The 53,675-nt window shown below is 66.2% G+C and carries 54 protein-coding genes; 33 read left to right on the plus strand and 21 right to left on the minus strand.

What is annotated here, in order from left to right; all coding sequences use genetic code 11:
* On the minus strand, positions 1-1,455 hold a 1,455-nt coding region (locus tag P1U75_RS01205), incomplete at its 3' end, for an NAD-dependent succinate-semialdehyde dehydrogenase (protein WP_300238754.1).
* 83 nt (positions 1,456-1,538) lie between these two features.
* Here P1U75_RS01205 and P1U75_RS01210 point away from each other — a divergent pair.
* From P1U75_RS01210 to P1U75_RS01225, 4 genes are all read left to right on the plus strand, one after another.
* Positions 1,539-2,327, plus strand: a complete 789-nt coding sequence (locus P1U75_RS01210; protein WP_300238757.1) for an alpha/beta hydrolase — start codon at positions 1,539-1,541, stop codon at positions 2,325-2,327.
* 133 nt (positions 2,328-2,460) lie between these two features.
* On the plus strand, positions 2,461-3,669 hold the full coding sequence (locus P1U75_RS01215; RefSeq protein WP_300238759.1) for an aminopeptidase P family protein: 1,209 nt from the start codon (positions 2,461-2,463) through the stop codon (positions 3,667-3,669).
* Between the two features lie 499 nt (positions 3,670-4,168).
* Positions 4,169-4,555: a hypothetical protein gene (locus P1U75_RS01220; RefSeq protein ID WP_300238761.1), complete on the plus strand. Its 387-nt coding sequence runs from the start codon at positions 4,169-4,171 to the stop codon at positions 4,553-4,555.
* The gene (locus tag P1U75_RS01225; RefSeq protein WP_300238764.1) at positions 4,555-5,394 is read left to right on the plus strand and encodes a class I SAM-dependent methyltransferase; all 840 of its coding nucleotides are present in this window, start codon (positions 4,555-4,557) and stop codon (positions 5,392-5,394) included. The genes P1U75_RS01220 and P1U75_RS01225 overlap by 1 nt, the downstream gene beginning before the upstream one ends.
* Positions 5,395-5,501: 107 nt before the next feature.
* On the opposite strand, the gene P1U75_RS01230 is transcribed toward P1U75_RS01225, so the two are convergent.
* Positions 5,502-5,930 carry a MarR family transcriptional regulator gene (locus P1U75_RS01230; protein ID WP_300238767.1) on the minus strand — a complete coding sequence of 143 codons (429 nt, stop codon included), beginning with the start codon at positions 5,928-5,930 and terminating at the stop codon, positions 5,502-5,504.
* Positions 5,931-6,034: 104 nt separating this feature from the next.
* Here P1U75_RS01230 and P1U75_RS01235 point away from each other — a divergent pair, with 104 nt between their 5' ends.
* From P1U75_RS01235 to P1U75_RS01255, 5 genes are read left to right on the plus strand one after another with little or no spacing between them, the layout of a single operon-like run.
* On the plus strand, positions 6,035-6,877 hold the full coding sequence (locus tag P1U75_RS01235; RefSeq protein WP_300238769.1) for an FAD binding domain-containing protein: 843 nt from the start codon (positions 6,035-6,037) through the stop codon (positions 6,875-6,877).
* A complete protein-coding gene (locus P1U75_RS01240; RefSeq protein WP_300238771.1) occupies positions 6,874-9,615 on the plus strand; it encodes a molybdopterin cofactor-binding domain-containing protein in 2,742 nt (913 codons plus the stop codon). Before P1U75_RS01235 ends, P1U75_RS01240 begins: the two co-directional genes overlap by 4 nt.
* Positions 9,612-11,063, plus strand: coding sequence for a 6-hydroxynicotinate reductase (locus tag P1U75_RS01245; RefSeq protein ID WP_300238773.1), 1,452 nt, complete (start codon positions 9,612-9,614; stop codon positions 11,061-11,063). Before P1U75_RS01240 ends, P1U75_RS01245 begins: the two co-directional genes overlap by 4 nt.
* Positions 11,063-11,908 carry a UPF0280 family protein gene (locus P1U75_RS01250; protein WP_366914926.1) on the plus strand — a complete coding sequence of 282 codons (846 nt, stop codon included), beginning with the start codon at positions 11,063-11,065 and terminating at the stop codon, positions 11,906-11,908. The genes P1U75_RS01245 and P1U75_RS01250 overlap by 1 nt, the downstream gene beginning before the upstream one ends.
* Positions 11,901-12,482 (plus strand): amino acid synthesis family protein, encoded by a 582-nt coding sequence (locus P1U75_RS01255; RefSeq protein WP_300238775.1) that lies wholly within the window; start codon positions 11,901-11,903, stop codon positions 12,480-12,482. The genes P1U75_RS01250 and P1U75_RS01255 overlap by 8 nt, the downstream gene beginning before the upstream one ends.
* 101 nt (positions 12,483-12,583) lie before the next feature.
* Here P1U75_RS01255 and P1U75_RS01260 read toward each other — a convergent pair whose 3' ends face one another.
* The 5 genes from P1U75_RS01260 to P1U75_RS01280 form a co-directional block, all read right to left on the minus strand.
* A complete protein-coding gene (locus P1U75_RS01260; RefSeq protein WP_300238777.1) occupies positions 12,584-13,321 on the minus strand; it encodes an SDR family NAD(P)-dependent oxidoreductase in 738 nt (245 codons plus the stop codon).
* Positions 13,321-14,586 (minus strand): MFS transporter, encoded by a 1,266-nt coding sequence (locus P1U75_RS01265; protein ID WP_300238779.1) that lies wholly within the window; start codon positions 14,584-14,586, stop codon positions 13,321-13,323. Before P1U75_RS01265 ends, P1U75_RS01260 begins: the two co-directional genes overlap by 1 nt.
* A 61-nt stretch (positions 14,587-14,647) precedes the next feature.
* Positions 14,648-15,607, minus strand: a complete 960-nt coding sequence (gene hemC / locus P1U75_RS01270) for a hydroxymethylbilane synthase (RefSeq protein ID WP_300238782.1) — start codon at positions 15,605-15,607, stop codon at positions 14,648-14,650.
* Positions 15,608-16,014: 407 nt separating this feature from the next.
* Entirely contained in the window at positions 16,015-17,337 is a 1,323-nt protein-coding gene (locus P1U75_RS01275; RefSeq protein ID WP_300238784.1) for an ammonium transporter, read from the minus strand.
* Positions 17,338-17,363: 26 nt separating this feature from the next.
* Positions 17,364-17,702, minus strand: coding sequence for a P-II family nitrogen regulator (locus P1U75_RS01280; RefSeq protein WP_300238786.1), 339 nt, complete (start codon positions 17,700-17,702; stop codon positions 17,364-17,366).
* A gap of 253 nt (positions 17,703-17,955) precedes the next feature.
* On the opposite strand from P1U75_RS01280, the gene P1U75_RS01285 reads away from it, so the two are divergent.
* Positions 17,956-20,154 carry a transglycosylase domain-containing protein gene (locus P1U75_RS01285; RefSeq protein WP_300238788.1) on the plus strand — a complete coding sequence of 733 codons (2,199 nt, stop codon included), beginning with the start codon at positions 17,956-17,958 and terminating at the stop codon, positions 20,152-20,154.
* A gap of 67 nt (positions 20,155-20,221) precedes the next feature.
* Here P1U75_RS01285 and P1U75_RS01290 read toward each other — a convergent pair whose 3' ends face one another.
* A complete protein-coding gene (locus tag P1U75_RS01290) occupies positions 20,222-20,827 on the minus strand; it encodes an ABC transporter substrate-binding protein (RefSeq protein WP_366914928.1) in 606 nt (201 codons plus the stop codon).
* Positions 20,828-21,589: a VacJ family lipoprotein gene (locus tag P1U75_RS01295; protein ID WP_300238790.1), complete on the minus strand. Its 762-nt coding sequence runs from the start codon at positions 21,587-21,589 to the stop codon at positions 20,828-20,830.
* A gap of 193 nt (positions 21,590-21,782) precedes the next feature.
* Here P1U75_RS01295 and P1U75_RS01300 point away from each other — a divergent pair, with 193 nt between their 5' ends.
* The 6 genes from P1U75_RS01300 to P1U75_RS01325 all read left to right on the plus strand — a co-directional run bounded on the left by P1U75_RS01300 (position 21,783) and on the right by P1U75_RS01325 (position 27,760).
* The gene (locus P1U75_RS01300) at positions 21,783-23,531 is read left to right on the plus strand and encodes a type I secretion system permease/ATPase (protein WP_300238791.1); all 1,749 of its coding nucleotides are present in this window, start codon (positions 21,783-21,785) and stop codon (positions 23,529-23,531) included.
* 146 nt (positions 23,532-23,677) lie between these two features.
* Positions 23,678-24,934: an HlyD family type I secretion periplasmic adaptor subunit gene (locus tag P1U75_RS01305; protein WP_300238908.1), complete on the plus strand. Its 1,257-nt coding sequence runs from the start codon at positions 23,678-23,680 to the stop codon at positions 24,932-24,934.
* Between the two features lie 68 nt (positions 24,935-25,002).
* Complete coding sequence (locus P1U75_RS01310) at positions 25,003-25,464, plus strand: RidA family protein (RefSeq protein ID WP_300238794.1); 462 nt, start codon at positions 25,003-25,005, stop codon at positions 25,462-25,464.
* Positions 25,461-26,237, plus strand: a complete 777-nt coding sequence (locus tag P1U75_RS01315; protein WP_300238796.1) for a glycerophosphodiester phosphodiesterase family protein — start codon at positions 25,461-25,463, stop codon at positions 26,235-26,237. Before P1U75_RS01310 ends, P1U75_RS01315 begins: the two co-directional genes overlap by 4 nt.
* 45 nt (positions 26,238-26,282) lie before the next feature.
* A complete protein-coding gene (locus P1U75_RS01320) occupies positions 26,283-27,470 on the plus strand; it encodes a GNAT family N-acetyltransferase (RefSeq protein ID WP_300238799.1) in 1,188 nt (395 codons plus the stop codon).
* A complete protein-coding gene (locus P1U75_RS01325; RefSeq protein WP_300238801.1) occupies positions 27,467-27,760 on the plus strand; it encodes a 4a-hydroxytetrahydrobiopterin dehydratase in 294 nt (97 codons plus the stop codon). The genes P1U75_RS01320 and P1U75_RS01325 overlap by 4 nt, the downstream gene beginning before the upstream one ends.
* Before the next feature lie 40 nt (positions 27,761-27,800).
* Here P1U75_RS01325 and P1U75_RS01330 read toward each other — a convergent pair whose 3' ends face one another.
* On the minus strand, positions 27,801-28,289 hold the full coding sequence (locus P1U75_RS01330) for a peroxiredoxin (RefSeq protein WP_300238803.1): 489 nt from the start codon (positions 28,287-28,289) through the stop codon (positions 27,801-27,803).
* Positions 28,290-28,381: 92 nt separating this feature from the next.
* Between P1U75_RS01330 and P1U75_RS01335 the strand changes: the two genes are divergently transcribed.
* From P1U75_RS01335 to P1U75_RS01345, 3 genes are all read left to right on the plus strand, one after another.
* Entirely contained in the window at positions 28,382-29,593 is a 1,212-nt protein-coding gene (locus P1U75_RS01335; RefSeq protein WP_300238806.1) for an FAD-dependent oxidoreductase, read from the plus strand.
* Positions 29,590-30,144, plus strand: coding sequence for a 16S rRNA (guanine(966)-N(2))-methyltransferase RsmD (rsmD, locus tag P1U75_RS01340; RefSeq protein ID WP_300238808.1), 555 nt, complete (start codon positions 29,590-29,592; stop codon positions 30,142-30,144). Before P1U75_RS01335 ends, rsmD begins: the two co-directional genes overlap by 4 nt.
* A gap of 206 nt (positions 30,145-30,350) precedes the next feature.
* Complete coding sequence (locus P1U75_RS01345; RefSeq protein ID WP_300238809.1) at positions 30,351-30,512, plus strand: hypothetical protein; 162 nt, start codon at positions 30,351-30,353, stop codon at positions 30,510-30,512.
* A gap of 132 nt (positions 30,513-30,644) precedes the next feature.
* Here P1U75_RS01345 and P1U75_RS01350 read toward each other — a convergent pair whose 3' ends face one another.
* Entirely contained in the window at positions 30,645-32,945 is a 2,301-nt protein-coding gene (locus P1U75_RS01350; protein WP_300238811.1) for a calcium-binding protein, read from the minus strand.
* Between the two features lie 87 nt (positions 32,946-33,032).
* On the opposite strand from P1U75_RS01350, the gene P1U75_RS01355 reads away from it, so the two are divergent.
* A complete protein-coding gene (locus P1U75_RS01355; RefSeq protein ID WP_300238813.1) occupies positions 33,033-33,758 on the plus strand; it encodes a hypothetical protein in 726 nt (241 codons plus the stop codon).
* Positions 33,759-33,779: 21 nt separating this feature from the next.
* On the opposite strand, the gene map is transcribed toward P1U75_RS01355, so the two are convergent.
* Positions 33,780-34,592, minus strand: a complete 813-nt coding sequence (gene map / locus P1U75_RS01360; RefSeq protein WP_300238817.1) for a type I methionyl aminopeptidase — start codon at positions 34,590-34,592, stop codon at positions 33,780-33,782.
* Between the two features lie 32 nt (positions 34,593-34,624).
* Positions 34,625-35,359 carry a DNA/RNA nuclease SfsA gene (sfsA, locus tag P1U75_RS01365; RefSeq protein ID WP_300238820.1) on the minus strand — a complete coding sequence of 245 codons (735 nt, stop codon included), beginning with the start codon at positions 35,357-35,359 and terminating at the stop codon, positions 34,625-34,627.
* Between the two features lie 62 nt (positions 35,360-35,421).
* Between sfsA and P1U75_RS01370 the strand changes: the two genes are divergently transcribed.
* Genes P1U75_RS01370 through P1U75_RS01385 form a run of 4 tightly spaced genes read left to right on the plus strand, consistent with a single transcriptional unit; the run spans position 35,422 to position 38,412 of the window.
* Positions 35,422-36,144, plus strand: a complete 723-nt coding sequence (locus P1U75_RS01370; protein ID WP_300238822.1) for a molybdopterin-binding protein — start codon at positions 35,422-35,424, stop codon at positions 36,142-36,144.
* Complete coding sequence (locus tag P1U75_RS01375) at positions 36,141-36,878, plus strand: GNAT family N-acetyltransferase (protein WP_300238825.1); 738 nt, start codon at positions 36,141-36,143, stop codon at positions 36,876-36,878. Before P1U75_RS01370 ends, P1U75_RS01375 begins: the two co-directional genes overlap by 4 nt.
* Positions 36,875-37,447, plus strand: a complete 573-nt coding sequence (locus tag P1U75_RS01380; protein ID WP_300238827.1) for a peroxidase-related enzyme — start codon at positions 36,875-36,877, stop codon at positions 37,445-37,447. Before P1U75_RS01375 ends, P1U75_RS01380 begins: the two co-directional genes overlap by 4 nt.
* Positions 37,444-38,412, plus strand: a complete 969-nt coding sequence (locus P1U75_RS01385; RefSeq protein ID WP_300238830.1) for an OmpA family protein — start codon at positions 37,444-37,446, stop codon at positions 38,410-38,412. Before P1U75_RS01380 ends, P1U75_RS01385 begins: the two co-directional genes overlap by 4 nt.
* A gap of 62 nt (positions 38,413-38,474) precedes the next feature.
* On the opposite strand, the gene P1U75_RS01390 is transcribed toward P1U75_RS01385, so the two are convergent.
* Positions 38,475-39,380, minus strand: a complete 906-nt coding sequence (locus P1U75_RS01390) for a LysR family transcriptional regulator (protein WP_300238832.1) — start codon at positions 39,378-39,380, stop codon at positions 38,475-38,477.
* Positions 39,381-39,579: 199 nt separating this feature from the next.
* Between P1U75_RS01390 and P1U75_RS01395 the strand changes: the two genes are divergently transcribed.
* Positions 39,580-39,927, plus strand: coding sequence for an antibiotic biosynthesis monooxygenase (locus P1U75_RS01395; RefSeq protein ID WP_300238835.1), 348 nt, complete (start codon positions 39,580-39,582; stop codon positions 39,925-39,927).
* Positions 39,928-39,958: 31 nt separating this feature from the next.
* Here P1U75_RS01395 and P1U75_RS01400 read toward each other — a convergent pair whose 3' ends face one another.
* The gene (locus P1U75_RS01400) at positions 39,959-41,983 is read right to left on the minus strand and encodes an NADPH-dependent 2,4-dienoyl-CoA reductase (protein ID WP_300238838.1); all 2,025 of its coding nucleotides are present in this window, start codon (positions 41,981-41,983) and stop codon (positions 39,959-39,961) included.
* Between the two features lie 126 nt (positions 41,984-42,109).
* On the opposite strand from P1U75_RS01400, the gene P1U75_RS01405 reads away from it, so the two are divergent.
* Together P1U75_RS01405 and P1U75_RS01410 are read left to right on the plus strand one after the other, a co-directional pair.
* Entirely contained in the window at positions 42,110-42,595 is a 486-nt protein-coding gene (locus P1U75_RS01405) for an RNA pyrophosphohydrolase (RefSeq protein WP_300238840.1), read from the plus strand.
* Between the two features lie 72 nt (positions 42,596-42,667).
* A complete protein-coding gene (locus P1U75_RS01410; protein ID WP_300238842.1) occupies positions 42,668-42,862 on the plus strand; it encodes a hypothetical protein in 195 nt (64 codons plus the stop codon).
* A 29-nt stretch (positions 42,863-42,891) separates the two neighbouring features.
* Here the strand turns inward: P1U75_RS01410 and P1U75_RS01415 are convergent, their stop codons facing one another.
* Genes P1U75_RS01415 through nth form a run of 3 tightly spaced genes read right to left on the minus strand, consistent with a single transcriptional unit; the run spans position 42,892 to position 45,124 of the window.
* Complete coding sequence (locus P1U75_RS01415) at positions 42,892-43,494, minus strand: GNAT family N-acetyltransferase (protein ID WP_300238844.1); 603 nt, start codon at positions 43,492-43,494, stop codon at positions 42,892-42,894.
* Positions 43,494-44,483, minus strand: coding sequence for an adenosine kinase (locus P1U75_RS01420; RefSeq protein ID WP_300238846.1), 990 nt, complete (start codon positions 44,481-44,483; stop codon positions 43,494-43,496). The genes P1U75_RS01415 and P1U75_RS01420 overlap by 1 nt, the downstream gene beginning before the upstream one ends.
* Positions 44,480-45,124, minus strand: a complete 645-nt coding sequence (nth, locus tag P1U75_RS01425; protein WP_300238848.1) for an endonuclease III — start codon at positions 45,122-45,124, stop codon at positions 44,480-44,482. The genes P1U75_RS01420 and nth overlap by 4 nt, the downstream gene beginning before the upstream one ends.
* A gap of 146 nt (positions 45,125-45,270) precedes the next feature.
* Here nth and P1U75_RS01430 point away from each other — a divergent pair, with 146 nt between their 5' ends.
* The 3 genes from P1U75_RS01430 (at position 45,271) to P1U75_RS01440 (ending at position 47,535) form a co-directional block, all read left to right on the plus strand.
* Positions 45,271-46,152, plus strand: coding sequence for a bifunctional helix-turn-helix domain-containing protein/methylated-DNA--[protein]-cysteine S-methyltransferase (locus P1U75_RS01430; protein WP_300238849.1), 882 nt, complete (start codon positions 45,271-45,273; stop codon positions 46,150-46,152).
* Positions 46,153-46,260: 108 nt separating this feature from the next.
* Entirely contained in the window at positions 46,261-46,923 is a 663-nt protein-coding gene (locus P1U75_RS01435) for an OmpA family protein (protein ID WP_300238852.1), read from the plus strand.
* A 69-nt stretch (positions 46,924-46,992) separates the two neighbouring features.
* Positions 46,993-47,535 carry an NAD(P)H-dependent oxidoreductase gene (locus tag P1U75_RS01440; protein WP_300238854.1) on the plus strand — a complete coding sequence of 181 codons (543 nt, stop codon included), beginning with the start codon at positions 46,993-46,995 and terminating at the stop codon, positions 47,533-47,535.
* Positions 47,536-47,545: 10 nt separating this feature from the next.
* Here the strand turns inward: P1U75_RS01440 and P1U75_RS01445 are convergent, their stop codons facing one another.
* Positions 47,546-47,965, minus strand: coding sequence for a VOC family protein (locus P1U75_RS01445; protein WP_300238857.1), 420 nt, complete (start codon positions 47,963-47,965; stop codon positions 47,546-47,548).
* Between the two features lies 1 nt (position 47,966).
* Positions 47,967-49,010 (minus strand): FAD-binding oxidoreductase, encoded by a 1,044-nt coding sequence (locus tag P1U75_RS01450; protein WP_300238860.1) that lies wholly within the window; start codon positions 49,008-49,010, stop codon positions 47,967-47,969.
* Positions 49,011-49,065: 55 nt separating this feature from the next.
* Here P1U75_RS01450 and mnmD point away from each other — a divergent pair, with 55 nt between their 5' ends.
* Together mnmD and P1U75_RS01460 are read left to right on the plus strand one after the other, a co-directional pair.
* A complete protein-coding gene (gene mnmD / locus P1U75_RS01455) occupies positions 49,066-49,746 on the plus strand; it encodes a tRNA (5-methylaminomethyl-2-thiouridine)(34)-methyltransferase MnmD (RefSeq protein WP_300238863.1) in 681 nt (226 codons plus the stop codon).
* Positions 49,743-50,618: a DMT family transporter gene (locus tag P1U75_RS01460; protein ID WP_300238866.1), complete on the plus strand. Its 876-nt coding sequence runs from the start codon at positions 49,743-49,745 to the stop codon at positions 50,616-50,618. The genes mnmD and P1U75_RS01460 overlap by 4 nt, the downstream gene beginning before the upstream one ends.
* Here the strand turns inward: P1U75_RS01460 and P1U75_RS01465 are convergent.
* Entirely contained in the window at positions 50,592-52,559 is a 1,968-nt protein-coding gene (locus tag P1U75_RS01465; RefSeq protein ID WP_300238869.1) for a lytic transglycosylase domain-containing protein, read from the minus strand. The two genes, P1U75_RS01460 and P1U75_RS01465, sit on opposite strands and share 27 nt — an antisense overlap.
* A 138-nt stretch (positions 52,560-52,697) precedes the next feature.
* Here P1U75_RS01465 and dapA point away from each other — a divergent pair, with 138 nt between their 5' ends.
* Positions 52,698-53,570: a 4-hydroxy-tetrahydrodipicolinate synthase gene (gene dapA / locus P1U75_RS01470; RefSeq protein ID WP_300238900.1), complete on the plus strand. Its 873-nt coding sequence runs from the start codon at positions 52,698-52,700 to the stop codon at positions 53,568-53,570.
* Positions 53,571-53,675 lie beyond the last annotated feature (105 nt).

The raw sequence follows: 53,675 nt of genomic DNA on the forward strand, positions 1-53,675 counted from the left end.
TTTCATCTCGAGGAATTCCTCGATCCCGTGGTGACTGCCTTCACGGCCCAGACCGGACTGTTTGACGCCGCCGAAGGGGGCCACCTCGGTCGAGATGATGCCGGTGTTCACGCCGACGATTCCGTATTCCAGCGCCTCGGCCACCTTGTAGACGCGGCTGAGATCCTTGGCGTAGAAATAGCTGGCCAGACCGAAGATCGTGTCATTCGCCAGTTCGATCACATCATCCTCGGTCTCGAACTTGAAGAGCGGGGCCAGAGGGCCAAAGGTTTCCTCGGTCGAGAACGCCATCTCGCGGGTTGCCCCGGTGACGATGGTTGGTGCGATGAAATTGCCGTCGTTGCTACCCGACTCGTCGCCCAGAATAACCTCGGCCCCTTTGGATTTCGCATCAGCGATATGCTCGCGCACCTTGTCGATCGCCTCGGAATTGATCAGCGGACCAAGGTCAGTACCTGCTTCAAGGCCGTCGCCCACCTTCATCTTGGACACGCGATCCTTCAGTTTTTGCGCAAAGGTGTCATAGACTCCGGCCTGCACATAGATGCGGTTGGCGCAGACGCAGGTCTGGCCGTTGTTGCGGAACTTGCACATCATCGCGCCCTCGACGGCGGCGTCCAGATCGGCGTCGTCGAACACGATGAAGGGGGCGTTGCCGCCCAGCTCCATCGCGCATTTCATCACCTGGTCGGCGGCCTGGCGCAACAGGATGCGCCCCACCTCGGTCGAGCCGGTAAAGGTCAGCTTGCGCACCTTTTCGTTCTCGCAGAACTCCTTGCCGATCTCGCTGGAGCGCGACGAGGGCAGCACGTTGAAGACCCCAGCCGGGATTCCCGCCCGCTCGGCCAGAACCCCAAGCACCAGCGCTGAAAGCGGTGTCTCGGCGGCGGGACGGGCGACAAAGGCGCAGCCGGCCGCCAGCGCCGGCGCCGCCTTGCGGGTGATCATCGCGTTGGGAAAGTTCCACGGCGTGATCGAGGCGGCCACGCCGATCGGCTGCTTCATCACCGTGATCCGCTTGTCGCGCTGGTGGCCGGGGATCGTCTCGCCATAGATCCGCTTGGCCTCTTCGCCGAAGAACTCGACGAAGGAGGCGCCGTAAACGATCTCGCCCTTGGCCTCGGCATGCGGTTTGCCCTGCTCGGCGGTCAGAATGGTGGCCAGATCATCGGCGTTCTCGATCATCAGGTCGAACCACTTGCGCAGCACTGCCGCGCGCTCCTTGCCGGTCCAGCTTGCCCAGTCCTTCTGCGCCGCATAGGCCTGCTCGATGGCGCCCGCCACCTGCGCCCGGCTCAGGTCAGCAACCTCGGCGATCACATCGCCGCGCGCCGGGTTGGTCACGTCGAATGTGCCTATGTCGCCGTCCACCCATTGGCCGCCGACATAGGCCTGCGTCGCCAGCAGGCTCGGATCCTTCAGCAAGGATTTGAGATTGGTGGGTGCGTCGAGCATTTGGGCCTCTCCCTCAAAAAAAACGTCTCGCAGAGGCAAAGCAGTTGGGGCAGGCTATGTCCAGATCAAACAAGGGGGACAGGATGGGCAAACTGGATGACGCATATGCGATTCAGCCCCATGTGGAGGGGGCCGCCGACATCCTTGCGCGGATGCCGACCCGCAGCGATGCGCTGCGGGCCACGCTTGGCGACAGGGTCGCGCGCAACCTGTCCTATGGCGACAGTCCCCGGCAGGTGATCGACCTCTATCGCCCAGAAGGCCGGTCGAAAGGCACCCTGGTCTTTGTCCATGGCGGGTACTGGCGGATCCTCACCGGCGAGGTGCACGGATTCCTGGCCGCCGGCGCGCTGGCCCGCGGCTGGTCCGTCGCCATGCCCACATACGACCTTTGCCCGCAGGTCCGCATTACCGATATCTCGCGCCAGATCGCGGCGGCGGTCTGTCATGTGGCGCGGATGGCAGAGGGGCCGATTTCGATCACCGGGCACAGCGCCGGCGGGCATCTGACCGCGCGGATGCTGGACCCGGCCCTGGTCCCGGATGATGTGGCCTCCCGCTATCGCATGGTGGTGCCGATCGCACCGCTCGGCGACCTGCGCCCCTTGCTGCAGACCGCGATGAACGATGATTTCCGCATGGATATGGCCGCGGCCGAGGCCGAAAGCCCGGTCTTGATGACAGCCCGCCACAGGGCGAACACCGCCGTCTGGGTCGGGTCCATCGAACGCCCGGCCCTGCTCGATCAGGCGCGCTGGCTCAGCGCGGCCTGGGGTGCCGACATGGTGATCGCGCCGGGCAAGCATCATTTCGACGTGATCGAGGCGCTGACCGATCCTGACAGCAATCTCGTGCGGCTCCTGACCGGCTGACAAACCTGTTGCGTCGCGGAAGCAATCCGGTCACAGATCGGACGGGCACCGGCGATGGCGTCGCCGCATGCCGCGCGCATGCGCCCAGCTTCCCCGTCCTGAACGCCGGGACCTTTCTGAAAAGGAGGGTCAAATGACCGAACGTCCGGAATCCTACCGCTTTCACAACGGGCAAAAGGCCCCGCTGCCCTTTGCCGAGACCGAGTACCAGGCGCGCCTGAACGGTCTGCGCGCCGCGATGGAGCAGGCCGGGGCAACCGCCGCCGTGCTCACCTCGATGCACAATGTCGCCTATTACTCGGGCTTTCTCTACTGTTCCTTCGGCCGCCCCTATGCCGTGGTGGTGACCGAAACGCAGGCGGTGACCATCTCCGCCGGGATTGATGCCGGTCAGCCCTGGCGGCGCAGCTTCTGCGACAACATCACCTATACCGACTGGACCCGCGACAATTTCTGGCGCGCAGTGCGCTCGGTCACCGGCCCGGGCGGCGTGGTCGGCTACGAGGGCGACCACCTCACCCTGATGCAGCGCGACAAGCTCGAGGATTTCCTCGCCCCCCTCACCATGGTCGACCTGGCCCCGGCCACCATGCGCCAGCGGATGCACAAATCCCCGGCCGAGATCGCGCTGATCCGCGCCGGGGCGCAGGTCGCCGACGTCGGCGGCTACGCCATCCGCGACGCCCTGCGCGAGGGCGCGCGCGAGATTGACGTGGCGATGGCCGGGCGCGACGCGATGGAGCTGGAGATTGCCCATCGCTTTCCCGATGCCGAGTATCGCGATACCTGGGTCTGGTTCCAGTCCGGTCTCAACACCGACGGCGCCCACAACCCGGTGACCGCGCGCCGGTTGCAGCACGGCGATATCCTGTCGCTCAACAGCTTCCCGATGATCTCGGGCTATTACACCGCGCTGGAACGCACCCTGTTCCTGGGCGAAGTCGATGCCGAGAGCTTGAAGATCTGGGAGGCCAATACCGCCGCCCATGAATACGGCATGTCGCTGCTGCAACCGGGCATCTCCTGCGCCGAGGTCACCCAGGCGATCAACGCCTTTCTCGCCGAACGCGACCTTCTGCAATACCGGACCTTCGGCTACGGCCATTCCTTCGGCCTGCTGTCGCACTACTACGGGCGCGAGGCCGGGTTGGAACTGCGCGAGGATATCGACACCGTTCTGGAATCCGGCATGGTGATCAGCATGGAGCCGATGCTCACCATCCCGCAGGGCCAGCCCGGCGCCGGCGGTTACCGCGAACACGACATCCTGGGGATCACAGAGGACGGCGCCGAGAACATCACCGGCTACCCCTACGGGCCGGAATTCAACGTGGTCGCCTGACGGCTCCGCTTGCCGCCCCCTTCCCCGTTTAGGGGAAGGGGCACTAACGCCAACGCCGTAGGGCGGGCTTCAGCCCGCCCCCGCCCTCCACGCCCCCCGTCATCCCCGCGAAAGCTTGTCACCCCCGCGAAAGCGGGGACCTCCCACCCCAAGTGCCCGCACGGACAGATCCCCGCCTGCGCGGGGATGACAGCGAGGGACTCGCCCAGAAGGGGGCGCTGCCCGGCGGCGCTCCGCCCCTTGTTCCGGGCAAGCAGGTATCACCCTCTGCGCCGTCGGGCTATCCGCGGCAAAAGACGGCTCCGAGCCCGGAGCGGCAATTGATTGGGTTAGATGGCAGGACACAAGAACCTAACTGCAAATCCGTCTCAGATGGGTTGACTATGAATTATATTGCAAACTTTCGAAAAAAGGCGCAACGATCTCGCGACTGCCTGACCACGCGCTTTCTTGCGTGACCAGCGGCCGGCTTCTTTGACAGGGGCTCAAGGTCGTTAACATGGATCGTCTATATATCATTGCAGGATTTCTCTGGCTGATCGCTGGCATGGTCTTTGGGATCTACCTCGGCATCACGGATCAACTGCAGTTTGCAAACACGCATGCCCATGCGAACCTACTCGGGTTCGTAATCTCGGTACTGTTCGGTCTGTTGTACCGGAACTGGCCAGCGTTGATGTCAACCAGACTGGCGTGGCCACAATTCGCTCTCTACGAAATTGGGTCGCTCGTTCTGGTGATGGGCAAATATGACATTGACAGCGGCGGAGACGGCGCGCTGGCGCCACCCGGAGCCGTCCTCGTCGTCATTGGCACACTCGTGATGTTCTGGATTTTCGCGAGAGGGACAATGGAAATCAACGTTGCTAAGAAGAGGATTGTCTGATGTCAGTACGGGTTCAGGATCACTACGGCTCTGCGGACATAGTTGAGCGTATTCTCGCCGCAGCCGCTCAGCCTGTTGTCGAAGGCGCGCCCATCTCGGCAGAGATGCTTTTTCCGTTTGATCAATTGCATGGCCGCGAATTGGTCGCAACGAAGGACCATGCTGCAAAGCTCAATCCGGCCGCGGACACCCATCTACTTGATGTCGGGTCCGGCATCGGTGGGCCAGCGCGGTATTTCGCTAACGTCTTCGGGTGCCGCGTGACCGGAATTGACGTAACTCCTGAGTTCGTTGCGGCAGCAACTGACTTAACCAGACGCACCGAGCTTGCTGAAAAGGTAGACTTCGTTGAGGGCAACGCGGTAAAGATGCCCTTCAAGTCAGCCACCTTCGACCATGCTTACTGCTTCTACGTCGGTATGAACCTTCCCGATAAACCGTCTGTCATTCGCGAATGTTTCCGGGTGTTGAAGCCCGGTGGCAATTTACTCTGGACAGAAGTTACATCCAACTCTGGCGACCCGTACTATCCGCTGCCATGGGCGCGCGACGCAGCGGGCAGCCACGTCGGCACCAGCGAAAAATTACTCGATCATATCCGTGAAGCAGGGTTCGAACTGTTATCGGTCGATGACGAGACCGATGCACATGTGGAGCTTGCCCGTCGCATAAAGGCAGCGGGTTTCGTGCCAACGGAGGATCAACGTCAGGCGAACGAGGTGGTACTGGGCAATGACTTCGTAGAGCGTCGGATGAACTATATTCGAAGCCTCTCGGGCGGTGCCTTGGCGAGCACCGTCATCTTCGGGCAGAAGGGTAAGGGTGAGGCAGGTCGCTAATTGCCTCAGCGCAGTAGCTAAAAAGCGTTCCTGCTGGCACCGGGTATCGCAGCGAACGACGGCTCAGTCCCGCATTGCAGACCCTCGCCATGAGGCGTTGCCCGCCATCAGGTCAATTTCTCCAGCAACCGCAGGAACACCGCCCGTTCCCCCGGTTCCAAGGGCGCCAGCGTATCCGCCGTCACCGCGTGGGCCGCCGCCACCAGGCCCTCGTAAAGCGCGCGCCCGGCCTCGGTCGGGGTCAGGAACACCCGCCGCAGATCGCCCGGGTCGGGGGCCGAGGCCACCAGCTTGCGCCGCCGCAGCCGGTCGATCACCCCCTTGATCGTCGCCGCGTCCATCGCCGTGGCGCGGCCCAGCGCGTTCTGGCTGGCCTGCCCAAGTTCGCACAGCTTGGCCAGCGCCGCGAACTGGGTCGGCGTCAGCTCGGGGACAGCCTGCGCGAACAGCGCCAGATGCCGCTGGTTCGCCCGCCGCATCAGGAATCCCACCTGGTCGTCCAGCCGATAATCGCCGCCGCCGGTTTCCTCGCTCACCGTCCCCTCCCTTTGATCGGACATGTTGACAGGGCCGGGGGCGCTGCCTCACACTCTTGCTTGTATACTAACAATAAACCACCCAACAGCGCGAGGGTCCGGCCATGAGCCTGTATCACCGCCCCGGCAATCTGCAAGAGGCGCTCGACGGTCTGGCGCGCGCCCCCGCCGTGGTCGCCGCCGGCTGCACCGATCTGTTTCCCGCCACCGAACGCGCCGCGCTCGACGGGCCGGTGCTCGACATCACCGGAATCGCGGCGCTGCGCGGCATCTCGCAGACCGCGGAGGGCTGGCGCATCGGCGCCACCACCACCTGGACCGATATCGCCCGCGTGCCCCTGCCGCCCGGCTTCGACATGCTCAAACAGGCCGCGCAGGAGGTGGGATCGGCCCAGATCCAGAACGCCGGCACCGTCGCCGGCAACCTCTGCAACGCCTCGCCCGCCGCCGACGGGGTGCCGCCGCTGCTGGCGCTGGATGCGGCGGTCGAGATTGCATCGGCGATTGGCACCCGCGTCCTGCCGCTGGCCCGGTTCATCACCGGCCCCCGCGCCACGGCACTCCGTCCGGGCGAGATCCTGACCGCCGTTCACATTCCGCGCGACGCCGGGCAGGGGGCCAGCCGGTTTCTCAAGCTCGGCGCGCGCCGCTACCTTGTGATCTCCATCGCCATGGTGGCGGCCCGCATCGTCGCCGAACAGGGACGCGCCGCGCAGGTCGCCCTTGCCGCCGGCGCCTGCGGCCCGGTCGCCGCCCGGCTGCCCGAGGTGGAACGCGCGCTCACCGGCCTGCCGCTCTCGGATCTTGCGGCGGCCATTGACGCCGAGGCAGTCGGCGCCGTGCTTTCCCCGATCGACGATCTGCGCGCCGATGCCGCCTATCGCCGCCATGCCGCCACCGAACTGCTGCGCCGGGCGGTGACCGAGACCGTGGAGACGATGCGATGAAGGACCTGCCCCAGATCACCCTCACCGTGAACGGCGCGCCCGCGCAACTCGATATCGCCCCCGGACGGCGGCTGTCGGAGGCGCTGCGCGAGGGGCTCGGCCTGACCGGAACCAAGGTCGGCTGCGACGCCGGCGATTGCGGCGCCTGCACCGTGCTGCTGGACGGCGAGCCGGTCTGCGCCTGCCTGACCCCGGTGATCCGCGCCGAGGGCGCCGAGATCACCACCGTCGAGGGGCTGGGCGCCCCGATGGAGCGGCTCAGATCCGCCTTCCTGCGCCACGGCGCGGCGCAATGCGGCATCTGCACCCCCGGTATGCTGATCGCCGCCTCCGCGCTGCTGGCCCGTCCCGGCACGCCCGACCGCAACGCGGTCGAAGAGGCCCTCGGCGGCGTGCTCTGCCGCTGCACCGGCTATGCCAAGATCATCGACGCGGTGATGGATGCCGCCGGCAGCACGCCGCAGGCCGGCCCGCCCGAATCGCCCGCCTCCGGCGCCGCGGTCGGCGCAAGGCTGGAGCGGCTCGACGGCGCCCCCAAGGTCGCGGGAACCGAGGTCTACGGCGCCGATTATGCCCCCGAAGGCGCGCTCTGGGTCCGCGCCATCCGCTCCCCGCATTTCGCCGCCCGCTTCACCCTCGGCGATCTCGTGGCCTTCGCGCGCGAGACCGGGCTGCTGGTCTTTACCGCTGCCGATGTGCCCGGCCAGAATATCTTCGGCACCATTCCGCCCTTCGCCGACCAGCCCGCCCTGGCCGAGGGCGTGGTGCGCATGCGCGGCGAGGCGGTGGCGCTGGTCGCGGGCGAGGCTTCGGCTCTCGAGGCCCTCGGCCCCGAGGATTTTCCCGTCACATGGTCCCCGGCGCCCGACCTGCGCGACACCCCCGCCGCCCGCGCCGCGACCGCGCCGCGCCTGCACGAGACGCGCGAGGGCAACATCCTGATCGCCGGTCTGGTGCACAGCGGCGATCCCGCGACGGGCTTTGCCGCTGCCGCCCATATCGCCCAGGGTAGCGCGCAAACCCCATACGTCGAACACGCCTATATCGAGCCCGAGGCCGGCGCCGCCTGGCTTGACGGCGACACGCTGGTGATCCAGGCCTGCACCCAGGCCCCGATGATGGACCGCGACGACACCGCGCGTATCCTCGGCCTGCCGCCCGAACGGGTGCGCATCATCCCCTCGGCCACCGGAGGCGGCTTCGGCGCCAAGCTCGATCTGTCGGTGCAGCCGCTGATCGGGCTGGTGGCGCTGAAAACCGGACGACCCGCGCGGATAACCTATTCGCGCCGCGAAAGCATGACCTCGACCACCAAGCGCCACCCCGCCCGGATGCGCGCCCGCATCGCCGCCGATGCCAGCGGTCGGCTGACCGCGATGGAGTTCGACGGCGATTTCAACACCGGCGCCTATGCCAGCTGGGGCCCCACCGTGGCTGTGCGGGTGCCGGTGCATGCCTCCGGTCCCTATACCATCCCGAATTACCACGCCGAGGCCCGCGCGGTGCATACCAACGGGCCGATCTCCGGCGCCTTTCGCGGCTTCGGCGTGCCGCAGGCGGCAATCCTGCAGGAAACCCTGTTCGACGAACTGGCCCTCAAATCCGGGCTCGACCGGCTCGCCTTCCGCCGTCTCAACGCCCTGCCCGAGGGCGGCCGTAGTGTTTGCGGTCAGGAATTGCACGGCGTCGGCATCGGCCCCTGCCTCGACGCGCTGAAACCGCGCTGGGACGCCGCCGCGCAAGAGGCCGAGGCGTTCAACGCCACCCATCCGGGGCGCAAACGCGGCATCGGCATCGCCTCCTGCTGGTACGGCTGCGGCAACACCGCCCTGCCCAATCCCGCGACCATCCGCATCGGCATCACGCCGCAGGGGCAGCTGAAACTGCACCAGGGCGCCACCGACATCGGTCAGGGCGCCAACACGGTGATCACCCAGATCTGCGCCGATGCGCTGGGTCTGCCGATCACGGCCTTCGACCTGGTCGGCCCCGACACCGCGCTCACCCCCGATTGCGGCAAGACCTCGGCCTCGCGCCAGACCGTGGTGACCGGCAACGCCGCGCTGATGGCCGGCCGCGCCCTGCGCGCCCGCATCCTTGCCCTGACCAACATGGGCGAAGCGGCGCGGATCGCGCTGCACCCCGGCGCCCTGAGCGTGAGCGAGGGCGACCAGACCCGGCGCATCGACCTTGCCGCGCTGGGGGAGGACGCCAACGGCTATGCGCTGGCCGCCGAGGAAACCTATGATCCCCCGACCCATGCGCTGGACGAGAACGGACAGGGCATCCCCTATGCCGTCTATGGCTACGGCGCCCACCTGGCCGAGGTCGAGGTCGATCTCGCCCTCGGCACCGTCCGGGTCCATCGCCTGACCGCTGCCCATGACCTCGGCCGTGTCATCAACCCGCTGCTGGCCGAGGGCCAGATCGAGGGGGGCGTGGCCCAGGGCCTCGGCCTGGCGCTGATGGAGGAATACATTCCCGGCCGCACCGAGAACCTGCACGATTACCTGATCCCGACCACCGGCGACATGCCCCGGATCGACACCATTCTGATCGAGGCGCCCGACCCGGAGGGGCCGTTCGGCGCCAAGGGCCTTGGCGAACACGCGCTGATCCCCACCGCGCCCGCGATCCTCAACGCCATCCGCGACGCCTGCGGTGCGAAGATCACCACGCTGCCCGCTCTGCCGCACCGGGTGCTGGCCGCGATCAGGGAGGCAGAGCAGAATCCATGACCGACCGCCCCCCGCGTGAGGAGAAGATCCGCTGCGACGCCTGCCCGGTGATGTGCTACATCGCCGAGGGCCGCATCGGCGCCTGCGACCGCTACGCCAATAGGGGCGGGCGCATCATCCGATGCGACCCGCTCACCGTGCTCGATCGCCGCATCGCCAGGGGCGACGAGGTGAAACCCTTTCTCAGGGCCGACTGGGACGGCACCCTGTCCGGCGACGACCTCTTCGTCACCGCCGTCGGCGCCGGCACCACCTATCCCGATTACAAACCCGCCCCCTTCATCGTCTCGCGCGAGGTGGACGGCGCCGATTTCGTCACCGTGGTGACCGAGGCGATCTTTTCCTACTGCGGCGTCAAGGTAAAGATCGACACCGACCGCCACCTCGGCCCCGAGGGCGCTGTCGTCCGTGCCCAGGGCGAGGCGGTGGGCCTGATGATCACCTCCGAATACGGCTCCCGGATGCTGTCGCTGGGCGGCGTCGATCACCTCACCGGCGGCTCGAAACCCGAGGGGCGCATCACCTGCGACACCCTCCTGCGCCTGTGCAACCGTGAGGCGGTGGAGCTTACCGTCGATGGCGGCGCGACCGTCATCGTGCAGGCCGGCCACCCCCCCATCGTCGACGGCCAGCGCGAGGAACGGATGCGGGTCGGCTGCGGCTCGGCCACCATCGGCATGTTCGCCAGCCAGTGGCAGGGGCTGGTCGACGAGGTGGTGGTGGTCGACGACCACATCACCGGCGTGGTCAGCGAACATCAGGCCGGCAAGGTGCTGGGCTGGCCTGACACCGGCATCCGCATCAAGGGCCGCCGCTCCACCCCCGGGCGCTATTTCCAGGTCGCCGAGCCGGGCCTCGGCTGGGGCGGCACCGACATCACCGACCCGCTCACCATCCTGGGCGACTGGATTCCGAAAAAGGGTGCGCGACCGGGCCTCACCCTGCTGATGGTCTCCACCACGGGCGAGCAATTCGCCTATTTCGTTCTGGACGACGATCTCGTGCCGCAAAGGCGCGACCTGCCCGATACCCTGCGCCCCTCGGTCGATCTGATCGCCGAGAACTGCGAACCGGCGCTCTGCACGGTGCTCTTCATGGGTGGCGCCGGCGGCTCGCTCCGCGCCGGCGTGACCCGCAACCCGGTGCGCCTCACCCGCTCGGTTCAGGGCGAGAAAACCCGCGTCACCGTCGGCGGCGCGCCGGCCTATGTCTGGCCCGGCGGCGGCATCACCATCATGGCCGATGTGACGCAGATGCCCGACAACGCCTTTGGCTATGTCCCCACCCCCGCCATCGTCGCGCCGCTGGAATTCACCCTGTCCCGCGCCGAATACCGCGCGCTGGGCGGCCATGACGACAAGGCCCGCGCGGTCGAGGACATTCTCGAACATGGCGGCGAATACGGCGCCGATGTCCGCGCCCTGGGGCCGACCCCGAACAAGGCCTGATGATGCAGGGCCCGCAGATCGCCTTCCTGCCCGACGGGCGCCGGTTGCACCTGCATCATGGCCCCATCGACCTCATCCTCGATGCCGAGGGAGAGGGGCGCGCAGCCGCCCTGCGCGCTGCTGCCCTGCGCTTCGAGACCGTGCTCGACGAGTTGGTCGCCGAGCTGCCGCAGTTGCGGTCACCGACCGGCCCGCGCCCCGAGGGCGCCATCGCCCGAACCATGCACGCCGCCACGCAGCCCTTTCGTCCGGCCTTCATCACCCCGATGGCCGCCGTCGCCGGCGCCGTGGCCGACGCGGTACTCGCGGCCATGACCGGCGCGGGGGCGCTCACCCGCGCCTATGTCAACAACGGCGGCGATATCGCCCTGCACCTCGCCCCGGGCGAAAGCTTCGCCGCCGCCATCGCGGGCGGCGCGCCGGGCCGCGCTGCCATCCCCGCCGACAGCCCTACGCGCGGTATCGCCACTTCCGGGCGTCACGGTCGCAGCCATTCCCTCGGCATCGCCGACAGCGTGACGGTGCTGGCCTGCACGGCGGCACAGGCCGACGCCGCCGCCACCCTGATCGCCAATGCCGTCGATCTGCCCGGCAACCCCAAGATCACCCGCACCCCCGCGCGGGATCTCGCCCCCGACAGCGACCTCGGCGACCGCCTTGTCACGGTCGATCTCGCCCCGCTCACCCAGGAAGAAACCGAAACCGCCCTGACGCGCGGCCTCGCCTTTGCCGAAACCTGCCGCGCGCGCGGTCTCATCCAAGCCGCCCTGCTGACGCTCGCGGGGGAAACCCGCATGCTCGGCGCCCCCGACCTCATCGCATCCAAGGACCCGACCCATGCCTGATTTCCCCCTGCGCAAGACCATGATCTTCATCGAGGATATCCACCACGAAGGCGGTCCGCCCCCGGCGCAGCCCCGCCGCCGCGCCGCCATCCTCGCGCTCGTGAAAAACCCTTTTGCAGGCGGCTACACCGAGGACCTGCAATCGGCGATGGAGGATCTCAAGCCGCTGGGCCTGATGATGACCGACCGGCTGATCGAGGCGATGGGCGGCATCGAGGGCATCGACGGCTACGGCAAGGCCGGGCTGGCGGGCGAGGGCGGCGAGCTGGAGCATACCGCGCTCTGGCACGTCCCCGGCGGCTATGCCATGCGCGCGCGTCTGGGCGCGGCCAAGGCGATTGTCCCCTCCGCCATGAAGGTCGGCGGCCCCGGCACCCGCATCGACATACCGCTCGGCCACATCAACGCCGCCTATGTCCGCAGCCATTTCGACGCCATGGAGGTCGGCCTCCCCGACGGCCCCCGCGCCGATGAACTGCTGTTCGCGCTGGCGATGAGCAGGGGCGGCCGCATCCACCACCGCATGGGCGGCCTGCAGGTCGAGGACGTCAAGGGCGAGGACGGGTTGCGGTGAGGCTCGAACATGCCTGAATGAAGCAACAAGGGCCGCGCCCGACCTGGCCTGCGGCCGGGCGAACCATCGTCACAGCGGTCCCATGTCCTCTTGTGCCACCGCTACCCCCGCGCCCCGAACAGCCGGTGAAACCACCCGATCGGCAGGTGCCGTCCGATGGTAAACAGCCACGAAAACGGCGCCGGAAAACTGGTCGAGAACCGCCCCGAGCGGATCGCGCCCATCACCCGCGCCGCCGCCGCCTCCGGCGCCATGATCTGCGGCATGGGAAAATCGTTCTTTTCGGTCAGCCGGGTGCGGATGAACCCGGGATTGGCTAGTTGCACCCGCACGCCCGTCCCGCGCAGGTCCACCGCCAGGTTCTCGCCCAGGTGCATCAGCGCCGCCTTGCTGGCGCCATAACCGATCGCGCCCGGCAGCCCGCGATGCCCGGCCAGCGAGCCGATCAGCACGATCCGCCCGGCGTCCCGCGTCACCATGCCGGGCAGCACCCGGCCCAACACCCGCAGCGCGCCGGTGAAATTGGCCTCCACCATCGCCTCCGGCGTGCCGGGCTGCCAGCAGGTCGCCGGCATCGGATCGTAAAGCCCGACGCAATAGATCACCCCGTCGACCGCCCCGGCCGCCTCGGCCGCGCGCGCGACCGAGCCTGCGTCGGTCACGTCCATCGGCACCGCGCGCGCGTCACGCAATCCTGCCGCCACCGCCTGCAGTCGCTCCGCCCCCCGCGCCGAGAGCACCAGCCGCGCCCCGGCGGCGTCCAGTGCCTCGGCCAGCGCCCGGCCCAGCCCCTCGCTGGCGCCGACGATCCACCATGTCTTGGCGTCGAACGGGTCCATCACACCTCCTCCCCGGGCAGCCGTGCCACCAGCGCGATGGCGGGCAGTTTCAGCGCGCAGGGCAGCACCGCGTAGGTGATGTTCAACGCCGCCAGTGCCCGCGCCGGGTTGTCGCCGCCGGGGGTGAACCCGGCCCATTGCAGCGCCGGCAGCACCAGCGCGGCGGAGAGCGCCAGCGCCAGTTTCGCCACGAAGGACCAGGCGCCAAAGGCGGTGCCCGCCGGCAGCTTCGCCCGCGTCAGCCGCGATGCGAAGAGCGCCGGCAGGATCATCATGTCCGCCCCCAGCGCGGCGCCGGACAACAGGCAGATCGCGGCAAACCGTCCGCCGGCCCCGGGCGGCAGCAGCCCGGTTCCCAGAAAGGCAAACACCGCCAGCCCCATCGCCGGCAACAGCACCCGCCGCGCCCCGAACCGCGCCGCCAGCCGCGACCACAGCGGCGCGCTCAGCCCGGCGGCGGCAAAGAACAGTACCAGGAACGGCCCGGCGAGCCCCGGCAGCGCCAGCCGGTCCTCGACGAAGAACAGGAACAGCGTCGAGGTGATCGCCACCGGCATCGTGTTCAACAGTCCGATCAGCAACAGCCGCCCGCCCCCTGCCGCAAGGAACCGGCGCAGTGGCAGGCTCTGCCGCTCGGTCACCACCGGCCCCCAGAACCGGCGGCCGACCAGCGCCACGAGCAGCGCCGCCGCGCCCAGCACCAGCCCGAATCCCGCGTACCCGCCAAGGGGGCCCCAGCCCCGCGCCAGAACCTCGGGCAGCACGGCGGCGGCGACGATGCCCGCCAGCGTGCCCGCCTCGCGCAGCCCGGCCAGCCGGTAATGCGCCGTCCCGCCGCCCGGCCCCGCCAGCGCCGCGCCCTGCCCGTAGAACAGGATCGTGCCGAGGCTGTAGGCGGTAAAGACAAGCACCAGCCCCGCCACCAGCCCCGGCAGCGCCGGTTGCAGCGTGAACACCGCGACAAAGCCGGCGCCGATCCCGACCAGCGCCAGCGTCGCCAAAGCCCGCCGCTGGCGCGGATAGCGATCTACCAGCAGCCCCAGCGCCGGGTCCTGCAGGAAATCCAGCGCCCTCAGCGCCAGCAACAGCGCCGCCACCGTGCCAAGGCTCAACCCCAGTTCGGCGGCAAACCGCGGCAGGTGGATGTAAAGCGGCACCCCGGCCGCGGCCAGCAGCGCGGCGATGGCGATCACCCGCGGCCCCTGTCCGGCAAGGGTGGGGACCGTCGCAGGGGGCGGGGCGGCAGAGGTCATGGCATGCGGCATCGGGGCTCCTGTTCCTGCCCCGGTTACGCAGCCCGCCCGCCTTTGGTTCAGAAAAGGCGCCTCAGCCGCGCCAGTCGAAGAATCCCGGCCCGGCCCGTTCCAGCAGCTTCAGCGCCATCTCGCGGCCCAGCTTGGCACCGTCCTCCACGGGACAGGTGGCATCGTCGGAAATCGCCTCGGACCCGTCCGGGCGCAGCACCTCGCCGCGCAGCCGCAGCGTATTGCCGTCCAGCTCCGCCAGCCCGGCAATCGGCGTCTCGCACGACCCGTCCAGCGTGGCGAGAAAGGCGCGCTCGGCGGCCAGCCGCCGCGCCGTCTCGCCGTCGTGGATCGCCGCCAGCATCCCGGCCACGGCGGAATCGCTTTCACGCCGCTCAATGCCGATTGCACCCTGTGCCACGGCGGGCAGCATCGCCTCGGGCGCCACCGGCGTTGCGGGCACGTCGCCCCGCCCCAGCCGGTTCAGCCCCGCCATGGCAAGAAAGGTGCAGTCGGCGACGCCGTCGGCCAGCTTCTTCAGCCGGGTCTGCACGTTGCCGCGAAACTCGACCACCTTCAGGTCGGGCCGCCGGTTCAGCAGTTGCGCCCGCCGCCGCAGGCTCGAGGTGCCGGCAACCGCCCCCTCGGGCAGATCCGCCCAGCCCGACAGCGTGGGCGAGACAAAACCGTCGCGCACATCCTCGCGCGGAAGGTAGCAATCCAGGATCAGCCCACCGGGCTGCTCCACCGGCATGTCCTTCATCGAATGCACCGCGATGTCGATGCCGCCCGCCGAAAGCTGCTCTTCGATCTCCTTGGTAAACAGGCCCTTGCCGCCGATCTCCTTCAGCGGCCGGTCCTTGGCGATCAGCGCGGCGTCGTCGCCGGTGGTGCGGATCACCACCACCTCGAAGGCCTCTTGCGGCAACTCGAAGGCGGCGGCCAGCCGGTCGCGCGTCTCATGCGCCTGGGCCAGGGCGAGCGGGGAACCTCGGGTGCCGATCTTCAGCGGCGAAGCGGGGGAGGGAAGCGATGCTGTCATGACTTTCCCCTTTAGTCGCCGGGCCGGGCGCTGACAACCGCGCGATGGTCGCGGCGACGATGCAGGCCGGTGCCGGGCCAATCGGGATCACGAAAAAATGTCCGGGAAAGGCCGCCTGAATTTCCGGTGCGTTAACCGTCCCGGCAGGCTGTCGCGACCGGACTTGGGCGGATCGTACGAAATGGCGTCGAAACTCCCCGATCCGTCGCTTGGGCGGTACGGCTGACTGGACCGGATTGTACGAAACGGCGCGAAAACTCCCCGTTTCCGGGGGCGCGACTCGGCCTTGCGACGGGGGCACGCGGCCCCTTACCGATGCGCGCGCACTATTTGCCGGGCGGTCATCCGAATCGAAAAAGCCCGGGCGTTTCCGCCCGGGCCAGTCATTCAGGCTGAGGGGAAGGTACTCAGCCCTTCGAGAACTCGGGATAGGCTTCCATGCCCAGCTCCGCCATGTCGAGACCGTTGATCTCTTCCTCTTCCGAGACCCGGATGCCCATGGTCAATTTCAGGATGAACCAGACCGCGCCGGAGACCACGAAGACGAAGACACCGACAACAAGGATCGAGTAGAGCTGCGTGCCCAGGCTCGCGTCGGAGTTGGTCAGAACCACCGCGATGGTGCCCCAGATGCCGGCGAACAGGTGCACCGGAATGGCGCCGACCACGTCGTCGATCTTCAGCTTGTCGAGGAACGGAACCGCGAAGACCACGATGATACCGCCCACCGCGCCGATCAGGGTGGCTGCCCCGAGGCCCGGGGTCAGCGGTTCGGCGGTGATCGAGACGAGGCCCGCCAGCGCGCCGTTCAGCACCATGGTCAGGTCGACCTTCTTGTAGAGGATCTGCGTCAGGATCAGTGCGGCGACCGCGCCACCGGCTGCGGCGGTGTTGGTGTTGGCAAAGATGCGGCTGATGTCGGCCACGTTGCCCGCGGTGTCCATGTAGAGCTGCGAACCGCCGTTGAAGCCGAACCAGCCCAGCCACAGGATGAAGGTGCCCAGGGTTGCCAGCGGCAGGTTCGAGCCCAGCATCGGATGCACCACGCCGTCCTTGTACTTACCCAGGCGCGGACCCAGGATCAGCGCGCCGGCCAGAGCCGCCCAGCCACCGACCGAGTGCACCACGGTCGAACCGGCGAAGTCGAGGAAGCCGCCAGCGTCAAGGAAGCCGCCGCCCCATTTCCAGCTCGCCTGGATCGGGTAGATCAGCGCGGTCAGGACGATCACGAAGACCAGGAACGGCCACAGCTTGATGCGCTCGGCCAGGGTGCCCGACACGATCGAGGCGGTGGTGGCGCAGAACATCAGCTGGAAGTAGAAGTCGGACCCGACCGAGGCATAGGTCAGGTCGGTTTCGGTCTCGGCCAGGCCGACCGGCTCCATCGATGCCGGAGAGAAGGCGCCGAGCACGCCGTCGATGCTCCAGCCGTCGCCCGGGTACATCAGGTTGTAGCCGATCAGGTAATACATCAGCGCGGCAATCGAGAACAACGCGATGTTCTTGGTCAGCTGCATGGTCACGTTCTTCTGGCGCACAAGGCCAGCCTCCAGCATGGTAAAGCCGGCGGCCATCCACATCACCAGAAAGCCGGTGACCAGGAACATGAAGGTGGTAAAGATATAGCCGATTTCCTCGTTCGGCGGGGTGACGTCCGCCTCCTGCGCCAGGCCCAGCGAGGGCAGCGCGATCAAGGCCGCAGACGCGGCGAGAGTGGTGAGTCTTTTCATAGCTCCGTTTCCCTTGGTTGCGCGTCTCAAATCGCGTCTTCGTCGGTTTCGCCCGTGCGCACGCGGATCGCCTGCTCCACATCCAGAACGAAGATCTTGCCGTCGCCGATCTTGCCGGTCTTGGCGGTGTTGGTGATGGTCTCGACCACCTGGTCGGCCATGCCGGCGCTCACCACGATCTCCAGTTTGACTTTCGGTACGAAGTTCACGGCGTATTCCGCGCCGCGATAGATTTCGGTGTGGCCGGACTGTGATCCGAACCCCTTGATTTCCGTCACCATCATTCCGCGCACGCCGGCTTCGGTCAGCGCCTCGCGGACCTCCTCCAGCTTGAACGGCTTGATTGTCGCAATGATCAGTTTCACGATCGTCCCCTTCATTCAGCAGGTCGCCCTGCACTCGCATTGCAAGCAACGCGGTTCGACCGGTCGAAGGGAACGTTAAGGTTCAGAAAACAGGCAGTTTGGCGCGAAAGTTTGCACATTATTTGCACAGTTTTGGGAAGATGCTTAAAAAGTAATCTAAAATGAGTCGCGAATCTCCTGGCACGCGGCCTCTCAACAAATCACCCGCGCCACTGTATCCTGCACCCAGAACAATGATCGGGCAGGATCAGGCATGGCCAAGAGAACAGGTCGCTCGTCACCATTGGTGGCCGACAAGCGGTATCCAAAGGGGGCGCGGACAAAGGCTTCGGCGAAATCGTCGCGGCGCGGCGAAAGCGCGACCGGCGCCAAGCCAAAGCCGAAAAGATCGGCGCGAAAACCCGCGACACGCCGGGCGCGCGGCGGCGGTGGCCGCGGCGGGATCATCGGCGCGCTGCGCGGCCTTGTGCGCGGCATCTTCCGGCTGATCTGGGGGATCTCCTGGCGCATCGGCATGGTGATCGCCCTGCTGATCGGCATCGGCGTCGGCTATCACGCCAGCCAGTTGCCGGAAATGACGGCGCTGCTTGACGGGCGCGCGCGCGGGTCGGTCACCCTGCTGGACCGCGACGGCAATGTCTTCGCCTGGCGCGGCGACCAGTTCGGCGGGGTGGTCACCACCGAAACCGTTTCACCGCATCTGAAGAACGCGATCATCGCCACCGAGGACAAGCGGTTCTATCGCCATTTCGGAATCAGCCCGCGCGGCATCGCCAGCGCCGTGAGCATCAACCTGAGCGAGGGGCGCGGACCGCTTTCGGGTCACGGCGGCTCGACCATCACGCAGCAAACCGCCAAGCTTTTGTGCCTGGGCGAACCGTTTGATCCCAAGTCCGGCCAGACCGAAAAGGAATACGAGGCGAACTGCCGTCAGGGCACGCTGTGGCGCAAGGTGAAAGAGGCGATCTACGCCATGGCGATGGAGGCGAAATACTCCAAGGACGACATCCTGACCATCTACATGAACCGGGCCTTTCTGGGGGCGGGCGCACGCGGGTTCGAGGCCGCGAGCCAGCGCTACTTCGGGAAATCGGCGGCCGAGGTCACCGCCTCGGAGGCGGCGATGCTGGCCGGGCTTCTGGTGGCGCCGACCCGCTACGCGCCGACCAACAACCTGACCCGCGCCCAGAACCGGGCCGAGGTGATCGTGGGGTTGATGCAGGATCAGGGGTATCTTTCTGTGGCCGAGGCCGACCAGGCACGCGCCAGGCCGGCCGAGCTGTCCGAGGCCGCAGCGGCCCGGGCCGGCGGCTATTTCGCCGACTGGGTGATGGACGAAACGCCGGAGTTCTTCGGTGACAAGACGACCGAGGACGTGATCATCAGGACTACGCTGGACCAGGACATCCAGACCGCCGCCGAAGAGGCGATGAACGTCGTATTCCAGGAAAAGGTGAGCGACGGGTCCAAGGCGCAGGCGGCGATCGTGGTGATGAGCGCCGACGGCGCGGTGCGGGGCATGGTGGGCGGGCGCAAGACGCGCGTTTCGGGCGTGTTCAACCGCGCCACGCAGGCCAAACGGCAGACCGGCTCGGCTTTCAAGCCGTTCGTCTATGCCACCGCGCTCGATCTCGGGGCCTCGCCGCTCGATACGGTGGTGGACGAGCCGTTCTGCATGACCATTCCCGGCTCGGGCCGGTGGTGCCCGGAGAACTACACGCACAAGCATTACGGCGAGGTCACGCTGACTGAGGCGCTGAAAAAGTCGCTGAACATCCCGGCCGTCAAGACATCGGAGAAATACGGGCGCGACAAGGTGCGCATCGTTGCCAGCGAGTTCGGCATCGACAGCGATCTCGCCGCCGGTCCGGCGCTGGCGCTGGGGGCGTCGGAAAGCACGCTGATCGAGATGACCGGCGCCTATGCCGGGATCCTGAACGGCGGATCTTCGGTAACGCCTTATGGTCTGACCGAGTTGAGCCTGCTGGGCGAGGACACGGCCGTTTTCGGCGCGGCGGGCGGGATCGGCGAAAGGGTTATCCGCACCGAAGCGGCGGAACAGCTGATCTGGATGCTGCAACAGGTCGTCGCCGAGGGGACCGGTCGGCGTGCACAACTGCCCGGCTGGCAGGTGGCGGGCAAGACCGGCACCTCGCAAGCGGCCCGCGACGCCTGGTTCATCGGGTTCACCGCTGATTACGTGACTGGGGTCTGGATGGGGTATGACGACAATACTCCGCTCAAGGGGGTGTCGGGCAGCGGGTTGCCGGCTGAGATCTGGCACGAAACCATGATGCGGGTGCAAGAGGGACGGACCCCGAAACCGCTGCCGATGCGCGATCCGATCCCGCCGCACCGGACCGAACCGGCCCAGCCCGAAGGAAGAGCCGGCGAAGGTGTCGGCGGTGCGGTCAACCAGATCCTGCGCGACATTTTCGGCAGTAGTCGCTGAGGCGCAAACGATAAGGGCCGCGACGTCTCCGTCGCGGCCCGGAATGTCACCCGCACAACGGCCGTGGTCAGCCTGCGCGTTTCAGATCGGAAATCAGCTGGTCGATATCGCCCCGGTGCGAATCAAGCATCGAGCCGACTTCGGTCCGCTCGGTCAGCAGCATGTTCACACCTTCGATATAGATGTTGAAGAACAGCTCTTTCCCGGTGCGCTCGGAGACGTGGAAATCCACCCGGAACGGAGATTCGCCGCGCAGATAGGCGGTCGTGCGCACCTCGAGGAAATTCTTGACCTGGCGCACCTCCTCGACCACCAGCTTGCCGCCGATGAATTCGCGGAACCGCTTGCCGTACTTGCGCGAGATGTAGCCGGTGAACGCCTCGGTGAAGGCGCGTTTTTGCGTATTGGAGGCGCGGCGCCCGTCCACCCCCAGAGCATAGGCGGCGATATAGGAGGTATCGGAATAGGCTTTGAAGATGCGCTCGAACTCCCGGTACATCGCCGATTCGGATTTGCCGCTGTCGATCACCCGGTTGATATCGGCCACCAACTTATCGACCATGCTGCGCGCCCTGCCCGGGTTCAGCGCCAGCGCCGATCCGGGTAGCGCCGCGATTCCCGCCGCCGCAGACATCGACGCGATCAAATGTCGCCTGGAAACAAAAACAGTCATTCAGAAACCCTCGGTGCTGATCTCGTCAGGAGTAATGTAAAGGTCGGTGTTCTCGCCTTCCAGTTCGAAGCGGCGATTCTGAAGGTAAAGGGTTCGCAACTGCGCGTAGCTGTCGGCGCTTTCATAGAGCATCGCATCGACGGTGTCGGAATAGCGGCCCCGGTCGCCCATCCGTTTCACCACCTCGGCATAGAGGCCGAGATTATCGGCCGGGCGCGGGTCGGTGTAATCGAGCGGATTGGTGAACAGGTTGACCACGACCCCCACCGCATCGCGCGTGGTAGAGGGGCCGTAAAGCGGTAGTTCGACATAGGCGCCCTCGTCGAAGCCCCAGACATGCAGCGTTTCGCCGAAATCGGTATCGACCTTCGGGATCTGGAAATCCGATGCCGGGTCGGCCAGCCCGGCGAAGCCGACGGTCGAGTTGACGACGAACCGGAAAAGGGCTGTCCCGGCCTGCTCAACCTTTCCCTGCAACAAAGAATCCACCATGACCCCCGGCATCGACAGGTTCTCGGCGAACGCGTTGAAGCTATCGACCATCGGTTCCGGCACGATCGAGACGTAGCCCTTGGAAGCGGGCCGGAACACCACGCGGTCAACCACGACGTTGAAGTCGTGGACGGCCCTGTTGGTACTTTCGTAGGGATCGAAAATTTCGCCGGTCGCCTTCTGTTCCACGGTACGGGTTGCGCAGGCAGACAGCAGCCCGGTCGCGAAAAGCGCGGAGGCAAGGAAGAGGAGACGACGGAGAGGCTTCATTCTGAAAATAAGTCCATAGATGCTTGCAGTCGGACGGCAACTCCTGAAATGTAAGCGTGCGCACGTCCGATCAAAGGTGTCTTCCGCTCCCTTAACGGATGTGTGACCGTATTGAAACAGAGTCGGCGACATTATACGCCATCGCCTTCGGGTTGCAGCCAGCTTGGGCGTTTTTTTGAAAGTTTGGAGGCCCATGGCACCCCCGTACCGCACGTCCGATCATGGCGACGATGGATTTGTCGAACTCGTCTCGGCGCGCCGGCAGAGCCGCGGTTTGTTCTGGTCGGTCGGTCTGTTCAGCTTTTTTGCGAATCTGCTGATGCTGACCGGCCCGCTCTACATGCTCCAGGTTTACGACCGCGTTCTCGGCAGCCGGTCCGAGGAAACCCTGGTGGCCTTGTCGCTTTTGGTGGCCTTCCTCTACGGCATGATGGGAATCCTGGATTTCTCCCGCGGCCGGATCATGGCGCGCGTCGGGGCGCGGTTCCAGGCGGCACTTGACCGGAGAGTGTTCGAGGCCATGCTGAAACGCTCGGCGGTGGCCAACGACCCGGTGGCGCAGACCGGGCTGACCGATCTCGAGGCGGTTCAACGGCTGTGGGCCTCGCCGCCGTTCATGGCGCTGTTCGATCTGCCCTGGACGCCGTTCTTCCTGGCCGGGATCGCGTTGTTTCATCCCTGGCTGGGCATCCTGGCGCTGTCGGGGGGTGCGCTTCTGGTGGTGATCACGATCCTCAACCAGATCTACTCGCGCAAGCCCGTGCAGCAGGCCAATATCACCTCGCACCGCGCCGGGCTGATGTCCGAGGAGATTCGCCACGAGGCCGAGACCATCCAGTCGATGGGCATGCGCGGCGCGGCCTTCGACCGTTGGAACCGCACCCGGGACGAATCGCTGGTCGAATCGATGGTTGCCAGCGATGTCGGTGGCGGCTTCTCGTCGCTGACCAAGACGCTGCGGATGTTCCTGCAATCGGCGATGCTGGGCCTGGGCGCCTACCTGGTTCTCCAGGGCGAGGTGACGGCGGGCGTGATGATCGCCGCCTCGATTCTTCTGGGTCGGGCGCTGGCGCCGATCGAGCAGCTTGTCGGCCATTGGGCCAACGTCCAGCGCGCGCGCAAAGGCTGGCAACAACTGGGCGAACTGCTGAGCAAGGTGCCCCCTGATCAACCGCGTACCGCGCTGCCGAAACCGAATGCACGCCTCGAGGCGCAGGCGCTGACCGTGGTGCCGCCGGGCGACAGCAGGGCCAAGCTCAAGACGGTCAGCTTTCGCGTCGATCCGGGCAAGGCGCTGGGCGTGATCGGGCCCTCGGGGTCGGGCAAGACCACCCTGGCACGCACCTTGACCGGGTTCTGGAGACCGGCCGGCGGGACGGTGCGGCTGGACGGCGCGGCGCTGGAACAATACGCACCCGACGTTTTGGGTCAGCACATAGGCTACCTGCCGCAACGGGTGCAGCTGTTCAACGGCACGATCGCCGAGAACATCGCGCGCATGTCGCAGGAGCCTGACAGCGAAAAGGTTGTTGCCGCCGCAAAGATGGCCGCGGCGCACGATCTGATCGTGTCGCTGCCCGATGGCTATGACACCCGGGTGACATCCGGCGGCGGGCGGCTCTCGGGCGGGCAGATGCAGCGCGTGGCATTGGCCCGGGCGCTCTATGGCGATCCGGTGATCCTGATCCTGGACGAACCGAACTCGAACCTCGATAACGAGGGGTCGATGGCGCTCAACAATGCGATCAAGGCGATGAAGGCGGCAGGCAAGTCGGTTCTGATCATGGCCCACCGCCCTTCAGCGATCCAGGAATGCGACCTTTTGATGGTGCTTGACGATGGCCACCGCACCGCCTTTGGTCCAAAGGACGAGGTTCTGCGCGAGATGGTCTCGAACCACCAGCAACTGCTGAAATCTGCCGGAATGGGCGGCATGAAATGACCGGAACAGACCTGACGAAAAGGAAAAAGACCGAGATCGCCCGAACCACGGTCAAGCAGATCGAAAAGATCCACGCAGCCGCAAGCGCCGAGGCGAGGCCGCCGCTCAAATCCGGCTGGTCGGCGCGAAAGCCGCTCTTTATCGGTATGTTCGGGCTGTTCCTGCTTGTCGGCGGCTTCGGCGGTTGGGCGACGTTCGCGAACATCGCCGGCGCCGTGGTCGTCAGTGGCCGCATCGAAGTGGATCAGAACCGCCAGATCGTGCAGCACCCCGATGGCGGCGTGGTGTCCGAGATTTCCGTCAGCGAGGGCGATCTGGTCGAAGAGGGGCAGGTTCTGCTGCGGCTCGACTCCCGCAACCTGAAATCGCAGCTTCTGATCATTGAGGGACAGTTGTTCGAATTGATGGCCCGCCGCGGGAGGCTCGAGGCCGAACGCGACGGCACCGATGAAGTGGAGTTCGATCCGGAACTCCTGAAGGTCGCCGCCGACCGCCCGGAGGTCGCCGAACTGGTCGAAGGGCAACACAGACTGTTCTTCGCGCGCCGCGATTCGACCGAGCGTGAAATCGAGCAACTGGAGAAACGCCGCGGCCAGATCGGAAGCCAGATCGAGGGGATCGAGGCGCAGCGCGCCTCGCTCAGGGTCCAGCTTGGACTGATCGAGCAGGAACTGGCGAACCAGCAATCGCTGCTGGATCGCGGGTTGGCACAGGCGGCGACGGTGCTGAACCTGCGGCGCAACGCGGCCAACCTCGACGGCACGCTGGGTGAACTCAAGGCCTCCAAGGCGCAGGCCGAGGGGCGGATCACCGAGATCGACATCGAGATCCTGAAATTGGGCACCAGCCAGCGCGAAGAGGCAATCACCAGACTGCGCGATCTGCGGTACCGGGAGCTTGAACTGGCCGAACAGCGGCGGGCCCTGCTCGATCAACTCGACCGGCTGGATATCACCGCACCTGTCTCGGGCGTGGTCTACGGGATGCGGGTGCACACGCCGCGCTCGGTGATCCGCCCGGCCGATCCGGTTATGTTCCTTATTCCGCAGGACCGCCCGCTGGTGATCGCGGTGCAGGTGGACCCGATCCACGTCGACGAGATTCACGTCGGCCAGGTGGTGAACCTGCGGATGGCCTCGCTTGATCAGCGCCAGACGCCGGAACTGACCGGGTCGGTGATCCAGATCTCGGCCGACGCCTTCCAGAACGAGACCAACGGGCTTTCGTTCTACCGCGCCGAGATCGTTCTCGACGAGGGGCAGATGGACAAGCTGCCCAAAGGCACGGTGCTGATCCCTGGCATGCCGGTCCAGGCCTTCGTGCGCACTGCGGACCGCTCGCCTCTGGCCTATCTGATCAAACCGCTGGCGGATTATTTCACCAAGGCGTTCCGCGAATCCTGAGGTTTATACTTTTCGCGCGCGGGCGGAGCGGCTAGCGTCCGCGCGAACCGGCAAAGGAGAGACATCCGATGAGCATCGAAGGCAAGCTGGAACAGATGGGCGTGACCCTGCCCAGCGCCCCCGCCCCCGCGGCGAACTACGTACCCTACGTCCGGGTCGGTGACATTCTGTACGTTTCGGGCCAGATTTCGATCGACGGGACCGGCGACCTGATCATCGGCAAGCTGGGCGACACCATGGATGTCGAGGCCGGTGCGGCGGCTGCGAAACGCTGTGCGCTGGGGCTTCTGGCCCAGGTCCGCGCGGCCTGCGGCGGCGATCTGGATCAACTGGTGCGGGTGGTCAAGCTGACCGGATTCGTCAACTCGACCGGCGATTTCACCCAGCAGCCGCAGGTGGTCAACGGTGCCTCCGATTTCCTGGTCGATGCCCTGGGCGAGGCAGGGCGGCATTCGCGCTCGGCGGTATCGGCGGCCTCTCTGCCGCTGGGCGTCGCGGTGGAGATCGAAGGGATCTTCCAGCTCCGATGACTGCCCTGCCCGTCCTGCCCGATGACCTGCTGCGCCTGCCGGTGGCGCACCGGGCCTATCACGATGTGGAGCGGGGCCGCCCCGAGAACAGCCGCGCCGCGATTCGGGCGGCCATTGCGGCTGGCTACGGAATCGAGATCGATCTGCAACTGACCGCCGACGGCGCGGCAATGGTGTTCCACGACTACGATCTGAGGCGGCTGACCGGGCAATCCGGCCCACTGCGCCGACGCAGCGGGGGGAAGGCGGCGGCGATCCCGCTGCTGCATGGCGATGGCGAGACGATCCCGCGGTTCGAGGAGGTTCTCGATCTGGTCGCGGGGCGCGTGCCGTTGTTGGTCGAGCTCAAGGATCAGGATGGCGCCATGGGCCCCGATGTGGGGCCGCTGGAGACCGCCGCGGCGCGGGCGCTCGCGGGGTATCGCGGCCCGGTGGCGGTAATGTCCTTCAACCCGCACAGCATGGCTGAGATGGCGCGCCTCGCGCCCGGCCTGCCGCGCGGGCTGACCACCTGCGATTTTGACACGGCCGACTGGCCGCTGTCGGCCGCAACCTGTGACCGCCTGCGCGGAATCCCGGATTTCGACCGGGTCGGTGCCGGTTTCATCAGTCACCAGGCGACGGATCTGGATCGTCCCCGGGTGCGCGCCCTGCATGCCGACGGGGTGCCGGTGCTGTGCTGGACCATCAAGTCGCCCGAAGCAGAGGCAGAGGCGCGCAAGCTGGCCGACAATATCACCTTTGAGGGTTATGCCGCTGAAATCCCGGCTTGAACCGCAGCCCGCAGCCCACAGATAGTGGACAGGGCCGGAGGACGCATGGATCAGGCGCAGATTGAAATTCAGGTGTTGCCGTCTCTGTCGCGGATCGCGGCGGAGGACTGGGATGCCTGCGCCTGCCCCGAGGCCGCCGAGGGCGGGCGGCCCGACGATCCCTTTACCACCCACCGTTTTCTCAAGGCGCTGGAGGAGTCCGGCTCGGTCGGGCGTGGCACCGGCTGGCAACCGCAATACCTGACCGCCTATCTCGACGGCATGCTGATCGCGGCGGCGCCGATGTATGCCAAGTCGCACAGCCAGGGCGAGTACATCTTTGACCACAGTTGGGCGCATGCCTATGAACGTGCCGGCGGGCGGTATTACCCCAAGCTGCAAATCGCGGTGCCCTTCACCCCGGCGACCGGGCGGCGGTTCCTGGTCCGGCCCGGGTACGAAGGGATTGGCCAGTCGGCGCTGGTGCAGGGCGCGGTGCAACTGGCCGCCGACAACGGGATATCGTCCCTGCATGTCACCTTCTGCACCGGGGAGGAGGCCGAGGCGGGCGAAGCGATGGGGCTGATGGCGCGGACCAGCCAGCAGTTTCACTGGCTGAACCAGGGCTACGCCGATTTCGATGCCTTTCTGGCCAGCCTGTCGTCACGCAAGCGCAAGAACATCCGCAAGGAACGGGCCCAGGCCAATGCTTTCGGCGGCACGATCCAGGCGTTCACCGGCGATGACCTGCGGCCGGAGCATTGGGAGGCATTCTGGGACTTCTATCAGGATACCGGCGCGCGCAAATGGGGGGCACCCTATCTGACGCGTGCGTTCTTCGACCTGGTGCAGGACCGGATGCGCGATGATATCCTTCTGGTCCTGGCCGAGCGTGACGGGCGCTGGATCGCCGGGGCGCTGAACCTGATCGGGCGGGATACGCTGTACGGGCGGTACTGGGGCTGCACCGAGCATCATGCCTGCCTGCATTTTGAACTGTGTTATTATCGCGCCATCGACCACGCCATCGCCCATGGGTTGGGCCGGGTCGAGGCCGGCGCACAGGGCGAACACAAGCTGGCGCGCGGCTACCTGCCGAGCCAGACGCACAGCCTGCACTGGACCGCCGATCCCGGATTTGCCGAGGCGGTGGCGCAATTTCTCGAGGCCGAGCGCGCGGCGGTCAGCGAGGAAATCGAGGTTCTGACCGAATATGGACCGTTCCGGAAGGTCAGCGTGGAGGAAAAGGAATGAGCGAGAAACTGTCCGACGAGGCGCGTGGGCCGCTGCTGGACCCGCTGCTGCGGAATGGCTGGCAGATGGTCGAGGGGCGCGACGCCATCGCCAAGACCTTCGAGTTCGAGAATTTCGTCGATGCCTTCGGCTGGATGACCCGGGTGGCGATCTGGGCGGAGAAATGGAATCATCACCCGGAGTGGAGCAATGTCTACCGCACGGTCGAGGTGTTGCTGACCACCCATGATGTCGATGGCCTGAGCGCGCTCGACGCCAAGCTGGCCCGCAAGATGGACGGGCTGCTCTGATCCGCAGATGACCGGGCGGTGAGGGCCGCCCGGCGGAATCTTACAGCACGGCGAGCAGGGATTCGCCCGTGGTCAGGTCGCAGGCGCCGGGGGCCGTCTCTTGCTGAAGGTGGGTGACGACGCCATCCTCGGCCAGCAGCGCGAACCGCTTGGAGCGCGAGAAAAAGCCGACGGCGGGCACCGTCATCTCCATCCCGAGCCCCTTGGTCAGATCGCTTGCATGATCGGCCAGCAGGGTGACCCCGGCCTCGCCCGCGCCGGTGTCCTTGTTCCAGGCGTCCATGACCCAGGCATCGTTCGCGGCGATGCAGATGATCTCGTCCACGCCCTTGTCCTTGAATGCCTGCGCGGTGCGCATGAAGCTCGGCAGATGCGCGGTGCTGCAGGTGCTGGTAAAGGCGCCGGGCAGGCCGAAGATCACCACCCTGCGTCCAGCGGTGATCTCGGCGAGGGGCACCTGTTCGGGGCCGCGTTCGCCCAAACGGCTGAGGCTGGCGTCGGGCAGGCGGTCGCCGGGTTTGATGGTCATGCGTGGTCCTTTCGCGAGAGATTGTTTTCTTCCCGGACGTGGATGTAGTGTCCTGCCAGGAAATAGCCACAGCCAGAGCGAAAGGAATTTGGATGGGGGATATCGTCGTGATCGGGGCGGGGCAGGCGGGGGCATCGCTGGTGGCCAGGCTGCGCAAGGATGGCTTTGCCGGCAAGATCACCCTGATCGGCGAGGAACCGGTGGTTCCCTATCAGCGCCCGCCGCTGTCCAAGGCCTATCTGCTGGGCGACATGACGCTGGAACGGCTGTATCTGCGGCCCGAGAGTTTCTACGCGGAAAACAACATCACCCTGGAACTCAGCGAAATCGCTGTCGCCATCGACCGGGCCGACAAGATGGTCATCGCCGGCGGAAAGAAGATCCCCTACGACCAGCTTGCCCTGACGACAGGGTCGGTGCCGCGCCGTCTGCCCGGGGCCATCGGCGGCGAACTGGCGGGCGTGCATGTGGTGCGGACCCTGGCCGATGTCGATGACATGGCCCCCGCTGTGGTCGAGGGCGCCCGCGCGCTGATCGTCGGCGGCGGCTACATCGGGCTGGAGGCGGCGGCGGTCTGCGCCAAGCGCGGCGTGAAGGTGACCCTGGTCGAGATGTCCGACCGCATCCTGCAACGTGTGGCGGCGCCGGAGACCAGCAATTATTTCCGCGCGTTGCACGTCTCGCACGGGGTCGATATCCGCGAGGGCGTCGGGCTCGACCGGCTGCTGGGCGAGGCGGGCCGGGTCACCGGCGCGGTGCTGGGGGACGGCACCGAACTGGCGGTGGATTTCGCCGTCGTCGGGGTCGGTATCACGCCCGCGACGGAACTGGCCGAGGCGGCCGGGCTAAAGATCGAGAACGGCATCAAGGTCGATGCGCGGGGCCGGAGCTCGGACCCGCAGATCTGGGCGGCGGGCGATTGCGCCAGCTTTCCCCATGAGGACGGGCGCCTCAGGCTGGAAAGCGTTCCGAACGCCATCGACATGGCCGAATGCGTCGCGGACAACATGCTGGGCGGCGAAACGGATTACGTGCCAAAGCCCTGGTTCTGGTCGGATCAATACGACGTGAAACTTCAGATCGCCGGGCTGAACACCGGTTATGACCGGATCGTTTCGCGACGGGGCGAGGGGCAGACGGCCTCGTTCTGGTATTTCAGGGGCGGCCAGCTGCTGGCGGTGGACGCGATGAACGACCCGCGCGCCTATATGGTCGGCAAGCGTCTGATCGACGCCGGAAAGACCGCCGATCCCGATCTGGTGGGCGATCCGGCGCTCGACCTCAAGGCGCTGATGCGGGCGTGAGGATCGTCGCCGGGCAGTTCCGGGGATGCAGGCTCGCCTCGGTGGGCAAGGGGGACGCGGGTGCGCATCTGCGCCCGACCGCCGACCGGGTGCGGGAAAGTTTGTTCAACGTGCTGGCCAATACCGGCGCGATACCCGGCGCGCGGGTGCTCGACCTGTTCGCCGGAACCGGCGCGCTGGGGCTCGAGGCGCTGTCGCGCGGGGCCGATCACGTCACCTTTGTCGAGAACGGCAGGACGGCACAGCGCCTGATCGCTCAGAATGTGGAGATCACCCGAAGCCAGGGGGAAACCCGGCTGATCCGGCATGATGCGACACGGTTGGGGGCCTGCGAAGGGGATCCCTGCGACCTGGTTTTTCTCGATCCACCCTATGGCAAGGGCATGGGGCAAAAGGCCCTGGCGGCGGCGTTCGCGGGGGGCTGGCTGGCCCCCGGTGCGCTGGTGGTCTGGGAAGAGAACGCGCCGATGGACCCGCCCGAGGGGTTTTCCCTGCTGGATCGCCGCCGCTATGGCGAGACGCATGTGACCTTGCTCGAGGTGGGTGACTGACGGTCCGGCTCCGGCCTATGCCGCGTCTTGCCCGCGCCGGGACGGGGGCGAGGAAGTCCGTCCTTTCCGCCAGAGTAACGGTTTCGTGACGCAACGACAGGCGGGTTTCCCCTCCGTCACCCCTCGCGTCCCGGGGAAGGGATGCCTATTTAAGCAGTCCGGTCAGAAAGTGACCAAACAACAAAAACAAGACGAGCGAGAATTCGATGACTGGTTTGCGTGTGTCCTTGATGGGGGCGATTGCCCTTTCGATCCTCTTTGCGGGGACCGTTGCGCTTTATGCGTCGGATTCGGCGCAGAAGGCGGAGACGCGGTTCTCCACCGCGCCCTACCATGTGCAAAAGGCGATGATGCTGACGGTTCAGTAGGCGTGGTCCACCGCTCTTCCGGTCTGGGCGGGGGCGGTGTTTCGCCTTTGCAGATGTCGAAAGCGGTCCGCGCCCCCACGCCAGGAACAAGATACTGGGGACGATTGGCCATGGCATCGTCCCCCGCAAGCGTTAGAAAATGAAATCGCCTTTGTCGAGGGTATCAAGGCCGGTGTCGAGCAGGGTCATCGTGTTTCCGTCATCGTCAGTGATGACAACATCGTCGCCCTTTTCCGCCATGTGATTGTTCTTCAAGTCGGCAAAGCCAGTGATCCCTGCTGCGCTGCCAAGGTCGATCCGATCCTTGCCGCCAAAATCCTTTACGCGGTCGTTTCCCGCCGAGAAAACAAAGATGTCGGCCCCCTGGTTCCCTTTCAGGATATCGTTGCCGGCGCCACCGTCCAGCCGGTCGTTCCCGTTGCCGCCGTACAGCTTGTCGCTGCCACTACCGCCGAGCAGCTTGTCGCGACCATCCTCGCCGAACAGGCTGTCCTTGCCGCCGCGTCCGATCAGCGTATCGGCGCCACCGCGCCCCTCCAGCCGGTTGGCGACCGCGCTCCCGATCAGGGTATCGTTCCCGTCGCGTGAGCCGCGGACATCCTCGATTTTCAACAAGGTGTGAGTAAAGTCTGTGCCGTACCATGTCCCGGTTGCGGTACCCTTGGCCAGGTTGACGTCGACCGGGCCGACACCAGAACGGTCATAACGTACGAGGTCCTGTCCGCCGAGCCCGTTCGCCACGTCGTCGCCTCCGAACAGGATGAACCGGTTGCTGAATTTGTCGCCAACCAGTCGGTCGTCGTAGGCAGAGCCATTCAGTTCGATCTGCCCCCCCTTGTTTTGAATGTTGAGGGTCTCGCTGTTGCCCCACCCGTCGTTGGCGATGACGCCGGTCTTCAAGTTGACTTTGGCGCCCTGATCTCCACTAAAGTACATTCGCAAGATTGAGTTCGCGGAAAGCGCCAGATCGTAACTGTCGCTGCCACCGCCGCCGATCACCGCGGTCCAGCTCTTCGATGCGGTCACGATATCGAAGCTGTCGTCAAAGCCCGAACCGACCACGCCGAAGCCACCAGCAGCGGATGTCCAGCCCGCCTTCATCGGCACCGCGACATCCACGATCGTGTCTGTTCCCGCGCCCCCTTTTGTCACCGTGCCAGTGTTGGCTTTCCCGTTGATTGAAAAACCGACGCCACGGTGAAAACTGGAATAGTTTAGGTCTTGATAACCGATCCCTGAATCCGAGAGGATTATGGTGTCGTTGCCATCCGATCCCATGGTCGCGTCGTAGCCGAGGTTGCTGCCGGGGTTGAGCACATCATTCCCCGCGCCCCCATCCAGGGTGTCGTTACCAGTGCCGCCGAAAAGGAAATCGTTTCCCCCGTACCCAAACAGGCTGTCGTTTCCCCCGAGACCAAAGATGTGATCCTTCCCCGATGTGCCATACAGGTCGTCGCCTGGCATCCATTCAGGCGAGTAAGCCGGCTCCAGAACGGAGCTTATTGCGCTTTCGGTATTGTCGCCCAGAACCAGGTTGCCGACCGTCTTGCCGTCGATCCGGATCTTATCGAGCGAAATGGTGTCGGATGTCCCGAGGTCGCCGATGGTTTCCAGCACCACCTTGTCGTCCGGGTCGGTGATCTTCACGACGTCAAACGAATACCCGGTGGGCCGGCTGATATCGATCTCCGCGCCGCTGTCCAGTGCCGCGGAAAGCTCCATCAACAGGGCAAAGGCATCCCCGAGGCTTGTCGGGAAATTGCCCTCGAGAACGAGCGAGTAGCCCATCTGCGACAACGACATTTCGGTTGCGGAAACGTCAAGTTCCAGAATGGGCGTGCCGCTTAGAATGACAGAGAAACCGCTGGAGGACATCGTGTTCAATTGCGCGATAACATCGGCCTGCTGCGCGGGTGTGAGGCTTGCGTAGTCCGCGATCTGGCCGGCCATCAGTCCGACGTCGAAGATGTCCTGCAGGCTGGAAGGCAGGGTGCCCGGTATCTCGATCCGGAGGTTTCCTGAGGTGATGGAATAGCCATCGTCGCCGAAATCGAAGTTCAGGAACGTCTTGTTCGCGAGCGACTCGCCATCTCCGACCGCTGTCTTGGCCCCGGATATCTTGATCTGGGTGAACTCCCCTGTCGCGAACCCGGAATTGATCGCCGCGTCGAGCTCTTCCAGACTGCTGACAGGGCTGAGTCCCGTGCCGAGGATCTCTATCTTCAGCGATGCAGGGTTGTACCAGGGCCCCTCCACTTCGAGGACGATCTTGCTGGCGGACAGGGTGGTTACCGTCCAGGTTCCAGAATCGGCCAACAGATCAAGCATGCCCAGATGATCTGCGTATTTTATTCCGTTAAGCGCGACGAAGTCGGTCAGCCGACCGGTGTCAAAAAAATTCGCAAAGTCGGCGCTTGACTTGATGTCAACCATTTCAATTTCTCCTCGCTACCAAGTATTCAGGTGAGAATAGCCGAATACACGTTTGATGAAAGTCGTTTCTAGCCCTACAATTTTTACATGAAGGATATTTTGGTTCTCCTGGGTGTATTTTCTGTTGTCTCAGGGTGTTCCCTGCAGCCGCGCCCAGTCCGGATCGACTATGCTGTTTCTGCGCTTCAGGACGACATGCATATCATCCCGTCGTCATTGGATACCGCGGGCTCTCGGTTTCTGTCCGGATCGGGCGGGGTTGGCGCCGCGACCGCCCCTCCCGGTGCATCGGCCCCCACCGGGTTCCTGAACATCGACAAGGATACGCTCAGCTCGACAAGCGGCGTGGCCTATCAGCAGACGAAAAGCACGAAGTTGCAGGCCAGTGTCAGTTTGGAAAAACCGGTGTCCCGCCATTTCTCTGTCCATGGGCGGGGGTCTGTTTCTACGGGAAAAAGCCGGTATTTCCTGCCGGAGGGCGTTGGCATTCTGGTTGACCCGATGACGATCTCTTTCAACACGACGGGCATCGAGGTTGAGGCCGGCGTGTCCTATCATGCGGGACGAAAGGTGAAATCCGTCATTGAACTGGGCGGCGGTCGGACCTTTACCGATACCCGCACCACCCTGAATTCGGCTCTGATCAGCCTGTTATCGAAAAGCAGCGACCAAAGCGATTATGTCTATACCGCGATCCAGGTCGGGTTGGCCGTGGGACGGGCGCGGGATACGACCCTGGCTCTGCGGACGATCGCGAAATACTATCCCGACCTGGGGGGCTCGGTTCAGACGGGGCTGGTCTACGCGTTCTGAGTGCCGACCCGCGTCTGCGGGTCAACCGTAGGTCGGGTGGAACCTGCCCGCCGGCGAGAGGGTGAAGATGTCGACGCCTTCCGCCGTCACGCCCACCGAATGCTCGAACTGCGCCGAAAGCGATTTGTCGCGGGTCACCGCCGTCCAGTCGTCGGCCAGCGTCTTGGTCTCGGGGCGGCCGAGGTTCACCATCGGCTCGATGGTAAAGAACATGCCCTCCTCCAGAACAGCCCCGGTGCCGGGACGGCCATAGTGCAGCACGTTGGGTTTTGAGTGGAACACCTGGCCCAGCCCGTGGCCGCAGAAATCGCGCACCACGCTCATCCGCTGGCTTTCCACGTAGACCTGGATCGCGTGGCCGATATCGCCAAAGGTGTTGCCCGGCTTGACCATCTCGATCCCCTTCATCAGGGAGTCATGGGTCACCTGGATCAGCCGCTCGGCCTTGCGGCTCAGCTTGCCGGCCACGTACATCCGGCTGGTGTCGCCGTACCAGCCATCGACGATCACCGTCACGTCGATGTTCAGGATGTCGCCCTCCTTCAGCTTCTTTTCGCCGGGGATGCCATGGCAGACCACGTGATTCACGCTGATGCAGCTTGCGTGCTTATAGCCCTTGTAGCCGATCGTGGCCGAGGTCGCCCCGGCCGCGTTGACCTTGTCCTCGATGATGCGGTCGATCTCGCTTGTGGCCTGACCGGGAAATACGTGCTCGGCGATCTCGTCCAGGATCTGCGCGGCCAGATGCCCGGCCTTGTGCATGCCCGCGAAATCAGACTGATCATGTATCTGGATGCCGTCCTTGGTCAGGCGGCCGCGAAGTGCATTATTCAACGGACTCTCCATTTTCTTCCGTTGTTCCATATTTAAGGCGTTTGCCTAGAAGTTGCCAGAGGGGGGCGCAGGGGCTGCAGCGGGGGGGCCACGGTGATCTCCTCGGGGCTGATCCGGGTCGTGTAGACCAGGCTTTCAACCCCGGCCGCCCTGGCAAGGTCGAAGGCCGCGCCATAGGCCGGGTCGATGTCTCGGGCCAGGTCGAAGCGGGTGCAATCGGTGCGCTGCATGAGATAGAGCATCACCGCCCGATGTCCCGCGCGCACCATCTCCGACAGTTCGTCCAGGTGTTTCGCTCCCCGCGCGGTGCGGCTGTCGGGAAACTCCGCCAGGCCCGGAATACGCGACAGGGTCACCGATTTCACCTCGACATAGGCGTCGGGCAGCCCCGGCTCGCTGAGCAGGAAGTCGATGCGGCTGGATTTCCCGTATTTCACCTCGGGCCGGACCGTGCCGTAGTCGGCCAGTTCCGCGATCTGCCGCGCCTGCAGCGCCGCGCGCAGGGCGCGGTTGGGCACCGAGGTATCGACGCCGGTGAAATGGCCGTTCTCATGATCGACCAGCCGCCAGCCGAACTTCAGCTTCTTCTTCGGGTCATCGTTCGGCTCCAGCCAGATCCGGATGCCCGGCTCGGCCAGCCCCAGCATCGAGCCGGGGTTGGCGCAATGGGCGGTCACCTCGCGCCCGTCCTCCAGCGTGCAATCGGCCAGGAACCGCTTGTAGCGTCGAATCAGCCGGGCCGGGACAAGAGGGGTTTGAAAGCGCATGGAACCCGGCCTATACCTGCCCGCGCGGCCCTTCAAGACCGCGACCTGAGGGAAGGGGCACCATGACCAATCCAACCGCTGCAATGCTCGTGATCGGGGACGAGATCCTGTCCGGACGCACGCGCGATTCCAACATGTACTATCTTGCGGGCGAACTGACCAAACACGGGATCGACCTGAAGGAGGTGCGCGTGGTCAGCGATGATCCACAGGCGATCACCGGTGCGGTGCGCGCCTTGTCTGCGGGTTTTGACCATGTGTTCACCAGCGGCGGCATCGGCCCCACCCACGACGACATCACCGCCGACAGCATCGCCGCCGCCTTCGGCGCGCAGATCGGTGTGCGCGATGATGCCCGCGCGATCCTCGAAGCGCATTACAAGACCACCGGGGTGGAACTGAACGCGGCGCGGCTGCGCATGGCGCGGATCCCGGACGGCGCCGCGCTGATCGACAACCCGGTCTCCTCGGCGCCCGGGTTCACGATCGAAAACGTGCATGTCATGGCCGGTGTCCCGGCGGTGTTCGAGGCGATGGTGGCCAGTGTCCTGCCCGGGCTGACAGGCGGCGCGCCGTTGTTGTCGCAAAGCCTGCGGATCATGCGCGGCGAGGGGGAGATCGCCGGCACGCTTGGCGCGCTGGCGCAGGAGTTCTCGGACCTCTCGATAGGATGCTACCCGTTTCAGAAAGACGGCGTCTTCGGGGCCAGCATCGTGGTGCGCGGGGCCGACGGCGCCCGCGTGAATGCCGCTGTCACCCGCCTGTCGCGGGAGTTTGACGCATGAGTACATCCCAGACCTGGCTTTTCGACGTGATCGACGGCACCTGGCCCGCCGCGCACTGTCTCCGGCAAGGCCCCTGGACCCTGCGCGAGGGGCAGGGCGGCGGCAGCCGGGTTTCGGCAGCCTCCGCCGAGGGGCCGGTGACGGAGGCCGACATTACCGCAGCGGAGGAGGCGATGCGCGCCATGGGTCAGCCCCCGCTCTTCATGATCCGCCCCGGTGACGAGGACCTTGATGCGCGGCTCGGGGCGCGGGGCTACGCGGTCAAGGATCCGGTGGTGGCCTATGCCTGCCCGGTGAGCCTGCTCACCGACATCCCGGTGCCCCGTGTCACGGTTCTGGCGGTCTGGGAGCCGCTGGCCATCATGCGCGAGATCTGGGCCGGGGCCGGCATCGGCCCGGAGCGGCTGGCGGTGATGGGTCGCGCGAAAGGGCCGAAAACCGGGCTTCTGGCGCGCTACAACGACAAGCCCGGCGGCACCGCCTTTGTCGCCATCCATGATGGCGTGGCGATGCTGCACGCGCTCGAGATTCTGCCGCACCAGCGTCAGCAGGGCCTGGGGAAATGGATGATGCGCGGCGCGGCCCATTGGGCGGCGGCGCAGGGGGCGCATACGCTCTCGGTTGTCTGTACCCGGGAAAATGACGGAGCGAATGCCTTGTATTCCGTGCTCGGCATGTCTGTAGTGGGACAGTACCACTATCGCATGTCCAATGGGGAGGAAACCCGCACATGACCGACAGCAGACAGCCCACCGCCCTCGACCTTCCAATCGTCGATCCGCTGCCCGAGGCGACGCAGAAGTATTTCGACATCTGCACGGAGAAACTGGGAATGATTCCCAACGTGCTCAAGGCCAATGCGTTCGACATCGACAAGCTCAACGCCTTTACCGGCATCTACAACAATCTGATGCTGGCGGACAGCGGGTTGAGCAAGCTGGAACGCGAGATGATCGCGGTGGTGGTGTCCTCGATCAACCGCTGTTTCTATTGCATCGTGGCCCATGGCGCGGCGTTGCGGCAGTTATCGGGCGATCCGATGCTGGGCGAGATGATCGCGATCAACTATCGCGTCGCGAATCTGGAGCCGCGCCAGCGCGCGATGCTGGATTTCGCCGCCAAGATGACGACCGAAAGCTACACGATCGAGGAGGCCGATCGCGAGGCGCTGCGCGAGGTCGGCTTTTGCGACCGGGATATCTGGGATATCGCCAATGTCGCCGGCTTCTTCAACATGACCAATCGCGTGGGCAGCGCCACCGCGATGTGGCCCAATGACGAGTATCACGCGCAGTTCAGATGATCCGCGCCGGTGCCATTTGCCTGATCCTTGCGGCCTGCCCGGCCGCAGTCCGGGCACTGGAGATGCCGCAGGGCGCGCGGCTGCTGTACGAGCGTCTCTCGGCGCTCGACAGCTATGATTTGCCGCGCGCGCCCTTTGATGGCGAAACCGTGCCCGCGCAGCATTTCGAGGGGCCGGTCGAACGCCGGACGTGGCGACTCGATGGCGGGTCGCAGACGCCGCTGCAATTGCTGGCGCCGTTGCGCGATCAACTGGTGATCAGCGGTTTCGAGATCCTGTTCGAATGCCGCGCCCAAGGGTGCGGCGGCTTCGATTTCCGTTTCGGGACCGAGGTCGCACCGGCCCCGCATATGCATGTGGATATCGGCAATTTCCGGTTTCTCTCGGCAGCTCGGAACAAAAACGAGGCGATCAGCCTGATGGTCAGCCGAAGCGGCAGCGGTGCCTATATCCAGCAGATCCATGTGCTGCCCGGTCCGCCATCGGCCCAGGAACCGCGCCCCGAGGACGAGGCGGGATCTGCTGCCCCTGCGCCGGATCGGCCCGCCGCCTCCGAGCCTGCGGCGCCCGGGCAGGATTCAGTCGCCGCGCCACTGATCGCCGCGCTGCTTGCCGACGGTCATGCGATCCTTGACGATCTGGAGTTCGATACCGGCGCAAATGCTCTGGGGCCCGGGGCCTTTGACTCGCTGTCCCGGATCGCGGTCTTCCTTGCCGGCAACCCGGCCTATCGGATCGTTCTGGTCGGCCATACCGACGCGACCGGCGCGCTCGAGGCCAATATCGCCCTGTCGAAGCGCCGGGCCGAAACCGTGCGCGACCGGCTGGTGAACGACTATGGCGTCACCGCCGACCGTGTCGCGGCCGAGGGGATGGGATACCTCTCGCCGGTGGCCTCGAACCTCACCCCCGAGGGGCGCGAGCGCAATCGCCGAGTCGAGGCATTGCTGCTGCAAGCCGAATGAAAAAAGCCCCCGTGCGGAACACGGGGGCAGGCGGGTTGCCAAGGGAAGCAACATGAAACGCGTTACCAGTCGGTCGGGCCCTTCTCGGCAAAGGCGTGGACCAGGAAATCGATAAAGGCGCGCACCTTGGGCTGGGTGAACCGCCCGGGCGGATAAACGGCGTAGACGCCAAGCGTCTCGACCGGCAGCGAGGGCATCGCATCCTCAACCAGGCCCTCTTTCATCGCCTGCGCATAGAGGTAGCTGGGCAGATAGGCGATACCGAGGCCGGAAATCGCGGCGTTGAGAAGGGACTGCCCGTCGTTCACGCTGAGCCAGCCCGCGGTGCGCACCTGGCGCTTTTCGCCCGAGGGGGCGGTCAGCTTCCAGACGTTGCCGCTGGACTGGTTGGAATAATGCAGCAGCTTGTGCTCGTTCAGATCGTCGATCTTCTGCGGGCGGCCGAATTTCTGGATATAGGCCGGGCTGGCGATCAGTCGCTTGGTGGTTTCGGTCAGCTTGCGGGCGCGCAGCGAGCTGTCCTCAAGCTCACCGATGCGGATCGCCATGTCGAACCCTTCGGAGATCAGTTCGACAAACCGGTTGTTCAGCACCATGTTCACGGTGATCTCGGGGAAATCCGACAGGAATTCCGACAGCACCGGAGACAGCAGATTGACGCCGAAATCGGTCGCCACGGAAATCCTCAGCAACCCCGAGGGCGCCGACTGCATCGAGGTGACCAGCGCGTCGGCCTCGCCTGCGTCGTTCAGAACCCGGCGGGCGCGGTCGTAATAGGCCAGGCCGATCTCGGTCGGGCTGACGCGGCGCGTGGTGCGGTTCAACAGCCGGGCGCCCAATCGCGCCTCCAGGCTCGAGACATGCTTGGACACTGCTGACTTGGAGATGCCCATCTTCTTGGCCGCATCGGTGAATCCGCCCTGATCCACCACATTGGCAAAGGCTTCCATTTCGGTCAGTCGGTCCATGCCGTTGTCCTCGGTTATCTGTCTTGTTGCCTCGTTTATCCGGTTCAATCTGGGCAAGATCGGGGCGCCGATTGGATAATATCGCGGTATTGCGGGGATCGTTCCGGCCGTGGAAACAGGAGCCTATTACCCAGGAACCGGTTGCCTGCGCCGCTTCGCGGGGCGAAAGTCGGCGGCGTATTCAAAGGGAGCCGGTCCGATGATCGCCATCATATTCGAAGTCGAGCCGGCCGAGGGACGGCAGGCCGACTATCTCGATATCGCCGCCGAGATGCGCCCGCTGCTTGACGGGATCGAAGGCTTCATCTCGGTCGAGCGGTTCGAAAGCCTGACCCAACCCGGCAAGCTGCTGTCGCTGTCCTTCTGGGAGGATGAGGCGGCCGTCCAACGCTGGCGGCAGTTGGAGGCCCATCGCGGCGCCCAGGCCAAGGGGCGTGGCGGGGTGTTTGCCGATTACCGGCTGCGGGTGGCGGGGGTGATCCGCGACTATGGCATGACCGACCGCGCACAGGCACCAAAAGACAGCCGCGCGGCGCACGGGGGATAGGGCGCGGCCGGTAATCGGCCACGCCCTCTGGTCACAACGAAGCGGCCAGCCTTGTGCCCTGGTCGATCGCCCGCTTGGCATCCAGTTCGGCGGCCACGTCGGCGCCGCCGATCACATGGGCGGTGATGCCCCTGGCCTGCAACGCGTCGGCAAGGCTGCGCTCGGAGAGTTGCCCGGCGCAGAGCACGACGGTCTCGGCGGCGATCACGCTCGGGTTTTCCCGCGCCTCTCCGAAACTGACGTGCAGCCCGTCGTCGTCGATCTTCTCGTAATTCACCCCGCCAACGAAGGTGACCCCTTTCATCTTCAGCGTTGCGCGGTGGATCCAGCCGGTGGTCTTGCCCAGCCCCTTGCCATGCGCCTGTTTCTTGCGCTGCAACAGCGTCACCTGCCGTGCCGGCGCTTCCGGTTGTGGGCCTTCGGGCGCAAGGCCCGAGCGGTGCTGTTCGGGGTCGGTCACGCCCCATTCCTTCAGCCAGGCGGGCAGGTCGGTGGTCGGGCTGTGTTCCTCCAGCAGGAACTCGGAGACGTCGAAGCCGATGCCGCCGGCACCGATCACCGCAACGCTCTTGCCCACGGGGGCCTTGTCGCGCAGCACTTCGACATAGCTCAGCACGTTGTCGCGGTCCTCACCCGGGATGCCGGGATCGCGAGGCAGGACGCCGGTGGCGATCACCACCTCGTCGAAACCGGTCAGATCGTCTGCGGTAACCTCGCGGCCCAGTTCCACGGTCACCCCGGCCTCGGCCAGCATGGTCGCGTACCAGTCGACCAACCCCCAGAATTCTTCCTTGCCGGGCACCTGCTTGGCCATGTTGAGCTGCCCGCCGACCTCTTTCGCCTTGTCGAACAGTGTCACCTTGTGGCCCCGCTCTGCCGCCGCCAGCGCGGTGGAAAGGCCAGCGGGCCCGGCCCCGACGATGGCCACAGTTATCGGCTTGGCCGCCTTCTCCAACACCAGTTCAGTCTCATGGCAGGCGCGCGGGTTGACCAGGCAGGAGGTCAGCTTGCCGCCAAAGGTATGATCCAGGCAGGCCTGGTTGCAGGCGATGCAGGGCGCAATGGTCGCGGCACGCCCGGCTTGGGCCTTGGCGACGAAATGCGCATCCGCCAGCATTGGGCGGGCCAGCGAAACCATGTCGGCGCACCCCTCGGCCAGCACCTCTTCGGCGACCTCGGCGGTATTGATTCGGTTCGAGGTGATCAGCGGGATGCCCACCTTGCCCATCAGTTTCTTGGTCACCCAGGCAAAGGCGCGGCGCGGCACCGAGGTGGCGATGGTGGGAACGCGCGCCTCGTGCCAGCCGATGCCGGTGTTGATGATGGTGGCGCCGGCCTTCTCGATCTCCTGCGCCAGTTGCACAACTTCTTCGTGGGTCGAGCCGTCCGGCACCAGGTCGATCATCGACAGCCGGTAGATGATGATGAATTCCGCCCCGACGGCCTCACGCGTGCGGCGCACCACCTCGATGGGGAGTTTCATGCGGTTTTCGTAACTGCCGCCCCAGCCATCGGTCCGCTTGTTGGTGTGGGTCACCAGGAACTGGTTGAGGAAATACCCCTCCGAGCCCATGATCTCGACCCCGTCGTAGCCGGCCTGCTGCGCCAGCACGGCGGCGTTGACGATGTCGGCGATCTGCTTCTCGATGCCGGCCTCGTCCAGCTCGTTGGGCGGAAACGGCGAGATCGGCGATTTCACCGGGCTGGGGGCAACGCATTTCGGGCCGTAGGAATAGCGCCCGGCATGCAGGATCTGCATGGCGATCTTGCCACCCGCGTCGTGCACCCGGTCGGTTACGATGGAATGGTTGGCCACGTCCTTTTCCGTGGTCATCATCGCCGCGCCGGGCAGGACAGATCCCTCGAGGTTCGGGCCGATGCCGCCGGTCACCATCAAGGCGACCCCGCCGCGCGCGCGTTCGGTATAGAACTCGGCCACCCGGTTCCAGTCGCCGGTCTCCTCCAGCCCGGTGTGCATGGAGCCCATCAGCACGCGGTTCTTCAAAGTGGTAAAGCCCAGATCCAGCGGCGCCAGAAGATGTGGGTACTCGGTCATGTCGCCCTCCCTCGTGTCGCGGGCAGGATTGCCCCATTGCGGCCCCCTGTCACCCCGCAACCCTGCGTCACCCGCTTGCGCCACGCGGCGCAACCGCTAGACAGGAGAAAAACAGGAGCCGCCCCGATGACCCCCGAAGAGATTGCCAAGCTGCCTTATCGCCCCTGTGTCGGTGTCATGCTGATGAATGCCGAGGGGCATGTCTTTGTCGGCCAGCGACGCGACCGGTTCGAGGAGGCCTGGCAGATGCCCCAGGGCGGGGTCGAAAAGGGCGAGGCCCCGCGCGCCGCCGCCCTGCGCGAGCTCTGGGAGGAAACCGGCGTCACCGCCGATCTGGTCGAGATCGTGGCCGAAAGCGCCTCCTGGCTGCCCTATGACCTGCCCGCCGACTTGGTGCCGCAGATCTGGAAGGGCCGCTTTCGCGGACAGGAGCAGAAATGGTTCCTGATGCGGTTCAGCGGCACCGACGACCAGGTGAACATCGCGACCGACCATCCGGAGTTCAGCACATGGCGCTGGCAGGATCCGGCGCATCTGGTGGAGCGGATCGTGCCCTTCAAGCGCGCGGTCTATGAAAAGGTGGTGGCAGAGTTCGCCCCCCACCTGGGTTAGCCCGGGCCGCGAATTCCCTTTTTTCGGGGGACCGGTCGCGTTAGCCTTGGAGCGAACACCGGAGATGTCCCGATGCCAATTCGATCGACCCTGCTGATCTTGGCGGCCGCTCTCCTGGCCGGGTGCGAGGAGTGCAGGGATCCTGTGGACGTGAACCTGGGCGTTGGTGTCGGGACAGGCGGCGCGCGGGGGCGCATGTCTGTGGGTCAGGGCTGCGGGCCGGTCCATGTCACCGTCGGAACCGCGCTGTTGCGTCTGGGCGGCTGAGGGCGCGGGGGGCGACCGGCCGCCCCGGCTCACCCCTCGAAGATCGGGATATGCGGCCCGGCTTCGCGCGGCAGATCGCCGTTCAGGCGGGGATCCGGGGCGATCTCGACCTGTTGGCGGATCGGGGTGAACCCGCTGCGGCGATAGAACCCCAGTGCACCGGGGTGGTCCAGCGTGCAGGTGTGGACGTGAAAGCGGGTGATCGGACGCGCCCAGGCCTTTTCGATCGCCGCATTCATCATGAAGCGCCCGGCGCCGGCGCCGATCAATGTCGGCGTTACCCCGAAAAAGGCCAGCTCGCACTCGCCCGCGTCGCGGAAATCCAGTTCAAGAAGCCCCTCGGCCCGACCGTCCTTTTCCAGCGCCCAGACCTCGATCCCGGGATCGGAGAGGATCGCGGACAGCGCCGTGGCGTCGAGCCCGAGGCGCGAGAACCACAGCCAGTCCTGCCCGCCGACCCGGGTGAACAGGTCGCGATACCAGCCGGGCGCAGGTGCCGCGACGCGGCGCAGGCTGACCCCCTCGGGCGCCGGCACCGGGCGCGGTTCGGCCGGGGCACGCATCTCCAGATGGGTCACCACCGCGGCCACCATGCCAAGCGGTACGTCGTGGAAACCCGCCTTCAACGCCATCAGAGAAGCCCGGCCTCGCGCAGAAGCTCGGTGACGTTGGTTTCCGGGCGCGGGCCGATATGGCTGATCACCTCGCGGGCGCAGACATTGCCGATCTTCGCGCAGGTCTCCAGGTCGCGGCCCGTGGCCATGCCGTAAAGGAACCCGGCGGCGAACTGGTCGCCCGCCCCGGTGGCATCGACCGGCGTGATCTTTTCGACCGGCACGTCGATGCGGCTGGTGCCCTCCATCACCGTCACCCCGTCGCCCGAACGGGTGCAGACCACCAGCGGGCAGAGCGCGGCGGTCATCATCAGCGCGTCGCCCAGGTGATCGGTCTGGAACAGCGACTGGATCTCGGCCTCGTTGCCGATGACGAAATCCATCTGGTGCTCGATCAGCGACAGGAAATCGCCGCGATGCCGGTCGACGCAGAACGGGTCGGAGATGGCGATGCCGATCTTGCCGCCGCCCTTGTGACAGTCACGTGCGGCCTCGAGAAACGCCTCTTTCCCCTTGTCCTTGTCGAAGAGATAGCCTTCGAGGAACATCAGCTCGGCCTTGCCGGCGACCTCGCTGGGTACGTCGTCCGAGCTCAGCTCCGAGGAAATGCCGAGGTAGGTGTTCATCGAGCGTTCGCCGTCCGGCGACACGAAGATCATCGAGCGCGAGGTCGGCAATTCGCCGCCCGCGACCGGCGGGTTGACGAAATCGACCCCGTCCTCGTTCATCGCATCGGCATAGAACTGGCCCAGGTCATCGTCGCGCACCCGCCCGATAAAGGCGGTATCCAGCCCCAGCGCGCCGGCCCCGGCGATGGTATTGGCGACCGAGCCGCCCGGCGTCTGCAGCCGGTTGGCCATCGCACCGTAGAGCGCTTCGGCGCGGTCCTGCTCGATCAGTTGCATGATGCCCTTCTCGATTCCGTTGTCGGTCAGAAAGGCATCCTCGGTCTGGCTGATGACATCGACGACGGCATTGCCGATCCCGACGAGTTGATAGGTCTTCATAGAATCTTGTCCTCGAATTGGCACAGGTCGCGGATCAGGCAGGTGCCGCACAGCGGTTTGCGCGCCTTGCAATGGTATCGGCCGTGCAGGATCAGCCAGTGATGCGCGTGCTGCTGGAAATCCACCGGAACGTTGTCCTCGATGGCGCGTTCGACCGCGTCGACGTCCTTGCCCGGGCAGATGCCCGAGCGGTTGCCGACGCGGAAGATGTGGGTATCGACCGCCTGCGCCGGGTAATGCCACCACATGTTCAGCACCACGTTGGCGGTCTTGCGCCCGACACCGGGCAGCGATTGCAGCGCGGCGCGGGAATTGGGCACCTCGCCGCCGTAGTCCTCGACCAAGATGCGGCTCAGCTTGATGACGTTCCTGGCCTTGTTGCGGTAAAGACCGATGGTCTTGATATGCTCGATCAGAGCCTCTTCGCCCAGGTCCAGCATCTTCTGCGGGGTGTCGGCGATCTGGAACAGGGCGCGCGTGGCCTTGTTCACGCCCGCGTCCGTCGCCTGCGCCGAAAGCGCCACGGCGACCACCAGCGTATAGGCGTTCACATGCTCCAGTTCGCCCCTGGGTTCGGGCTCACGCGCCTGAAAGCGGGTAAAGATCTCGCGGATCGTGTGATAGTCGAGCTGCTTTGCCATCCGCGCCTTAATGCCGTGACAGGAGGCGCCGTGCAACGCGAAAGCGCGCGCGGGGACGCTGCCCTTTGGCACCATAAGCGCAGCTTTCGGGTCGCGTCGCGCCTGACGGCCGCGCTATGGTCGGATCACAAGACGGGAGAGCCGGAATGAATATCGAGACCCGCGAGGGCAGCTATCACTACAACGTCATGCGCCGCGCCATCGATCTGATCGACGCCGGGCACGAGAGCCTCACGCTCGAGGATCTGGCGACACGGATGAACATGAGCCCGGCGCATTTCCAGCGACTGTTCTCGGCTTGGGTCGGTGTCTCGCCCAAGCGGTATCAGCAATACCTGACGTTGGGCCACGCCAAAGCGCTGCTGCGCGAGCGGTTCACCACGCTGGAGGCGGCCCATGCGGCGGGCCTCTCGGGTGGCGGGCGGTTGCATGATCTTTTCCTGCGGTGGGAGGCGATGAGCCCCGGCGACTATGCCCAGGGCGGGGCCGGGCTGACCATCTTCTGGGGCTGGTTCGAAAGCCCCTTCGGCCCGGCGCTGGTGATGGGCACCGACAAGGGTATCTGCGGCATCGGCTTTGCCGCCGAGACCGGCGAGGAGGCCGCGATGCAGGATCTTCTGGGGCGCTGGCCCAGGGCCCGGTTCATCGAGGACCCGATGCGGTTGCGGCCCTGGGTCCTGTCCGCCTTTGCGGCCGAGGGCGGGCAGTTGGAACCGACACCGTTGTTCCTGATCGGGGCGCCGTTCCAGATCAAGGTCTGGGAGGCGCTGCTGCGCATCCCCTCGGGCCATGTCACCACCTACTCCGAGATCGCCAGCGCGGTGGGCAACCCCCGCGCGGTGCGCGCGGTTGGCACTGCCGTGGGGCGCAACCCGATTAGCTGGCTGATCCCCTGCCACCGTGCCCTGCGCAAATCCGGGGGGCTGGGGGGGTATCACTGGGGCCTGCCGGTGAAACGCGCGCTGCTGGCCTACGAATCGGCACGCGAAGAGGCACCCGCGCCCGCAGCGGAGGGAAGCGCGGCCTGAGCAGGCTTTCGCCGATCCGGGGCGGGGATGGCTTGAGGGCATCGGGGAATTCTGTGCTAAAAATGTACACCCCCCCGTCGAGCGGGGGCGCAACAAGAGGCGAGCCTGATGAAATTCCTGTCCACCCCCACCGCCGTGGCGCTCTGCGCCGCGATCACCCTTGGCGCCTGCACCGATCCGGCCCGGATCGATCCGGGCGACCCGCACCAAAAGACCAAGCAGGGCGCGCTGATCGGCGGGCTTCTGGGCGCCGGGATCGGTGCCATCTCGGGGGCCGACAACAAGACCACGGCGGTTCTGGGCGGTGCGGCGCTTGGGGCCTTCGCCGGCGCGGCCATCGGCGACAGCCTGGACCGGCAGGAGGCCGAACTGCGCCGGGACCTGGCCAGCGACGGCATCACCATCACCAACACCGGCGACCGGCTGATCGTGTCGCTGCCCAACGACATCACCTTTGCCACCGACAGTTTCGAGGTTCGCCCGGGCCTGCGCGCCGACGTCAACCGGGTGGCGGCGCATCTCAACCGTTATCCGGACATGACGGTGCGGGTGGTGGGTCACACCGACAGCGAGGGCGAGGCCGCCTATAACATCGGTCTGTCGAAACGGCGCGCCAACGCGGTGGCGGATATCCTGCAGGCCGGTGGTGTCTCCTATGACCGCATCGTCACCATCGGCCGCGGCGAGGAAGAGCCGATCGCCTCGAACCTGACCGCAGAGGGCAAGGCGCGCAACCGGCGGGTGGAAATCGTGATGATCCCCACCGGGTAAGGGGCGGCTGGCGCCTCTGGCCGGGCTGTCCTATGTCAGGGCATGACCCGTAACCGGAGGTGACCCGATATGTCCGATCCCGCCCTTCTGGGCCTGTCCGGCGCGCTGCGCCGGGCATCCGCCAACCGCAAGCTGATCCGCGAGGCGGCCCGCCTGTTCGGCACCGCCCGCTTCGCCGAGGCCGAGCTCGATCTGCCGCTCTATCATGGCGATGTCGAGGAGGCCGACGGTATCCCCGACCCGGTGCAGCACCTGGCCGAGCAGATCGCGCAGGCCGACGCGGTGGTGATCTCGACGCCGGAATACAACAAGGGCCCCTCGGGCGCGCTCAAGAACGCGCTCGATTGGGTCAGCCGCACCAGCGGCAAGCCCTGGGCCGACAAGCCGGTCGCGGTGATGTCGGCGGCGGCGGGGCGCGCCGGGGGCGAGCGGGCGCAGATGGTACTGCGCGGTTTCCTGGTGCCGTTTCAGCCGCGCCTGCTGCCGGGGCCGGAGCTGCACCTGGCCGATTGCCGCAACCAGTTCGACGACGACGGCCGGCTGATCAGCCCGCAGTACACAAAGACCCTCCAGACGCTGATGGACAAGCTGCGCGCCGAAATCGGGCGCTGACCCCCCCCCTTCAGGGGGCCTTGTCCCGCGTGCCGATCTCGATCAGGTTGCCGTCCGGGTCGCGGAGATAGAGCGACAGGATCGGCCCGGTCGCGCCGGTTCGCGGCACCGGGCCATCCTCGACCGGGATGCCATGCGCTGTGAGATGCGCCTGCCAGTCGGTCAGTGATCCATCGGTCAGAAAGCACAGGTCGGCGGTGCCGGGGCCGGGGTGCGCGGCCTTGGGATCGAAAGGGGCCTCGACCGGGTGCAGGTTGATCTTCTGCGAGCCAAAGCTCAGCGCGTGGCGGCGCGAGCCGTCGGCGGGGAAAAAGACCTCGGCCCGCATTCCCAGGATGCGCGTGTAGAACCGAACCGTTGCCTCGACATCGGCGACGGTCAGCACCAGATGGTCCAGGGCGGTGATGGCGGGCGGCGTCTGCCGGTTCATGTCAAAGCGACGCCTCTGGGCGGAACTCCTGCGGGATCGTGTCGCGCCCTTCGAGGACCAGATCGGCCAACACCTCGGCCACCTTGGGCGCCATGCCGAAGCCGATCTTGAAACCGCCGTTGGCGATGTATTGGCCCGGGTAAAGCGGATGCGCGCCCAGCATCGGCGCGCGCGATTTCGTCCGTGGCCGCAGCCCGGCCCAGCGTTCGATTACCGCCGCGCCATGCAGCACCGGCATGGCGGCCAGCGCGCGCTCGATCACCGCGTCGAGCTGGGCGTCGGTGCTCCTGGCGTCATCGAACTCCCGCTCGCTGGTCGAGCCGATGGCGAGCGTGCCGTCCGCATGGGGCACGATATGGACCGTGTCGGCAAAGATCTGCGGCGCCTCCGGCCCGGCGTCAAAGCGCAGCAGCGCGCCCTGTCCCTTGACCGCGCCGCCCACCACCTTGCCGAAATGCGCGGTCAGCTCCTCCAGACCCGCGACGCCGGTGGCGTGGATCACCGTGCCGCGATCCGCCCCCTCGGGCGTGATCTCGACACCGCGCGCGGCCAGCGCGGCGGCCAGCGCGGCGCAGGCCCGGCGCGGGTGCATCCGGGCGGTGAGCGTGTCGTGGATCACATAACCGGTGGCGCTGGGCGGGGCCCAGGGGCCCAGTTCGAGCCGGGGGCGCACCTGCCAGCGCGCCTTGCCCTGCCACAACTCGGCCGCCGTCGCCTCGCGCGCGCGGGCCAGCTCCAGCGCGCGGTCGTCGGCGATCGGTTGCAGCCGCCCGGTACGGCCATAGCCGGCAGAGAGGCCGCCGGTCTGCTCGACATCCGCCCAGAACCCTTCCGCAAGGATCAGGCTGTCGAACTGGAACGCTTTCTTGGCATTCCAGTTTTCCGGCACGTGCGGCGCCAGCGCGCCGACCAGCCCGCCGCTTGCCTCGGCGCCGGGACCGAAGGGGTCGATCACCTGCACCCGGGCGCCGCGCCGGGCGCAGGTCCAGGCGATCGAGAGGCCGAAAATTCCCGCCCCGCGCACCGTCACGTCCACCATTGCCATTGCCGCCGCCTTTCTCCAATGTCGCGCCGCTCATCCCCTTGTACGGAAATTACCGATGGCCCACCAGAAGGCGGAACTGACGTGGCGCGAGGGGCGCGTGCCGGTCTCGTCCCGGTTCGACGATCCCTATTTCTCGCTCCAGGACGGGCTGGAGGAGACCCGGCATGTGTTCCTTACGGGCAATGACCTTCCGGCCCGGTATCGAGAGGGGTTCCATATCGCCGAACTGGGGTTCGGCACCGGGCTGAACCTGCTGGCCGCATGGGCCGCCTGGGAGCAGGCGGGGCAGGCGGGGCAGGCGGGCCCGCTGCGCTTTACCTCCTTCGAGGCCTACCCGATGGAGCCTGCCGACATGGCGCGGGCGCTCAACGCGTTTCCTGCGCTCGCGCCCTGGGTAGAGCGCTTTCTTGCGGTCTGGGCGGGCACGGGGGCCTGCACGCTCGATACCTTGCAGTTCCAGATGATCCAGGGCGATGCGCGCCAAACCCTGCCGGACTGGCAAGGGCGGGCTGACGCCTGGTTTCTCGACGGGTTCGCGCCGGCCAAGAATCCCGAGTTATGGGCGCCGGAGCTGATGGCCGAGGTCGCGCGCCACACTGCGCCGGGCGGCAGCGCGGCCACCTATACCGCCGCCGGTTTCGTGCGGCGGGGGCTGGAGGCGGCGGGGTTATCCGTCGAACGTGCCCCCGGCTATGGGCGCAAGCGTCACATGACCCGCGCGAGGATGCCGCAATGACCGAGCCGCAACGCAACTCCGTCCCGCTGGGCATCGCCCTGATGATCTCGGCCACCATCGTTTTTGCCCTGCAGGACGGCATCTCGCGCCACCTGGCGGGGACCTACAACACCTGGATGGTGGTGATGATCCGCTACTGGTTCTTCTCGGCCTTCGTCATCGCGATCGCCGCACGCGCGCGCGGCGGGCTGAGACGGGCGGCGAAAACCGACCAGCCGCTGTTGCAGATCTTCCGCGGCTTCCTGCTGGCGGGCGAGGTCTGTGTCGCGATCTACGGCTTTACCCTGCTCGGACTGATCGAGAGCCAGGCGGTGTTCATCTGCTATCCGCTGCTGGTCGCGGCCCTCTCCGGCCCGGTGCTGGGCGAGAGCGTGGGCTGGCGGCGCTGGGCGGCGATCGGGGTGGGTCTGATCGGCGTGCTGATCATCCTGCAGCCGGGCATGGGGGTGTTCGACCCCGCCGCGGTGATCCCGCTGATCTCGGCGCTGATGTTCGCGCTCTACGGGCTGCTGACCCGCTACGTGGCGCGGCGCGACCGGACCGAAACCAGCTTTTTCTATACCGGCACTGCAGGCGCGGTGATGATGACCGCCATCGGCATCTGGTTCTGGGAGCCGATGACCGGCCCCGACTGGGCCTGGATGGCGGTGCTCTGCGTCACCGGCGCGTCGGGCCACTGGCTGCTGATCAAATGCTACGAGGTGGCCGAGGCCGGGGCGGTGCAGCCCTTTGCCTATTTCCACCTGATCTGGGCGTCGATCCTTGGCATGGCGGTCTTTGGCGAGGTGCTGCGCGACAACGTGATCATCGGTGCCGCTCTGATCGTGGCGGCCGGTCTTTTTACCCTATGGCGCGAACGCGCGCAGGGTTGAGCCGGCCAGTTCCCGCGAAAACGGGATCGGCAGCGGCGGTTGGCCCAGGCGGGCGCGGTAGACCGGCAGGCTTTCGGTCACCCGCATGACATAATTGCGGGTCTCGTTGAACGGGATCATCTCGATCCAGTCGACGATATCCACCGCGCCCGCGCGCGGATCGCCATACCGCTCCATCCACTGCTGCGGGCGCCGGGGGCCGGCGTTATAGCCCGCGGCCATCATCACCACGTTGCCGTCGAACGCGCCCGCCAGCCCGGCGAGGTAATTCGCCCCCAGCTTGGCATTGTAATCCGGGTCCGAGAGCAGCCGGTCGGTGCTGTGGCCGCCGAGGATGCCCAGCTGCCCGGCGACCAGCCGCGCGGTCGAGGGCATCACCTGCATCAGCCCGCGCGCACCGGCACCGCTGACCACGCGGTGATCGAACTCGCTCTCGCGCCGGGCGATGGCCAGCGTCATCTCCTTTGCCATCGGCAGATCCAGTTCGGCCACCGGGTGCAGGGGATAGTAGGCCCCGTTGAGCACCTGGCCCCGCTGCGCCGCGCGCTTGGCGATCATAACCGCCAGGTGCGCCCGCCCCATATCGACCGCCATCGCGCCCATTTGCAGCGCCTGCGTTTCGTCGCGCGATTCCACCAGATGGGTGAGGAACCTCTCGGCCAGCACCGGTTCATCCGCCGCGAGCAGCAGCAGCCCGGCCTCGGCCACGCTGGAGCGCAGGAACGCCGCCTCGCGCCAGGGCGGTGGTGGCGGCGGATTCAGAAGATCGGGGTCAAAGGGGCGGCCGATCCGTTCGGCGGCCAGCAGCCCGTAGAACGCCGTCTGGAAATCGGCCGCCATCGCATAGGCGGCATGCGCGGCGTCGGCATCGCCCAGCGCCTCTTGCGCGCGGCCCAGCCAATAACCGGCTCGAGACTTGGAGATCGGCGTTTCCACGGCGGCATCGAAGCGCTGGAAATGGCGCAATGCAGTGGCCGGATCGCCCAGCCTGGTCAGCGCGACGTACCCGGCGATCCATTCCAGATCGGCATAATCATAGCCCGCCTCGGGCGTCAGCTGGTGGCTGGCGGCGATGCGATAGGCCAGCGCGGCATCGCCGTCGCGCAAGGTTTCCCGTGCCAACGACCGGCGGCGGGTGGCCCAGTGCTGCGGTTCGCCCAGATCGGCGGCGCTGTCGCTATGGGCCAGCATCAACTCGATCGCGTCGCCGTCGCGCCCCTTGCGATGGCGCCAGACGAACCGCGCATGGGCAAGGCCGGGATCGTCGCGCAACGCATCGGGCACCCGCGCGATCAGCCCGTCCACCCCCGCCGCGAGATCGAGAAGCGCGATCCGCGCCTCGGCCAGTGCCCTGTCGCCCTCCCCCACCAGCGGCAGCATCGCCCGTGCGCTGGCCAGATGCCCGTCCCAGATCATCCGGTCGAGCCGGGCGGCGTGATGCGGGCGCAAGATCTTTCCATGCTGCGACAGGTAGAGATCCATCAGCCCCTTGCCCATCGGCATGCTGCGCCAGGCCAGAACCAGCCCCGCCTGGGCATCGCCGCTCTGCCCCTTTTGCGCGAGCGCGGCGGCGTGGATCAGCACGCCCTCGGCGGTCTGCGGCGGCTGTTCGGAGAAGAATTCCAGCACGCGGTCCGGCTCTTGCCCGGAAAAGGTCGGCTCGCTCTTGCGGCGCAGCCAGGCCAGGCCGGGCCAGTCCGGCCTGCGGTCGAGAAACACCCTCACGTCGCCCGCCGTGCCCTTGCCCGCGCGCAACCAGTGCCAGACCACCACGTCGCGCGAGACCGAGCCGCGCGCGCCGGAGACCGTCAGCGCCCGGTCCCAGTCGCCATCGCGCATCGCGGCAAGACCGCGGGCCAGATCGTCGGCCGCACCGGCACCGGCCCGCAGCGGCAGGACCAGCATGAGAAGAGACAACAGAAGGGCCGGAAATCGTGACATCACTTGCATTTCGCGCGCAACCATGGCTACAGCCTTTCACGATAATCCGTGGCCCGCCCGGATCAACACACAATCGCGGCAGACGCCCATATTCGGCAGGGGCCCGCCCGCGACACGCACTTGTTAGGGAGCAAACCCATGTTCAAAGGCTCGATGCCTGCCCTCGTCACCCCGTTCCGCAACGGCGAGTTGGATCTGGACACGCTCAAACGTCTGGTCGAATGGCAGATTGCCGAGGGCTCTGCCGGGCTGGTGCCCGTGGGCACCACCGGCGAGAGCCCGACGCTCACCCATGATGAGCATGAAACGGTGATCGCCGAGGTGGTCAAGGCCGCCGCCGGGCGCGTGCCGGTTATCGCGGGGGCGGGATCGAACAACACGGTGGAGACGATTCGCTTCGTCGAGTTCGCCGCGAAGGCTGGTGCCGATGGCGCATTGGTGGTGACCCCCTATTACAACAAGCCGACCCAGCGCGGGTTGATCGCCCATTTCACCGCCGCACATGATTGCGCCGATATCCCGATCATCATCTACAACATTCCCGGCCGCTCGGTGGTCGACATGTCGCCCGCCACCATGGGCCAGCTTGCCAGGCTGCCGCGAATCGTCGGCGTCAAGGATGCCACCGGCAAGCTGGAGCGCGTCAGCCAGCAGCGGATCACCTGCGGGCCGGACTTCATCCAGCTTTCGGGCGAGGATGCGACTGCGCTGGGCTTCAACGCCCATGGCGGGGTCGGCTGCATCTCGGTCACCGCCAACGTGGCGCCTCGGCTCTGCGCCGAGTTTCAGGCGGCGACCCTGGCCGGCGACTACAAGCTGGCGCTAGACTATCAGGACAGGCTGATGCCGCTGCACGAGGCGATCTTCATCGAGCCGGGGCTGGTGGGTGCCAAATACGCGATGTCCAGGCTGGACCTGTGCAGCGAAGAAGTCCGCTCGCCGCTGACCGGGCTGGAGGACAGCACCAAGTCGGCGATCGACGCGGCGATGACACACGCCGGGCTGCTCTGACCGCGCCTTTTTCTGGCTGACAATACTCCGGGGGAGGCGCCGCAGGCGACGGGGGCAGCGCCCCCGACCCCGGCTGCGTCCCGCTCAGCGCTTGCCGTAATAAAG

Origin of the sequence: Antarcticimicrobium sp. (genome assembly GCF_029212575.1) — a bacterium.
GTDB lineage: Bacteria > Pseudomonadota > Alphaproteobacteria > Rhodobacterales > Rhodobacteraceae > Antarcticimicrobium.

Bases quoted from the DNA above. Each gene is read 5' to 3' on its own strand.
- P1U75_RS01210 (WP_300238757.1), top strand. From the start codon at position 1,539: ATGGGCAAACTGGATGACGCATATGCGATTCAGCCCCATGTGGAGGGG.
- P1U75_RS01215 (WP_300238759.1), top strand. From the start codon at position 2,461: ATGACCGAACGTCCGGAATCCTACCGCTTTCACAACGGGCAAAAGGCC.
- P1U75_RS01220 (WP_300238761.1), top strand. From the start codon at position 4,169: ATGGATCGTCTATATATCATTGCAGGATTTCTCTGGCTGATCGCTGGC.
- P1U75_RS01225 (WP_300238764.1), top strand. From the start codon at position 4,555: ATGTCAGTACGGGTTCAGGATCACTACGGCTCTGCGGACATAGTTGAG.
- P1U75_RS01235 (WP_300238769.1), top strand. From the start codon at position 6,035: ATGAGCCTGTATCACCGCCCCGGCAATCTGCAAGAGGCGCTCGACGGT.
- P1U75_RS01240 (WP_300238771.1), top strand. From the start codon at position 6,874: ATGAAGGACCTGCCCCAGATCACCCTCACCGTGAACGGCGCGCCCGCG.
- P1U75_RS01245 (WP_300238773.1), top strand. From the start codon at position 9,612: ATGACCGACCGCCCCCCGCGTGAGGAGAAGATCCGCTGCGACGCCTGC.
- P1U75_RS01250 (WP_366914926.1), top strand. From the start codon at position 11,063: ATGATGCAGGGCCCGCAGATCGCCTTCCTGCCCGACGGGCGCCGGTTG.
- P1U75_RS01255 (WP_300238775.1), top strand. From the start codon at position 11,901: ATGCCTGATTTCCCCCTGCGCAAGACCATGATCTTCATCGAGGATATC.
- P1U75_RS01260 (WP_300238777.1), bottom strand. From the start codon at position 13,321: ATGGACCCGTTCGACGCCAAGACATGGTGGATCGTCGGCGCCAGCGAG.
- P1U75_RS01265 (WP_300238779.1), bottom strand. From the start codon at position 14,586: ATGCCGCATGCCATGACCTCTGCCGCCCCGCCCCCTGCGACGGTCCCC.
- hemC (WP_300238782.1), bottom strand. From the start codon at position 15,607: ATGACAGCATCGCTTCCCTCCCCCGCTTCGCCGCTGAAGATCGGCACC.
- P1U75_RS01275 (WP_300238784.1), bottom strand. From the start codon at position 17,337: ATGAAAAGACTCACCACTCTCGCCGCGTCTGCGGCCTTGATCGCGCTG.
- P1U75_RS01285 (WP_300238788.1), top strand. From the start codon at position 17,956: ATGGCCAAGAGAACAGGTCGCTCGTCACCATTGGTGGCCGACAAGCGG.
- P1U75_RS01290 (WP_366914928.1), bottom strand. From the start codon at position 20,827: ATGACTGTTTTTGTTTCCAGGCGACATTTGATCGCGTCGATGTCTGCG.
- P1U75_RS01295 (WP_300238790.1), bottom strand. From the start codon at position 21,589: ATGAAGCCTCTCCGTCGTCTCCTCTTCCTTGCCTCCGCGCTTTTCGCG.
- P1U75_RS01300 (WP_300238791.1), top strand. From the start codon at position 21,783: ATGGCACCCCCGTACCGCACGTCCGATCATGGCGACGATGGATTTGTC.
- P1U75_RS01305 (WP_300238908.1), top strand. From the start codon at position 23,678: ATGTTCGGGCTGTTCCTGCTTGTCGGCGGCTTCGGCGGTTGGGCGACG.
- P1U75_RS01310 (WP_300238794.1), top strand. From the start codon at position 25,003: ATGAGCATCGAAGGCAAGCTGGAACAGATGGGCGTGACCCTGCCCAGC.
- P1U75_RS01315 (WP_300238796.1), top strand. From the start codon at position 25,461: ATGACTGCCCTGCCCGTCCTGCCCGATGACCTGCTGCGCCTGCCGGTG.
- P1U75_RS01320 (WP_300238799.1), top strand. From the start codon at position 26,283: ATGGATCAGGCGCAGATTGAAATTCAGGTGTTGCCGTCTCTGTCGCGG.
- P1U75_RS01325 (WP_300238801.1), top strand. From the start codon at position 27,467: ATGAGCGAGAAACTGTCCGACGAGGCGCGTGGGCCGCTGCTGGACCCG.
- P1U75_RS01330 (WP_300238803.1), bottom strand. From the start codon at position 28,289: ATGACCATCAAACCCGGCGACCGCCTGCCCGACGCCAGCCTCAGCCGT.
- P1U75_RS01335 (WP_300238806.1), top strand. From the start codon at position 28,382: ATGGGGGATATCGTCGTGATCGGGGCGGGGCAGGCGGGGGCATCGCTG.
- P1U75_RS01345 (WP_300238809.1), top strand. From the start codon at position 30,351: ATGACTGGTTTGCGTGTGTCCTTGATGGGGGCGATTGCCCTTTCGATC.
- P1U75_RS01350 (WP_300238811.1), bottom strand. From the start codon at position 32,945: ATGGTTGACATCAAGTCAAGCGCCGACTTTGCGAATTTTTTTGACACC.
- P1U75_RS01355 (WP_300238813.1), top strand. From the start codon at position 33,033: ATGAAGGATATTTTGGTTCTCCTGGGTGTATTTTCTGTTGTCTCAGGG.
- sfsA (WP_300238820.1), bottom strand. From the start codon at position 35,359: ATGCGCTTTCAAACCCCTCTTGTCCCGGCCCGGCTGATTCGACGCTAC.
- P1U75_RS01370 (WP_300238822.1), top strand. From the start codon at position 35,422: ATGACCAATCCAACCGCTGCAATGCTCGTGATCGGGGACGAGATCCTG.
- P1U75_RS01375 (WP_300238825.1), top strand. From the start codon at position 36,141: ATGAGTACATCCCAGACCTGGCTTTTCGACGTGATCGACGGCACCTGG.
- P1U75_RS01380 (WP_300238827.1), top strand. From the start codon at position 36,875: ATGACCGACAGCAGACAGCCCACCGCCCTCGACCTTCCAATCGTCGAT.
- P1U75_RS01385 (WP_300238830.1), top strand. From the start codon at position 37,444: ATGATCCGCGCCGGTGCCATTTGCCTGATCCTTGCGGCCTGCCCGGCC.
- P1U75_RS01390 (WP_300238832.1), bottom strand. From the start codon at position 39,380: ATGGACCGACTGACCGAAATGGAAGCCTTTGCCAATGTGGTGGATCAG.
- P1U75_RS01395 (WP_300238835.1), top strand. From the start codon at position 39,580: ATGATCGCCATCATATTCGAAGTCGAGCCGGCCGAGGGACGGCAGGCC.
- P1U75_RS01400 (WP_300238838.1), bottom strand. From the start codon at position 41,983: ATGACCGAGTACCCACATCTTCTGGCGCCGCTGGATCTGGGCTTTACC.
- P1U75_RS01405 (WP_300238840.1), top strand. From the start codon at position 42,110: ATGACCCCCGAAGAGATTGCCAAGCTGCCTTATCGCCCCTGTGTCGGT.
- P1U75_RS01410 (WP_300238842.1), top strand. From the start codon at position 42,668: ATGCCAATTCGATCGACCCTGCTGATCTTGGCGGCCGCTCTCCTGGCC.
- P1U75_RS01415 (WP_300238844.1), bottom strand. From the start codon at position 43,494: ATGGCGTTGAAGGCGGGTTTCCACGACGTACCGCTTGGCATGGTGGCC.
- P1U75_RS01420 (WP_300238846.1), bottom strand. From the start codon at position 44,483: ATGAAGACCTATCAACTCGTCGGGATCGGCAATGCCGTCGTCGATGTC.
- nth (WP_300238848.1), bottom strand. From the start codon at position 45,124: ATGGCAAAGCAGCTCGACTATCACACGATCCGCGAGATCTTTACCCGC.
- P1U75_RS01430 (WP_300238849.1), top strand. From the start codon at position 45,271: ATGAATATCGAGACCCGCGAGGGCAGCTATCACTACAACGTCATGCGC.
- P1U75_RS01435 (WP_300238852.1), top strand. From the start codon at position 46,261: ATGAAATTCCTGTCCACCCCCACCGCCGTGGCGCTCTGCGCCGCGATC.
- P1U75_RS01440 (WP_300238854.1), top strand. From the start codon at position 46,993: ATGTCCGATCCCGCCCTTCTGGGCCTGTCCGGCGCGCTGCGCCGGGCA.
- P1U75_RS01445 (WP_300238857.1), bottom strand. From the start codon at position 47,965: ATGAACCGGCAGACGCCGCCCGCCATCACCGCCCTGGACCATCTGGTG.
- P1U75_RS01450 (WP_300238860.1), bottom strand. From the start codon at position 49,010: ATGGCAATGGTGGACGTGACGGTGCGCGGGGCGGGAATTTTCGGCCTC.
- mnmD (WP_300238863.1), top strand. From the start codon at position 49,066: ATGGCCCACCAGAAGGCGGAACTGACGTGGCGCGAGGGGCGCGTGCCG.
- P1U75_RS01460 (WP_300238866.1), top strand. From the start codon at position 49,743: ATGACCGAGCCGCAACGCAACTCCGTCCCGCTGGGCATCGCCCTGATG.
- P1U75_RS01465 (WP_300238869.1), bottom strand. From the start codon at position 52,559: ATGTCACGATTTCCGGCCCTTCTGTTGTCTCTTCTCATGCTGGTCCTG.
- dapA (WP_300238900.1), top strand. From the start codon at position 52,698: ATGTTCAAAGGCTCGATGCCTGCCCTCGTCACCCCGTTCCGCAACGGC.